Here is a 56,457-nt window from a genome sequence, read left to right as displayed (position 1 = left end):
AGTGCACCGAGAACTCCACCCAGGCCAAGGGTGACGAGGCGCTGTCGCACATCCTCAACGACATCCCGCTGCTCTCGGGCAACGGCGCGGCCAACAACTGACCTCGCGCGAGACTCAGGCTTCCCCCGCGCCCATCCCGGCCGGGGGGCACCGTTTCCCGCCTTGTCGTCGTTCCTGAGGACGCGTGGGGCCGTTCCGCCGAGTCCCGGCCGACCGCTGTCGGCGGCTCGGGCGGACCGGTCCCACACGTCTGTCCCGGCCGGCCCCGTCACCGGCCGGTCCGCACGTCGGGTAGCCCGATAGTGCGGATATTGGTCCGGTTGCCGCAGTCCGGGCGGACGCCGCGTGTGTGTCCGGGTATGTGCGCCCCATGGACCCGTACGACAGTCAGTACCCGCCCGGCCGCGACCGGTTCTCCGAGAGCTCCACGCCCATCTACGACCGTCTGCTCGCCGAGTGGCGGGACGCGGCACGGCGCGAGTCCGGGCCGAGCGGGGCGGGCACCTCGTGCCCGCCGGAGCCCCGCAGGTCCGCGCCCGGCCGGGAGACGGTCTTCGTCCCCGCCGCCCGCACGGAGCGGACGGGCGGGTAGCGGGCTCGTCGACCCGGATCCGGATCCAACTCGTTCGAGTGGTGTAGCGGAACCAAACCTTCCGCTTGAGGTTACTCAATACGTTCCACAACGGGACGCTCCGAAAGGTGAAGCGTAATGAAGAAGATGATGGCCGGCGCTGCTGTGGCTGTGTCCCTGATCGGCCTCTCCGCCGCCGCGGCCCCCTCGGCCATGGCGATCGGCGACGACCACGGCACCACCACGGTCAACGGCAACGGTGCCGAGTCCGCGTTCGGCAACAGCGCGACCAAGGGCGACCAGAGCCCCCAGCTGAGCCTCGTCCAGGGCTCGCTGAACAAGCCCTGCATCGCCCTGCCCGTCAAGGCGAACGTCGGCTCCCTGATCGGGCTCGTCCCGATCGCGGTCCAGGACGTCAACGTCCTGTCCAACCCGCAGAACCAGCAGTGCGCCGACAACTCCACCCAGGCCAAGGGTGACGAGCCGCTGTCGCACATCCTGTCGGACATCCCGGTGCTCTCGGGCAACGGCGTCGCCAACCGCTGACACCGGCCGCGGGCGGCCGGGGCGAACGGCCCGCAGGCCGCCCCGCTCCGGTCGTGAGGTCCTGACCTTCCGTCAGTTCACTTCGTCCGCACGGCACGACAGGGCGATGCCCACCACTCCACGGGGGGTGGTGGGCATCGCCGTGTGCGGGGAGGCCGGGCGGATCAGCCCAGGGTGCGTACCGGCATGAGGCAGTGGGCGGAGGTGCCGATGATCTCGGGGTCGCCCACGAAGGACCGCAGCATCTCCTCCCCGACCGGCTGTCCCGGGACGGCCGCGGGCCACGGGCGGGTGGCGAACATCCCGTGCACCGTGCCCTCCGACCGTGCCGCGTCCAGCCACTCGCGCGGCACGGTGTACTGCGCCTTGAAGTGAGGCAGCGTCAGGACGGCCTGGCCGGCCTGGACGAGCAGCTTGACCGGGAGGTTCGGCAGGTCCGACGCGTCCAGCGTCTCGCCGCCCACGTGCAGGCCGCTGCGCTCCAGGGCCGTTCGCATGGCGCGTTCGCCGGTCTCCGGCCCCTCCGGGCCGTCGCCCAGCGAGTAGGTGAGCAGGAAGGCGGTCTCCCGCCCCGTTCCGGGATTCGACCCGCTCCAGCCGATCAGGATCTGTGTGCCCAACTGGGCAGGCGAATAAGGGGTGGTGGCGGCATTGGGTGAGGTCATGTCCGGCACACTAACGGTACGAGACCGGTCGATGTGCATGCGTATCACCTGATCGAGGGACAATCGGCGTCAAGTCCGGTGAATTCAACGGGTGTGTGGTCCCGGGCGGAAAACCTGTTGACGCTGCCGGGACACCCCGCGCTAAGGTGTGCGCAGTTCGAGGAAACAGGAGGTGAGGACATTGATGACTGTCGTCGAGGTGGGCACGGCCCACGACCCGAAGAGCATCGTTCCCACCCCCGTGGCCACCGGCTGAACCCGATCTTTTCCCTCCGCGCCTGAAGCGCGGTGCCGGGGCCGCCCTTGTGAAGGGTTTCCCTTGTCTTTCCCCATTCCTCACCTCTCCACCCCGTCGCACCCGCTGGCCCCGTACGGCTGGGACGACGGATGGGCCGACACCTTCGCCCCGTACGCCGAGCAGGGACTCCTGCCCGGACGCGTGGTGCGGGTGGACCGCGGTCAGTGCGACGTGGTCACCGCGGACGGCGTCCTCAGGGCGGACACCGCGTTCGTGGTGCCCCGTGACCCGATGCGCATCGTCTGCACCGGCGACTGGGCGGCCGTCGATCCCGACGGCGACCCGCGGTTCGTGCGTGCGCTGCTGCCCCGCCGCACCGCCTTCGTACGCTCGACGTCCTCGCAGCGCTCCGAGGGGCAGGTGCTCGCCACCAACATCGATCACGTCGTCATCTGTGTCTCCCTCGCCGTCGAGCTGGACCTGGGGAGGCTGGAGCGCTTCCTGGCGCTGGCGATGTCCAGCACCACCGGCGACGCCCTGCTCGGCGACGGGACCCCGTCGCCGGGGTACGAGGCGCACCCGCTCGTGCTGCTCACCAAGGCCGACCTCGTCCCGGACGCCGTCACCCTGTCCCATCTCGTCGAGGACGTCGAGCGCGTCGCCCCCGGGGTGCAGGTGCTCCCCGTCAGCTCCGCGACGGGGGAGGGCCTCGACGTGTTCGGCGCCATCGTCGGCAGCGGTACGAGCGTGCTGCTCGGGATCTCCGGCGCCGGCAAGTCGACCCTCGCCAACACGCTGCTCGGCGAGGACGTGATGGACGTCCGGGCGGCGCGTGACGTGGACGGCAAGGGCCGGCACACCACCACCACGCGCAACCTCCTCGTGCTGCCGGGAGGCGGTGTCCTCATCGACACCCCCGGGCTGCGGGGGGTCGGCCTCTGGGACGCGGAGGCCGGCGTCGGCCAGGTCTTCTCGGAGATCGAGGACCTGGCCGGGCGGTGCCGCTTCCACGACTGCGCGCACGTGTCCGAGCCCGGCTGCGCGGTGCTCGGCGCGATCGAGGACGGCTCACTGCCCGAACGGCGCCTCGACAGCTACCGCAAACTGCTCCGGGAGAACCACCGCATCGCGGCCAAGACGGATGCCCGGCTGCGCACCGAGACCCTGCGCGAGTGGAAGCGCAGGGGCGCGGAGGGGCGGGCGGCCATGGCGGCGAAGCGGGGCAGGGCCGGCTGACGGGAGACGGCCGGGGTGCCGGGGCGGACGCCGCCCCGGCACCCCGGCCGCACTCAGCCCCAGGCGACGGCTCCCAGCCAGGCGCCGGCCGCCAGGAGGCAGCAGTAGAGATCCACGAGCACCGAGTAGCCCGTCGCCCGCATCACCGACCTGAGCGAGGTCCAGCCCGCCGCCCGGCTGCCGAGGCGCAGGCGCTCGGCGCCGTAGACGGCTCCCGCGTACCCCAGGACCCCGCCCACCACCGGGAGCACGAAGAACCCGGCGATCGCGGTGATGCCGCCGGCCATCAGCGTCCGGCGCGGAACCCCCGCCTCATGGGGGCGGCGCGAGGGCAGGAGCGCCTTCAGGGCCTGGTTCAGCAGCAGCAGACACGTCGCGCCGATCAGCACGCCCCAGGCGAGCGGAGTGGGGTCCGACAGCGCCCACCACAGCACCGCGGCCCAGACGATCGCCTGCCCGGGCACACCCGGCACCAGGACGCCGACCAGGCCGAGCGCCATCACCGCCCCGACGGCGACGAGCTGCCACACACTCATTCGCCCAGCCTGCCGGAGTCCGCCGGGTCCCGCCCGTCAGCGTTGCTCCGGCGGCGGCGTACGTGGTGCTCAGCGGGGGGCCCGGGCCACCCAGCCGCGCTCGTACGCGTGCCAGCCGAGCTGCAGCCGGGTGGTGACCCCGGTGAGTTCCATGAGGCCCTTCACCCGCCGCTGCACCGTGCGCAGCCCCAGGTCCAGCTGCTTCGCCACGCTGGCGTCCGTCAGACCGGCCAGCAGCAGGGAGAGGATCTCCAGGTCGGTGGGGTCCGCGCCGGGGCCGTTCTCCTCGCTGATCCCGTCCGCGCCGAGCCGCAGCGGCATGGCGTCCCGCCACACCGCCTCGAAGAGGCCCATCAGGGACTCCAGCAGCCCGCTGGCGTGGATCACCAGCGCGGCCGGCTCCGCCCTGCGCCCGGTCAGCGGCACCATGGCGAGCGAGGCGTCCGCCACCACCAGTTTCGTCGGCACCCGGTCGACCACCCGGCACTGCTCGTCGCGGCTCATCGCCGCCGTCAGCTCCACGATCCCGTCCGGCAGCGAGAGGACGTCGCGCTCGACGACCACGCGGTAGGACACGCCCCGCATCGTCGCCCGTTCCTCCGACTCGTTCTCCATCCCGCTGACCGCGATCGGCTTGCCGGTGACCAGCGCGCAGACCTCGGTCGCCGCCCCCAGCTGGATCTGGTGGAACCGGTGGGCCACCGCGCTCGCCCCCGTCACCACCTCCACCAGGTCGTGCACCGCGGGCTCCGCCGCCTGGGCGCGGTAGTCCTCGGCGAGCAGGGCGGACGCCAGCTCGGCCTGTTCGAGCTCATGGCGCTGCTGGGTCAGCAGTGCGCCCAGCGCGACCCCGGGCGGGGCGGCGACCCAGCGGTCCGCCCGTGAGGAGGACTGGGCCACCAGGCCCTGCTGCTCCAGCCGGCGCAGCGCGCGCTCGGTGTCGGCCTCCGGCAGGGCCAGCCGGCGTGCGAGGCCGGAGAGTTCGGCCGCGCCCGTCGCGACCAGTGCCCGGTAGGCCGCTTCCTGTCTCTCGTCGAGACCTATCGCTGACAGCATCCTCGGCCCTCCCCGGATCGGTTGCCGCGCGTTCCCGCGCCCTTCGGCCGGTCCGCGCCATGGCGGGAAACAGCCACGGCGTAAACCCGCCGGGCCCATCATGCCCCGTGGCGCCGGTCTCTCTGACAATCTGGCGCCACCGCATCAACGGCCGCCCCACGGGCGGCGGGCTGATCACATGGACCGGCCCGCCGGGCGACCTTCCCGTGGGGGGTGGGGACGTCCGGCGGGTCTTCTCACCGCCCTGCGCCATCCCGACGCCACGTACGGGCCGGATTTCGCGATGGCCGTTTTCCCGCGCCCCGGGCGGTCGACACTAAGGGCATGAGTCAGCAGGGGGACACACCCGCCGCGCACGAGGACGACTGGTGGCGCAGGCTGTACGACGGGACCGCGCCGGACACCGGCCCCGGCAGCGCGGCCGACACCGTCGACGACCGCTTCCACTCCGCGACGGACGCCGTGGGGGGTCCGGAGCCCGACCGGGCGGACCTCCCGGCCACGGTGGCGCCGCTGCCCGACCCGCGCCCGCCCGAGCCCGCGCCGCCGCCGCGCACCCCCGCGGCCGGCCGCGCTCCCTGGGAGGCCCCCGTCGGGCCCCCTCGGCCGCAGACCTTCGCCGTACGGGCACCCGCCGCGCCCCCGCGTACGCCCGGGCGGGCGGAGCGCCCCGCCGTCGGCCACATCGGGGACCGGCCCCCCACCTACGACGCGGAGCCCGCCGCGCTGCCCGCGTCCGGTCCCGACGACCTCGACGCCCTCGTCCCCGACACGGTCCTCGACGGCGCCCGGTACGGGACGTACACCCTGCGGGCCGCGTCCGTGCGGGGTGACTCCGCCCGTTTCCGCGGTGAACCCCGCCGCGACGCCCTGCTGACCGCGCGCTTCGGCGACGGGGACGGCGCCCTGGTCCTGGTCGCGGTGGCCGGCGGGGCCCGCGGCGCGGGCCGGGCCCACCTGGCCGCGGCCGACGCGTGTCGCTGGATCGGCGGAGCCGTCGCCCGGAGCCACGCCCGGCTCTCCGACGACATAAGAGCGAGACGCAGGGGCGACCTCAGGTCGGGGCTGCACCGCCTCACGGACCGGACCTGCGGCAGGCTGCGCGCCCGTGCCGCCGAGCTCGGCCTGGAACCCTCCGCCTACGAGGTGGGCCTGCGCTGCCTGCTGCTGTCCGCCGACCCGGAGTGCCGCACCCGCATCTTCTTCGGCGTCGGGCCGGGCGGCCTCTTCCGCCTCCGCGACGGGGCCTGGCAGGACCTCGACCCGGTGCTCCCCGGGACCGGCGGCGCGCCGCCCGAGCAGGGCCCCGACGGGGACCGGCTGACGATGGACCTCCGGGTCGCCACGCCCCCGTCCCCCTCCGCGGGGACGGCACCGCCGCCGCCCGTGGAGCCCTTCCGCTTCCGGGCCTCCGTGGCCCGGCCCGGGGACACCCTGCTGCTCTGCGGGAACGGCCTGGCCGAGCCCATGCGGGGCGAACCCGCCCTCTCCGAGGAGCTCGCGCGGCGCTGGGCCCCGGACGGCCCGCCCGGGCTGCCCGCCTACCTGGCCGACATCCAGCTCAGGACCAAGGGGTACGCCGACGACCGTACGGCCGCGGCGGTCTGGGAGGCGTAACCGGGCAGGCCGTGGGTTGATGGAGGCACGGACAGCCGGAGGCAGAGAGGGTGCGCACCCATGGCCAAGCAGAACGTGTCGGAACAGTTCGTCGACATCCTCGTGCGGGCGGGGGTCAAGCGGCTGTACGGCGTCGTCGGGGACAGCCTCAACCCCGTGGTCGACGCCGTCCGGCGTCACGCCGCCGTCGAGTGGGTCCAGGTCAGGCACGAGGAGACCGCCGCGTTCGCGGCCGGTGCCGAGGCCCAGATCACCGGCACCCTCGCCGTCTGCGCCGGATCCTGCGGCCCGGGGAACCTCCACCTCATCAACGGCCTCTACGACGCCCACCGCTCCATGGCCCCCGTACTGGCCCTCGCCTCGCACATCCCGTCGAGCGAGATCGGCCTCGGCTACTTCCAGGCGACCCACCCCGAGCTGCTCTTCCAGGAGTGCAGCCACTACAACGAGATGATCTCCAACCCCCAGCAGATGCCGCGGCTGCTCCAGACCGCGATCCAGCACGCGATCGGCCGGGGCGGCGTCAGCGTCGTGTCGATGCCCGGTGACATCGCCTCGAAGCCGGCCCCGGAGAAGTCGGTCGAGCACGCCCTGGTCACCTCGCGGCCCTCGGTGAAGCCCGGTGACGAGGAGATCGAGAAGCTCTGCGAGATGATCGACAAGGCCGGACGGGTGACGTTGTTCTGCGGGAGCGGGACGGCGGGGGCGCACGCCGAGGTGATGGAGTTCGCCGAGCGGGTCAAGGCGCCGGTGGGGCACGCGCTGCGCGGCAAGGAGTGGATCCAGTACGACAATCCGTACGACGTGGGCATGAGCGGGCTGCTGGGCTACGGCGCCGCCTACGAGGCGACCAACGAGTGCGATCTGCTGATCCTGCTGGGCACCGACTTCCCGTACAACGCGTTCCTCCCGACCGACGTGAAGATCGTCCAGGTCGATGTGCGCCCCGAGCACCTGGGCCGGCGGTCCAAGCTCGATCTGGCGGTGTGGGGCGACGTGCGCGAGACGCTGCGGGCCCTGACCCCGCGGGTGAAGGTCAAGACCGACCGCACGTTCCTGGACCGGATGCTGAAGAAGCACGCCGACGCGCTCGAGGGCGTGGTCAAGGCGTACACCCGCAAGGTCGAGAAGCACGTCCCGATCCATCCGGAGTACGTCGCCTCCGTGCTCGACGAGATCGCGGACGACGACGCCGTGTTCACGGTCGACACCGGGATGTGCAACGTGTGGGCGGCCCGCTACCTCACGCCCAACGGCAGGCGCAGGGTGATCGGTTCGTTCAGCCACGGCTCGATGGCCAACGCGCTGCCGCAGGCGATCGGGGCCCAGTTCACCGACCGGAACCGGCAGGTCGTGTCGATGTCCGGCGACGGCGGATTCACCATGCTGATGGGCGACTTCCTCACGCTCGTCCAGTACGACCTGCCGGTGAAGGTCGTCCTGTTCAACAACTCCTCCCTCGGCATGGTCGAGCTGGAGATGCTGGTGGCGGGGCTGCCCTCGTTCGGCACCGCCAACAAGAACCCCGACTTCGCGGCGGTCGCGCGGGCGGCGGGTGCCTACGGGGTGCGCGTGGAGAAGCCCAAGCAGCTGGAGGGCGCGCTCAAGGACGCCTTCCGGCACCGGGGGCCCGCGCTCGTCGACGTGGTCACCGACCCGAACGCCCTCTCCATCCCGCCGAAGATCAGCGCCGACATGGTCACCGGCTTCGCGCTCTCCGCCAGCAAGATCGTCCTGGACGGCGGGGTGGGCCGGATGCTCCAGATGGCCCGCTCCAACCTCCGCAACGTGCCGCGGCCCTGAGCGGGGGGCGGTCCGCGCACGGCGGGCTCCCGTGCGGCGCCCTCGTTAGGGTGAGGGCATGCGACCGACGTCCACCACCCGCGGCGGCCCGGCGCCGGCCGCCGCCCGCGGACGGGCCGGCGGCGGAGCCGTGACCAGGGAGACGCGTACCGTGCCGGTACAGGACCCGGCCGCGGCGCGGGCGTCGTTCGGTATCCACGGCTACGAGGAGACCGTCGCCCACGACACCAGCTGGAACGCGCACGCCCACCCGTGGGACGAACTGCTCTGGAACGAGCGGGGCGCCTCCATGGCCGTGGTGGGGGCCCGTGCCTGGACGATCACCCCGACCCTGGGCCTGTGGATGCCGGCGGGCACCCTCCACTCGGGCTCGGCGGTCGCCGGGACGTGGTTCCGCGCCACCTTCTTCGGCCGTGCCACCACGCCGTCCCTCCCCGGCGTGCCCGTGGCCGTCGAGATCACCCCGCTGCTGAGACTGCTGCTGGAGCGGCTCGGCGACACCGCGCTGGCGCCCGCCTCCCGCGCGGCCACGGAGACGATGGTGCTGGACGTGCTCACCCCGTCCTCCCGGGAGCTGCTGGTCCACGTCCCGACGTCCGCGCTGCTGCGGCCGATCGCCGACGCCGTGCGGGAGAACCCCGGCGACCAGCGGACGCTTTCGCGATGGGCCGCCGAACTCGGCGTGAGCGCCCGCACCGTCACCCGGGCCTTCAACGCCGAGACCGGCACCAGCTTCGCGCGCTGGGTCGCCGGGGTGCGGGCGCAGCACGCGGTCGAACTCCTCACCCGGGGCTGGGAGGTGGAGGACGTCGCGGAGGAGGTCGGCTACCGCTCGGCGAGCGCCTTCGGCGCGGCCTTCCGGCGTACGACGGGTCTGACACCGGGGGCGTTCCGGGCCCGCTGAACCCGGTCCGGGGAAGGACGGGCCTCCTCCGCGCGGCCTCGATGTCCCGATCGCTACAACGCTTGTCTTAAACGGTCGATTGCGACAACCGTGTCTCTTTCATAAGGTCAAAGGAAAGCCAAGCCTTACCTAAGTTCATGTGCGTCTCCGGTGCGCTGTCCCGTGCCCCGGTCCGCGCGACGCGGACGTGCGAGGCCGGCACCACCCATCCCTGAACTGGAGTACGGATCCATGCGTCCACACCGTTTTCGCGTAGTCGCCGTCGCGGCCGCCCTGCTGGTCGGCCTCACGGCCTGCGGCGGGGAGTCAGGGTCCGGGAAGGACGAGGGCGGCAAGGCCGGTTCGGGCGCGTTCCCGGTGACGATCGAGCACGCGCTGGGCACGACCACCGTCCCGGCCCGGCCCGAGCGCGTGGCCACGGTGAACTGGGCCAACCACGAGGTGCCGCTGGCGCTCGGTGTCGTCCCCGTCGGCATGGCCGCCGCCAACTTCGGTGACGACGACGGCGACGGCGTCCTGCCCTGGGTCACGGACAAGCTGAAGGAACTGGACGCCAAAACCCCGGTCCTCTTCGACGAGACCGACGGCATCGACTTCGAGGCCGTGGCCGACACGAAGCCGGACGTCATCCTCGCCTCGTACTCCGGACTGACCGAGCAGGACTACGCCACGCTCAGCGACATCGCCCCCGTGGTGGCCTACCCGGAGGCCGCCTGGGCCACCCCGTGGCGCGAGATCATCCAGATGAACAGCAAGGCGCTCGGCCTCGCCGACGAGGGCGAGAAGCTGATCGCCCGGGTCGAGGGCGACATCAGGAAGACCGCGGACAAGTACCCCCAGCTGAAGGGGAAGTCGGCGATGTTCATGACGCACGTCGACCCCAACGACGTGAGCGAGGTCGGCTTCTACACGGCCCACGACACCCGCACGCTGTTCTTCGAGGACCTCGGTCTGAAGATCCCCGGGAGCATCGCCGAGGCGTCCAAGGGCACGGACAAGTTCGCGCTGACCAAGAGCGCGGAGCAGATCGACGCCTTCGACGACGTCGACATCATCACCGGCTACGGCGACGACAAGGGCGAACTGCTCGAGACGCTGCGCAAGGACCCGCTCCTGTCGAAGATCCCCGCCGTCAAGCGCGGTTCGGTCTACCTGCTGCCGGGCAGCGCCCCGCTGGCCACCGCCGCCAACCCCACCCCGCTGTCGATCTCCTGGGTGCTGGAGGACTACGTGGCGGAGCTCGCCAAGGCCGCGGACAAGGTCGCGTGACGACGCCCGACACGCGCCACCCGCCGGACGCCGCCGTGGTGCGGCGTCCGGCCCGTGTCCGGCTCGTGTGGCTGCTGGTCACCCTGCTCGTGCTGGCGGCGGTGGCCGTCCTCTCGGTCGCGGTCGGCTCGCGCACCGTCGCCTGGTCCGACGTGTGGAGCGCGCTCGGCGGGGCGGACGGGACGCTGGAGGAGGCGGCCGTCACCAAGCGGATCCCGCGCACCCTGCTCGCCGTCGTGATCGGCGCCGCGCTCGGCCTGGCCGGCGGCGTCATGCAGGGGGTGACCCGCAACCCGCTGGCCGACCCGGGCATCCTCGGCGTCAACATGGGTGCCTCGCTGGCCGTGGTCACCGGGGTCGCGTTCTTCGGGCTCACCTCGCCGACCGGGTACGTGTGGGTCGCCATGGCCGGGGCGGGCCTCTCGGCCGTGTTCGTCTACACCGTCGGTTCCCTGGGGCGCGGGGGCGCCACCCCGCTCAAGCTCGCCCTCGCGGGCGCGGCCACGTCGGCGGCGTTCGCCTCGCTGGTGACCGCGGTGGTCCTGCCCCGCAACGACATCTCGGGGTCCTTCCGGCTCTGGCAGATCGGCGGGGTCGGCGGCGCGTCCTACGAACGCATCGGCCACGTGCTGCCGTTCCTCGGCGCCGGCGTCCTGATCTGCCTGCTCTCCGCACGGGCCCTGAACTCGCTCGCCCTGGGCGACGAACTCGCCGCCGGGCTCGGCGAACGGGTCGCCGTCGCCCGGGCGACGGCGGCGGTCGGCGCCGTCGTCCTGTGCGGCGCAGCGACGGCGGCCGCAGGACCGATCGGCTTCGTCGGGCTCGTGGTCCCGCACGCGTGCCGCCTCATGGTCGGGGTCGACCACCGCTGGCTGCTGCCGTTCTCCGCCGTGACCGGCGCCGTGCTGCTGACCGCCGCCGACGTCGTCGGACGGATCGTCGCACGGCCCTCGGAGGTCGACGTCGGCATCGTGACGGCACTGATCGGGGCCCCGTTCTTCATCTACACCGTCCGCCGTCAGAAAGTGCGTGCCCTGTGAGCGCCCCCGCCGTCGCCCGGCCGTCCGTCCTCCACGAGGTCACCCGAGGACGCGTCAGGAACGCCTCCCGCCGGCGCCTCGTCGCGCTGGTCCTGGCCGTCCTCGTCGTCGCCGCGTTCGCCGTGACGCTGATGGCCGGACAGACCTTCTACCCTCCCCGTGACGTGGTGCGGGTCATTTTCGGGGAGCAGGTGCCGGGGGCTTCGTTCACCGTCGGACGCCTGCGCCTGCCGCGCGCGGTGCTCGCCGTGACGGCGGGCTTCAGCTTCGGCATGGCCGGTGTCACCTTCCAGACGATGCTGCGCAACCCGCTCGCCAGCCCCGACGTCATCGGCATCAGCTCGGGGGCGAGCGCCGCCGCCGCCATCGCGATCGTGACCCTGTCCCTCGACGAGACCCAGGTGTCGGTCCTGGCGATCGTCGCCGCCCTCGTCGTCGCGCTGCTGGTCTACACCCTGGCGTTCCGCGACGGGGTCGTCGGCACCCGCCTCATCCTGATCGGCATCGGGATCTCCGCGATGCTCGACAGCGTCACGTCGTACGTCCTGTCGCGGGCCGCCGAGTGGGACCTCCAGGAAGCCACGCGCTGGCTGACCGGAAGCCTGAACGGTGTGAGCTGGGACCAGACCGTACCCGCCCTGGCCGCGCTCGTTGTGCTGTGCCCCGTCCTGCTGGCGCAGGGCCGCAACCTCTCGGCGCTGCGGCTCGGGGACGACACCGCCTCGGCCCTCGGCGTACGGGTCGAGCGCACCCGGATCACGGTCATCGTCGCCGCCGTCGGCCTGATCGCCTTCGCGACGGCCGCCGCCGGACCCATCGCCTTCGTGGCGTTCCTGTCCGGTCCGATCGCGGCCCGGCTGGCCGGGGCGGGCGGCTCCCTCCTGGTGCCCGCCGGGCTGGTCGGCGCCCTCCTGGTCCTCGTCGCCGACTTCGCCGGCCAGTTCGCCTTCGACACCCGTTACCCGGTCGGCGTCGTCACCGGCGTGCTGGGCGCGCCGTACCTCGTCTACCTGATCGTCCGCACCCATCGGGCTGGAGGTTCGATATGACCACGTCCCACTCCCTCACCGCCGAGCGGCTGACGCTCGGCTACGGCGACCGCGTCGTCGTCGAATCGCTCGACGTCACGGTGCCGCCCGGCCGGGTCACGGTCATCGTGGGGGCCAACGCCTGCGGGAAGTCGACGCTGCTGCGTTCGATGTCCCGGCTGCTCGCGCCGCGCGAGGGGCAGGTGCTCCTGGACGGCAGGCAGGTGCACCGCATGCCCGCCAAGGAACTCGCCCGTACCCTGGGGCTGTTGCCGCAGTCACCCGTCGCGCCCGAGGGCATCACCGTGCTGGACCTGGTGGGCCGCGGGCGCCACCCGCACCAGGGCGTCTTCACCCGGTGGAGCGGGAAGGACGACGCCGCCGTGGCGTCCGCCCTGGAGGCCACACAGACCGCGGAACTCGCCGACCGCGCGGTGGACGAGCTGTCCGGCGGCCAGCGGCAACGGGTCTGGATCGCGATGGCGCTGGCCCAGCAGACCGATCTGCTGCTGCTCGACGAGCCCACCACGTTCCTCGACGCCAGTCATCAGATCGAGGTGCTCGACCTGCTGACCGACCTGAACCGGGCGCGGGGGACGACGGTCGTGATGGTGCTGCACGACCTCAACCTGGCGGCCCGGTACGCCGATCACCTCATCGCCCTCGCGGCGGGGCGCATCCACGCGGCGGGCCCCCCGGCCGAGGTGCTGACGCAGGACACGGTCCGCACGGTCTTCGGTCTGGAGAGCCGCGTCATCGAGGACCCGGTCTCCGGGAAGCCGCTGATGCTGCCCATCGGCCGGCACCACGTCAGGCAGGACACGGCGGCGGCGCGGGCGCGCTGAGGCCGCGGGCTCACACCAGCCGCAGCGTCCCGGGCCCGGTCCCCTCCGTGATGATCCCGACCAGGTCGTCGAAGAGGGTGGGACCGCGGCCCGCCCGGGCCTCGGCCAGTTCACCCTCGACGCGGGCCCGGTTGGTCGGGTGCGCCCGGGGGAGCAGACGCTCCAGCCTGCGCGCGGTCTCCTCGTGCCCCAGCGCGCGGGCCGAGGCGGCGTGGTCGCGCCACTCGATGACGAAGTCGCCGTCCGGCGGGGTGCCGAAGCCGCCGCCGAGACAGTCCGCGAACGCGTCGAGGCTGCGGCCGAAATAGCCGCCGGGGCCGTTCACCGCCTCACCGATCGCGTCCCAGAAGCTGTCCAGGCCGGTGATCCCGGAGCCTTCGATCACATAGGTGACGGTCATGCGTGGAGCGTACAAGCGTGCTCGTTCCCGGTCCGATGGCCCGCGCCGCAGGTGGGGGACTGCGGCGCGGGCCGGTCCTGTGGGTGCGGATCAGCAGCCGTGGTCGACCAGGTCGAAGGACTCGTAGTGGTCCGCGGTGTAGTAGTCCTCCTCGGCCTTCTCGCCCGTCACGATGCGGCGGGCCCCGCGGTTCGACGAGCCGGGCGTGATGACCGTGTACTCGTGGTAGTAGCCCGTGCTCTGACTCGGCAGCAGGGCTTCCCTGTTCTGGAAGACGGTCCCGTCCTGGTCGTACGGGAACGGGCCGCCCGCGTCGATGAGATCCAGCGTGTCGTGGGCCTGGGACGGCAGCGCGGAGTAGCAGACGCTGCCGACCGCGGCGGTCGAGGGAGCGGTCGCGGCCGATGCGGTGACCGGCCCGCCGACGAAGAGGACGGACAGGAGGGCGGCGACGCCGCCGAGCGTGGTGATCCGTGGGGGGATTCGCATACCCACCATGATGACGCGCGTAGATCCCCATCCGTCAACGCCAACACGAGTGAATTTTTGGGAAGTTAACCGTGGGTACGGAAAAGTAACGCGCCGGACGCGGGCCCGGGCTTGCGCGTCCGCCCGTTCATATGTTGATGCCTGACGATGCGTGACGGCGCCGCTGTGGGGCATGCATCCCGTGAAGGTGTTCGAGACATGACGTATTGAAGCGGAATCCAGGGAGGCCGATTCAACGTGCGTGCGGGGGACATGACGAAGCGGCAGGAGAGCCCGCCGGTGCGGCTGCACCGAAGACTCGGGCACACCGACCTGTCGGCGGTGGGGGAGATGCGCGCGGCGCTGCGGGAGTTCCTGCGCCACCGCAGGCGGCCGGAGGAGACCGAGGTCGCGGAGCTCCTCCTCAGCGAGCTGGTGACGAACGCGCTCATCCACACGAGGAACGGCGCCGTGGTCACGGTGATCTCCGCGTCCGCACGGCTGCGCGTGGAGGTGCGCGACTTCGTGACGGGGCAGGAGCCCGCGCCGTACGTACCGAACGCCGACGACGGTACGCACGGCAGGGGGCTGATCCTGGTCCAGAGCCTGGCGGACTCCTGGGGAGTCACGGTGCAGGCGCTGGGCAAGGTGGTCTGGTTCGAGCTGAAGGCCGGGACGTCCTGACGGTCAGCCGAACTGCTGCTCCAGGTCCTTCAGTTTCTGCTCCAGCGTGTCCAGCCGGGGCAGGGCCTGGGTGTCGTCCTCGGCGGTGAGGTCGACGGTCGCGGCTTCACCGCTGGTGGTCTGTGCCGAAGTACTCCTGGAGTTCGAGCCGTTCACGGCTTGCAGGGATGGCCGGGGGCGCAGAGGCAGTTGTCCCGGCTCTGTTATGGCGGGCTCCGCGACGGCCGGCGGCCCGCCGCCCGGGGCCGGGGCGATGGCCTGGACGTCCACCTGGCGGCCTGAACGGCCGCGCCCCCAGACCCGGTTCTGCCGGTTCAGGGCCTTGATGCGGGCCCGGTCCAGCTTCGCCTGGTCCCTCCTGCGGTGCCGGTCCTGTTCCCTCTCCCGGCGGTCCTCGCGTACCTCGTCGACCGCCTCGTCCAGGGTGCGTACGCCTTCGAGGAGCATCAGCGACCAGGCGCCGAAGGTCTCCCTGGGGGCGCGCAGCCACCGTACGATCCGGATCTGCGGCAGCGGGCGGGGCACGAGGCCCTGTTCGCGCAGCGCCGCGCGGCGGGTCTGCTTCAGCGCGCGGTCGAACAGCACCGCGGCCGAGAGGGACATGCCCGCGAAGAAGTGCGGGGCGCCCGCGTGGTCCATGCCGCGCGGTGCGTGCACCCAGTTGAACCAGGCGGCCGCGCCGGCGAACGTCCACACCAGCAGGCGGGAGCCGAGGGCCGCGTCGCCGTGGCTGGCCTCGCGCACCGCGAGCACCGAACAGAACATCGCGGCCCCGTCGAGGCCGAAGGGCACGAGGTACTCCCAGCCCCCGGAGAGGCTGAGGTTTTGCCGGCCGAAGCCGACGAGCCCGTGGAAGGAGAGGGCGGCGGCGACGGCGGCACAGCAGAACAGCAGGACGTACGAGGCGGTGGCGTAGAGCGCCTCCTTGCGCCTGCGGCGCTCCTCGCTGCGTTCCCAGTTGTCGTCGGCCGCGGCCTTCTCAGCGGCGCGCCTGCCGCGCGCGACCACCGTCACCGCCGCCATGACCCCCACGAGCAGCACGGCGCCCGGAAGCAGCCAGTCAAGCGATATGTCGGTCAGTCTCATGCCCGGTCCCTTGCGTCACGTAGGGCGTTTCGGGCGCCATCGTGACGGAAGAACCGCCGGACTCAGGGGGGTTTCGGGGCAAGTGAACGCCATTGGGTTCGCAGGGCTCATCGTTGGGCGGAATCTTTTCGAATGCCCGCGTGGAGAGGCCGAGTCGCGTTCGATTTGCGGTCGCTCGCCCGGGTGGTGTGAGCCGCCGGAGCGCTCAAGGGGCGGGCGTGAGCCTCCGGACGCGGTCCGCGTCGCAGGTGCGCGGGCAGGTGACGCAGGTGTCCTCGGGCCGCAGGGTGTAGAAGAGGCAGCAGCTCGCCCGGTCACGCGTAGGGAGCGACTGGCCGTCGGGGCCGGTCAGTTCGCGGAAGCCGGCCGTGCCGACGTAGGGCTTGGTGGTGCCCGGCAGCAGCAGCTCCAGCTCCCTCATCGCGCGGCCCTCCTCGCCGAGCAGATGGGCGATGTACCAGAGGCCCTCGACGATCTCGTCGGTCGCCATGCCCCACAGGGCCCGCTTCCCGCGCCGTACGCGCGGCCGGAAGCCGTCCAGCACCGGGCCGATGTGCTCGGCGACGGAGTCCAGCACCTCGGCCCGCAGCGCCGCCTCGTCGGCGACGACCCGCGCGCCGGGCAGCCCGGCGGCGGGGTCGTCGGGCAGGCAGGCGAACTCGCTCACGCGCAGCGTCAGATGGCCCACGCCCCGGTGGAAACTGACGTCCTCGACGGGGATCCGGGGCACCCTGCGGTGCGTGAACCAGGGCAGGGTCACCAGGAGGCAGGCGGGCCAGGCGTAGCGGTGCAGCCCGAAGCTCGCCACCACGTCGGGGCGGGCCCGGGTGCCGTGGTCCCGCAGCACCTGCGCCTCGTCCCAGGCCAGGAAGTCGTCCAGCACGGCGCCGCCGGCCGCCAGGTCGGCGGCGCCGACCCAGCCGCTTCCCGAGGGCGCCGCGACGTCATCGGTGAGCACTTCGGCGCGGAGTCCGGGGAAGACCTCGGCCAGACGTGCGTACGCCGCCGTCAGGGGGGACGGGGCGGTGGCGGCGAGCAGAGCGGGCACGGTCATTCAGGACCACCGAATCACGATCTTTTTGCAGGTAAGCCTTACCTTACCCGAAGTCACTCGTGTTTGAACTGAGGCCCTCTCCGCCTATCGTGCACACGGGGTCCGGCGCACGCGAGTCGGCCCGCCAGTCCGAGGAGGCGCCGGTGGAGCAGGGCAGAGCGCGTGAGGACGTGCGGCCGTACGCGTCCGAGGGCACCCCTCGGGACGTCCGCGTGCCCGAACAGGCGCGCGGCGAACACATCCACAGTGAGCCGCCCGCGCCCCGCGCCGTCCAGCGGCACTCCGTGCGCGGCCAGATCCTGGACGCCCTGCGCGCCGCCCTCGCCGACGGTGACCTCGCCCCGGGCGAGGTCTACTCCGCCCCGGCCCTCGGCGCCCGCTTCGGCGTGTCCGCCACCCCGGTGCGTGAGGCGATGCAGCGGCTGGCCGTCGAGGGAGCCGTCGAGGTCGTGCCGAACCGCGGCTTCCGGGTCAGCGAGCGGGGCCCCCGTGAGCGGGCGGAGCTGGCCGAGGTACGCGCCCTGATCGAGGTCCCCGTCATGCTGCGGCTCGCCCGTACCGTCCCGGTGGCCGGATGGTGCGCGCTGCGCCCGCTGGCCGACGCCACCGTGGCCGCCGCGCGGACCGGGGACCGGGCGGCGTACGCCGAGAGCGACCGGGCCTTCCACCGGGCCGTGCTCGCGCTGTCCGGCAACCAGCAGCTCGTGTCGGTCGCCGACGACCTCCACCGCCGGTCCCAGGGGCCCCCGGCGCGCCGGGCGGACCTGATCGCGGACGCCTCGCAGCACATCGCCCTGCTGGACGCGCTCGTCGCCCGGGACCTCGCGGGGGCGCGGTCACTCGTACACGAACACCTCGGCGGCGCGGACGTCTGAGGCGGTCACGGCCCCGGCACCGGTGCGTCCGGGCCGCCCCTGCGGGCCCCTGGTTCACGGGCCCGGAGCCTCCGGGACGTGCCCGCCGCGCCGGTACGGGCCGCACCCGGCGCTCCCGCGTGTGTCCGTCCTGAGCTCGCGGGACCGTCGTCCGCCCCAACGGGTGACTGCCCGTCAGTTCGCTTCGGCGGTCTGCGGGTCGGGCGGATCCAGCCGTGGGGCGAGCCAGGTCGGTACGCCCCCGAGCAGCCGGAACAGCCGGCCCGCCTCGGCGCGCAGCCGCGCCGAGGCCTCCGGTTCCGGTTCGGCGTCCGCGAGCGAGATGAGCGCCGGGGCCGTGCCCACGAGGTAGCCGAGCTCCTCCCTTATCCGCAGCGACTCCGCGAAGCCGTGCCGCGCCTCCGCCAGCTCGCCCTCACGCAGGGCGAGCGAGGCCAGGTGCCGCCAGGTGAAGGACAGCAGGAGCGTGTCGCCCCGGGCCGTGGCCCCGGCGTGCGCCCTGCGGTAGGCGGCGCGGGCGGACTGGGGGGAGTCGGCGATGTTCTGGGCGATCAGCCCCCGGCGGAAGTCCAGCAGGGGGCGGCCGGGGGCCGCGGGGGAGAGCAGGGCCGCGGCCCTGCTGAGGGCGACGCTGGCCTCGTCGGCCCGGTCGCGCGCCCGCAGCTGCGTCGAGGCGTAGGCGAGGTAGCCGCGCTCGCAGGCGGCGGCCCCGCGCTCGGAGTCGTCGTGGGCGAGGGCCTCGGCGGTGCGCAGCGCGTCCTCGGCGTCCGTCCAGCCGGTGCCCGTGTAGAGGCACCGTTCGGTGAGCAGCGAGGTCCGCTGGAGGGCGGCCGCCGGGTCGGTGGCCGCCAGGGGCTCCAGCAGCGCGGCCGCGTCCGTCCAGCAGGCCCGTGAGCGCAGCCGCCATACCGCGGTCTGGAGCGGCGGATCGTCATCTGCTGTCGTTCCGGAACCAGGCATGGCGGTATGCGCCACATTGCCCTCCCCGAGCGCGCCATCGAGCTGTGGAGGCCGGCCGGCGAACGCCGGTCGGCCAGGGTCTGCGCGCATCTCAGCACGGAATGGCACGCCGGGCCAAGGGGTGGGATCGATGTCAGGTGAAAGATTTCACAATCGTCCTGGGTCCCGGAGGGTTCCGGTACGCCCGGGAATTCAGCTCATACGCAGGGCGAGGAAGAAGTCGAGCTTGTCCTCGAGGCGCGAAAGGTCACGTCCCGTCAACTGCTCGATTCGTCCGACGCGATAGCGCAGCGTGTTGACGTGCAGGTGCAGCCGGGACGCGCAGCGGGTCCAGGAGCCGTCGCAGTCCAGGAACGCCTCCAGGGTCTCGATCAGCTCCGCGCGGTGCCGCCGGTCGTAGTCGCGCAGCGGGTCCAGGAGCCGCGCGGTGAACGCGCGGCGGACGTCGTCCGGGACGAAGGGCAGCAGCAGGACGTGCGAGGCGAGCTCGTGGTGGCCGGCCGCGCAGACCGGGCCCGGCCGCGCCGCCGCCACCCGGCGGGCGTGCCGCGCCTCCTCCAGCGCGCCGCGCAGTCCCTCGGCGGAGTGCACCGCGGCGCTGACACCGAGTGTCAGGCGGCCGTCGTCGCCGAGGCCCGCGGAGAGCGGAGCCCGGACGGCGTCGAGCAGGGCGTCGGCGTGCAGTGCCGCGTCCTGCCGCTCCCCGGGGTCCGGCTCCCGCGTCCCGGCCGGGTCGCCGGCCCCGTCGTGGCCCGCGGGGGCCGACGCGGTCAGCGGTACGAGGGCGACGGCCTCCTCGCCCGTGTGCGCCACGGCGATCCGGTCCGCCGAGTCGGGGCCCGTCACCGCCGGGTCGACCAGGATCTCCTCCAGCAGGGCCTGCGCGGCCTGGCCGCCCGGCAGGTCCGGTCCCTCCCGCGTCCACTCGACCCGGGCCACCACGACCTGCCAGTGCGGTGCCGTACCGACACCCGGCAGCAGGACCGGGGCCGCCACCCTCAGCCTGGCCGCGATCTCCGCCGGGGCGGCGCCCGTCTGGACCAGCTCCAGGACCTCCTGGGCGAGTCTGCGGCGTACCCCCCGCGCGGCGTCGCGCCGGTCGCGTTCGACGGCGATCAGCTGGGTGACGCCCTGGAGCAGGTCCAGGCGGGCCGCGGGCCAGTCGCCCGCGTCGGCCGCGACGGCCAGCAGCCAGTCCGACAGCACGGACTCCCGTGCGTCGTGGACCGTCACGGGCAGCGCGCCCCGGCCGGTGTTCCGGATCGGGAACAGTGAATACGCCGTCCCGTCCACCTCCGCCCGGTGCGGCCCCGGGCGGCCGGTGCGGGTCGCCGCGAGGTGCCGGCCCGCCAGCCGCGCGCCGACGTGCGGGGGCAGCGGCTCGCCCGCTCCCGCGATCTGCCGGCCCGTGGGGGAGAGGACCCAGGCGCGAAGGTCCAGGTCGGAGGTGAGCAGATCGAGGACCACCTCGGGGCCGCCGCCCGCCGGGCCCGAGGTCATCAGTCTGCGGTGGCGGTCGACGACCGCCGCGAGGTCACCGGCCCGCTCGCCGGACACCTGGCGCACCACGTGCTCGGTGATCGTCGCGAACGCGACGGTCTCGTTGACCGCGAAGAGCGGGAGGCGGTTCCGCAGGCACGCCTCGACGAGATCGTCGGGGACGGCCCCGAGCTCCGCCTCGCCCGCGGCCAGACCGGCCACCCCGGCGTTCGTCAGGAGCCGGACGAAGGCCTCGGAGTCCGACGCGTCCCGGCGCCACGCCAGACCCGTCAGGACCAGCTCCCCGCCCGAGAGGTAGCGGCTGGGGTCGCGCAGGTCGGTCGTCATCACGCCCCGGACCGAACGGTCCAGCTCGTCCTCGCCGCCGAGCAGCCGCAGGCCCAGCGCCTCGGTGTCCAGCAGTGCGCGCAGCCGCATCGTCGATTGCCGCCGATCTGTTCGTGGGTGCCGGTCAGGGCGGAGGTCACCTGTGAATTGCGGTGAGGTTACCGGGATCCGCCATTCGTTCGAATCTACAAGACGGGGACGGGGACCAGCCAATTCCTTCATGGTTTCGGTGACTGCACCGGGTGGGAGCAAGGCTTGTGTACTGGGCCACACACCGCGTCGACAACTCAGGGAACGGCCCCCGTCGAAGGCGGGCGGGCCGACGGGCGGGCCGTCCCCCCAGCCCCAGCCGAACGACCCCGACCGAGAAGAAGAGAGCCACTCATGGACTTCCTTCGCCCCGCCAGCTGGGAGGAGGCGCTCGCCGCGAAGGCCGAGCACCCGACGGCTGTGCCCATCGCGGGGGGCACCGACGTGATGGTCGAGATCAACTTCGACCACCGGCGGCCCGAACACCTCATGGACCTGAACCGCATCGGTGAGCTGTCGGAGTGGCAGGTCGGCCCCGACTCCGTACGCCTCGGCGCCTCCGTGCCGTACAGCGCCGTCATGGAGCACCTGCGGGCCGAGCTGCCCGGGCTCGCCCTCGCCTCGCACACCGTCGCCTCGCCGCAGATCCGCAACCGCGGCGGCGTCGGCGGCAACCTCGGCACCGCCTCGCCCGCCGGGGACGCCCATCCGGCGCTGCTCGCCGCGGGCGCCGAGGTCGAGGCCGCGTCCGTACGGGGGACGCGGATGATCCCCATCGACGACTTCTACACCGGCGTGAAGCGCAACGCCCTGGCTCCCGACGAGCTGATCCGGGCCGTGCACATCAGGAAGGCCGACGGACCGCAGCAGTACTCCAAGGTCGGCACCCGCAACGCGATGGTCATCGCCGTCTGCGCCTTCGGCCTCGCGCTGCACCCCGCGACCCGCACGGTGCGCACCGGCATCGGCTCCGCGGCCCCGACCCCGGTACGGGCGAAGGAGGCCGAGGACTTCCTGAACGCCGCGCTGGAGGAGGGCGGGTTCTGGGAGAGCGGAAAGATCATCACGCCGTCCGTGGCCAAGCAGTTCGCCCAGCTCGCCGCCGGGGCCTGCAACCCCATCGACGACGTACGGGGCACCGCCGCCTACCGGAGGCACGCCGTCGGCATCATGGCCCGGCGCACGCTGGGCTGGACCTGGGAGCAGTACCGCGGAGCGGGACGCACCCTCGAAGGAGCTGCTTGATCATGCGGGTGAATTTCACGGTCAACGGCCGGAGGCAGGAAGCGGACGACGTCTGGGAGGGCGAGTCCCTGCTGTACGTCCTGCGTGAGCGCATGGGCCTCCCGGGCTCGAAGAACGCCTGTGAGCAGGGGGAGTGCGGTTCCTGCACGGTCCGCCTCGACGGGGTGCCGGTCTGTTCCTGTCTCGTCGCGGCCGGCCAGGCGGAAGGCCGCGAGATCGTCACCGTCGAGGGGCTGGCGGACTACGCCAGGCACCGCGACGACTCCCACCCCGGCACCGGCTGCACCGCCGGCACCTGCGGCACCTCGCTCGACGAGGCCCGGCGGTGGCAGGCCGGGCCGGCCGAGGGCCGGAGCGCGGACATGGCCGAACTCTCGCCGGTCCAGCAGGCGTTCATCGACGCGGGCGCGGTGCAGTGCGGTTTCTGCACCCCCGGTCTGCTGGTCGCCGCCGACGAGCTGCTGGAGACACGGCCCTCCCCGTCCGACCAGGACATCAGGGAGGCGCTCTCCGGCAACCTCTGCCGCTGCACCGGTTACGAGAAGATCCTCGACGCGGTCCGCCTCGCGGCCGCCCGTCAGGAAGAGGCGGTCCGATAGCCATGGCGCAGCACCCACGAGCCGCGTCCGTACCGGCCGGCACCCCCACCAGGATCACCCAGGGCTCCGGGACCCCGGGCGGCATCGGCGAGTCGACCCTGCGGCCCGACGGAACGCTCAAGGTCACCGGCGAGTTCGCCTACTCCTCGGACATGTGGCACGAGGACATGCTCTGGGGCCACACGCTCCGCTCCACCGTCGCGCACGCCGTGATCCGCTCCGTCGACATCGCCGAGGCCGTCGCCACGCCCGGTGTGTACGCCGTACTGACCTACGACGACCTGCCCGCACGGGTCAAGAACTACGGGCTGGAGATCCAGGACACGCCCGCACTCGCCCACGGCAAGGTCCGTCACCACGGCGAGCCGGTGGCCCTCGTCGCCGCCGACCACCCCGAGACCGCGCGCCGCGCCGCCGCCAGGATCCGGATCGACTACGCCGAACTGCCGGTCGTCACCGACGAGGAGTCCGCGACCGCCCCGGACGCGGTGCTGGTCCACGAGGGCCGCACCGACCACCACATCGGGCACGTGCCGCACCCCAACATCGTCCACCGCCAGCCCATCGTCCGGGGCGACGCGGACGCGGCCGCCGCACGGGCCGACGTGATCGTCACCGGTGACTACGTCTTCGGCATGCAGGACCAGGCCTTCCTCGGCCCCGAGTCGGGACTCGCCGTGCCGTCCGAGGACGGCGGGGTCGAGCTGTACGTCGCCACCCAGTGGCTCCACTCCGACCTGCGCCAGATCGCCCCCGTGCTCGGGCTGCCCGAGGACAAGGTCCGCATGACGCTCTCCGGCGTCGGCGGCGCCTTCGGAGGGCGCGAGGACCTGTCGATGCAGATCCACGCCTGCCTGCTGGCGCTGCGCACCGGCAAGCCCGTCAAGATGGTCTACAACCGCTTCGAGTCCTTCTTCGGGCACGTCCACCGCCACCCCGCGAAGCTCCACTACGAGCACGGGGCCACCAAGGACGGCAAGCTCACCCACATGAAGTGCCGGATCGTGCTGGACGGCGGTGCCTACGCCTCCGCGTCCCCGGCCGTCGTCGGCAACGCCTCCTCGCTCGCGGTCGGACCGTACGCCGTCGAGGACGTCGACATCGAGGCGATCGCCCTCTACTCCAACAACCCTCCCTGCGGCGCCATGCGCGGCTTCGGCGCGGTCCAGGCGTGCTTCGCCTACGAGGCGCAGATGGACAAGCTCGCCGCCGCCCTGGACATGGACCCGGTCGGACTCCGGCAGCTGAACGCCATGGAACAGGGCACCCTGCTCCCCACCGGACAGCGCGTCGACTCGCCCGCACCGGTCGCCGAACTGCTGCGCCGGGTCAAGGCCAGGCCCATGCCGCCCGAGCGGCAGTGGCTCTCGGCCGACGCCGCGGGCAGCTCCGTGGACGTACGCGCGCTGCCCGGAGGGCTGTCCAACACCACGCACGGCGAAGGCGTCGTGCGGGGGGTCGGGTACGCCGTCGGGCTGAAGAACGTCGGCTTCTCCGAGGGCTTCGACGACTACTCGACCGCCCGGGTGCGGATGGAGGTCGTCAACGGCGAACCGGTCGCCACCGTGCACACCGCGATGGCCGAGGTCGGGCAGGGCGGCGTCACCGTCCACGCCCAGATCGCGCGCACCGAACTGGGCGTCAACCAGGTGACCATCCACCCGGCGGACACCCAGGTCGGCTCCGCCGGCTCCACCTCCGCGTCCCGGCAGACGTACGTCACCGGCGGAGCGGTGAAGAACTCCTGCGAGGCCGTCCGGGACCAGGTCCTGGAGATCGGCCGGCGCAAGTTCGGCACCTACCACCCGGCCTGGGCCACCGCCGAACTCCTCCTGGAGGGCGGCAAGGTCGTCACCGACGGCGGCGAGGTGCTCGCCTCGCTGGCCGACGTGCTGGAGGAGGAGACGGTCGAGGCCGAGCTGGAGTGGCGGCACCGGCCCACCGAGGCCTTCGACCCGCACACCGGACAGGGCAACGGCCACGTCCAGTACTCCTTCGCCGCCCACCGCGCGGTCGTGGAGGTCGACACCGAGCTCGGCCTGGTCAAGGTCGTCGAGCTCGCCTGCGCCCAGGACGTCGGCAAGGCCCTCAACCCGCTGTCGGTCGAGGGCCAGATCCAGGGCGGTACCACCCAGGGGCTGGGTGTCGCCGTCATGGAGGAGATCATCGTCGACCCGAAGACGGCGAAGGTGCGCAACCCGTCCTTCACCGACTACCTGATCCCCACCATCCTCGACACCCCGGCCATCCCGGTCGATGTGCTCGAACTCGCCGACGAGCACGCCCCGTACGGGCTGCGCGGCATCGGCGAGGCCCCGACCCTGTCGTCCACCCCGGCCGTCCTCGCGGCGATCCGGGACGCGACGGGCCTGGAGCTCGACAGGACGCCGGTGCGCCCCGAGCACATCACCGGTACCTGACGGGTCCTCAATACCCTCCGGACGGCGGGTGTCCGCCGTGGACGTCGCACTCCACCGCCCCGCCCGCCGTCCGGAGCCACCGCTCGACCGCTCCACCCGTACGAAGAGTTCGCCTCGGGCCGTCCCCCGGGTCGTGCGCCTCGCAGTCATCCCAAATCCCGCAGTCTCGAAAAGCTCCACGCGGGTGCCCCTGTGAACCTTGGGAGTCAGGCAAACATGACCCAGCAGTCCGTGGAACCCAGGACGAGCGCGGAGGACGCGGGCCCCGGCTCGCGCGTCCCCGCCGGACGGTCCTGGCTCGACCGCTACTTCCACATAACCGAACGAGGATCGACCGTCGCACGTGAGGTGCGCGGCGGCGTCACGACCTTCATGGCCATGGCGTACATCCTCCTGCTCAACCCCCTCATCCTCGGCGGCGCGGACGTCGACGGCCAGGTGCTCGGCCGGTCCGGGCTGATCACCGCCACCGCGCTCGCCGCGGCGGCCACCACCCTGCTGATGGGCTTCGTCGGCAAGGTGCCCCTGGCGCTCGCCGCCGGGCTGAGCGTCTCCGGTGTGCTCGCCTCGCAGGTCGTACCGGTCATGACCTGGCCGCAGGCCATGGGCATGTGCGTGGTCTACGGGCTGGTGATCTGCCTGCTGGTCGTCACCGGGCTCCGCGAGATGATCATGAACGCCATCCCGCTCGCGCTGAAGCACGGCATCACCATCGGCATCGGCCTCTTCATCGCCCTCATCGGCCTCTTCAAGGCGGGGTTCGTCCACCAGGGCACCGCGACCCCGCTCTCCCTCGGTCCCGCGGGCGAGCTCGCCGGCTGGCCCGTCCTCGTCTTCGCCGTGACCCTGCTGCTCATCTTCATGCTCCAGGCCCGCGGCGTCCCCGGCGCCATCCTCATCGGCATCGTCGCCGGCACCCTGGCCGCGATCGTGGTCAACGCCGTCGCCGGCGTCGACCCGAAGGCGTGGAGCAGCGGCCCGCCCGAGCTGAGCGGCGGCGCGGTCTCCCCGCCCGACTTCTCGCTCTTCGGGAACGTCGAGTTCGGCGGCTGGGGCGACGTGGGCGTGATGACGGTCGGCATGATCGTGTTCACGCTCGTCCTGGCCTCCTTCTTCGACGCGATGGCCACCATCATCGGGGTCGGTACGGAGGCCGGGCTCGCCGACGACAAGGGCCGGATGCCCGGCCTGTCGAAGGCCCTGTTCATCGACGGCGCGGGCGGCGCCGTCGGCGGTGTCGCCGGAGGCTCCGGCCAGACCGTGTTCGTCGAGTCGGCGACCGGGGTCGGGGAGGGCGCCCGCACCGGGCTCGCCTCCGTCGTCACCGGCCTCTTCTTCGCCGCCTGCCTCTTCTTCACCCCGCTCACGGCGATCGTGCCGGCCGAGGTGGCGTCCGCCGCCCTGGTCGTCATCGGCGCCATGATGATGCAGAACGCCCGGCACGTGGACTGGGCGGACCGCTCGGTCGCCGTACCCGTCTTCCTCACCGTCGTCCTGATGCCGTTCACCTACACGATCACCACCGGGGTCGCGGCGGGCGTCATCTCCTACTCGGCCATCAAGCTCGCCCAGGGCAGGGCCCGTGAGGTCGGCGTCTTCATGTGGGTGCTGACGGTGGTCTTCGCCGTGTACTTCGCCCTGCACCCCATCGAGAGCTGGCTGGGCGTCAGCTGACCTGCCCGGCCCCCGCACCTCTGCATCCGAAGGAGACACGCCATGCTGGACATCGCCGAAGAGCTTCACCGGTGGGTCGGGCAGGGGCGCGCGTTCGCCGTGGCCACCGTGGTGGCCGTCGGCGGCAGCGCGCCCCGGCAGCCGGGCGCCGCCCTCGCCGTGGACAGCGACGGTACGGCCGTCGGGTCGGTCTCCGGCGGATGCGTGGAGGGCGCGGTGTACGAGCTGTGCCGACAGGCGCTCGCGGACGGCACGACCGTCCGCGAGCGCTTCGGCTACAGCGACGACGACGCCTTCGCGGTCGGTCTGACCTGCGGAGGCGTCATCGACATCCTGGTGACGCCGGTGCGCGCGGACGACCCCGCGCGCCCGGTGTTCGCCGCCGCGTTCGCCGCCGCCGCCGAGGGCCGCGCGGCGGCGGTCGTCCGTGTCACCGAAGGCCCGGACGAGCTGCTGGGCCCGCCGCTGCTGGTCCACCCCGACGGCGCGTGGGAGGGCGGGCTCGGCGGACACCCCGAGCTGGACCGTACGGCCGCCGCCGAGGCCCGCGCCCTGCTCGACGCGGGCCGCACCGGGGAGATCGCCGTCGGTGCCGGCGGATCCCGCTGCGGCAGCCCCCTCACCCTGTTCGTGGAGTCGAGCGTCCCGCCGCCCCGCATGATCGTCTTCGGGGCCATCGACTTCGCCGCCGCGCTGGTGCGGGCCGGCCGTTTCCTCGGCTACCGCGTCACGGTCTGCGACGCACGTCCGGTCTTCGCGACGGCGGCCCGCTTCCCCGACGCCGACGAGATCGTCGTCGACTGGCCGCACCGCTATCTCGCCACCACCGAGGTGGACGCGCGCACGGTGCTCTGCGTCCTCACGCACGACGCCAAGTTCGACGTCCCGCTGCTGGAGCTGGCCCTGCGGCTGCCCGTCGCGTACGTCGGCGCGATGGGATCGCGCCGCACCCATCTGGAGCGCAACGAGCGGCTGCGCGAGGCGGGTGTCACCGAGCGCCAACTGGCCGCGCTGCACTCGCCGATCGGGCTCGACCTGGGAGCCCGTACACCGGAGGAGACCGCCCTCTCCATCGCGGCGGAGATCGTCGCGGACCGGCGCGGCGGGAGTGGCCTGCCGCTGAAGGGCGCACACACCCCGATCCACCACGAGGGCGCCGCACCGCTGGCCTCGGTGGCCTGAAGCGGACCACGAACAGCCGTCCACCGGCGGCGGGTTGCCGCCACGGCGGTTTCACGTCAGGGGCGAAGACGTCCGTGGCCCCGGATTTACCGGTAGATCAGCTGCATGACATTTTCCCCCTCCTCCGTTTCCGGCCGGGCGAGATCCGCTCGCGCGGGACGCGGGGCTCTGCTCATAGCGACCTCCGTCGCCCTCGTGAGCGGCGCCCTGCTCCCCGCGGCGGGTTCCGCCACCGCTGCCCCCACGCCGCCGACCGCCGGGGACCGCCACGGACCCGAGGTCCGCGACTACGACATCACCCTGGTCACCGGCGACGTCGTCCACTACTCGGACGGTGCGGGCGACCAGGACACCGTCACCGTCGACCGCCCCGACGGCGCCCGGGGCGGCGTGCACGTCCAGCAGGCGGGGGACGACCTCTACGTCATCCCCGACGAGGCGAGCGCCCTCATCGCGGCGCGGAAGCTGGACCGCCGGCTGTTCAACATCTCGGCACTGGTCAAGATGGGCTACGACGACAAACGCTCCGGCGGCATCCCGCTCATCGCCACCTACCCGGCGAGCGCCGCGCGTTCGCTGCCCGCCGCCCCGCGCGGCAGCGAGAGCGTCCGCCGTCTGAAGTCGGTCAACGGCGTGGCCCTGAAGGCCGGCAAGGACGACGCCCGCGCCTTCTGGAGCGACATCTCCACCGCCGGGAAGAGCCGGTCGCTGGACCAGGGCATCGCCCAGCTGTGGCTCGACGGCAAGGTCGAGGCGGCCCTGAAGGACTCCGTCCCGCAGGTCAACGCCCCTCAGGCCTGGGCCGCCGGCTTCGACGGCAAGGGCACCACCGTCGCCGTGCTCGACACCGGCATCGACGCCACGCACCCCGACGTCAAGGACCGCGTCAGGCAGTCCAGGAGCTTCGTCCCCGGTGAGGAGGTCGACGACAGGAACGGCCACGGCACCCACGTCGCCTCCACCATCGCGGGCTCCGGCGCGGCGTCGGACGGCGTCAACAAGGGGGTCGCCCCGGGGGCCGACCTGATCGTCGGCAAGGTCCTCAGCAACGAGGGCTCGGGTGCCGACTCCGGCATCATCGAGGCCATGGAGTGGGCGAAGGCCGAAGGCGCCGACGTCATCTCCATGAGCCTCGGATCCAGCATCCCCGACGACGGCACCGACCCGATGTCGCAGGCCGTCGACGCGCTGTCCGCCGACGGCGGCCCGCTGTTCGTCATCGCCGCGGGCAACTCCTACGGCGCCGGCACCATCGGCTCGCCCGGCTCCGCCACGAGCGCGCTGACCATCGCCGCCGTCGACAAGCAGGACGCCCGGGCCGGCTTCTCGTCCATGGGCCCGCTCGTGCGCTCCTACGGCCTGAAGCCCGACCTGTCCGCCCCCGGCGTCGACATCAACGCCGCCGCCTCGCAGTCGGTCCCCGGCATCGAGGGCATGTACCAGCAGATGTCCGGCACGTCGATGGCCACCCCGCACGTCGCCGGCGCCGCCGCCATCCTGAAGCAGCGTCACCCCGACTGGCCGGGACAGCGCATCAAGGACGCGCTGATGAGCTCGTCGAAGCGGCTGCCCGCCTACACCCCGTACGAGCAGGGCACCGGGCGCCTCGACGTGAAGGCCGCCATCGACACGACGATCGAGGCCACCGGCTCCGTCGAGGTCGCCTCGTACGCCTGGCCGCACAGCGCCCAGGATCCGGTCGCGGAGCGCACCCTCACCTACCGCAACACCGGTGACAAGGACGTCACACTGCGCCTGGCCACCGACACGGACGCGGCCGCCTACACCCTGTCCACCCCGGAGCTGACCGTCCCGGCCGGTTCCACCGCCGAGGCCGTCCTCTCGATCGACCCCTCGAAGGTCGCGACGGACACCCGGTTCTCCGGCCAGGTCCTCGCCACCGACGCGGCCGGCACGACGGTGGCCCACACCGGCTTCGCCGTGAACAAGGAGCGGGAGCTCCACGACCTGACACTCAGGCTGCGCGACCGGGCGGGCCGGCCGGTGGACGGCACCGTGATCCTCGCCGAGCTCGGCGACACGCAGCTCGGCCTCGTCGAGGTCTCCGGTGACACCACGCTGCGGCTGCCCCCGGGCAACTACACCGCCTGGGCCGCCGTCGACGTCGACGGCGACCGCACCGACTCCAAGGCCGTCGCCTTCCTCGCGGCGCCCGAGACGATCCTCGACAAGGCCACCACCGTCACCCTGGACGCCTCCAAGGCCCGCAAGGTCAGCGTCCGCACCCCGAAGGAGACGGAGACACGGCAGCTGCGCTTCGACATGGCGCGCACGTCGCCCGACGGCGTCGTCCAGCGTGACGCCTACCAGATCCCGCTGACCTACGACCAGCTGTGGGCGAGCCCCACGAAGAAGGTCACCCAGGGCGACTTCAGCTTCCTGACCCGCTGGCGCCAGGGCGAGGAACTGCTCGGTCTGAAGGCCGACGGCGACGACGTCCCCGTCATGGTGCAGAACGGCTCGGCCCTCGCCGAGGACAGCGAGCAGAAGCTCACCGGTGTCTTCGCCGGCGACGGCGCCGCCGCCGACTACAAGGGCCGCAGCGTCAAGGGCAAGGCCGTCGTCGTCACCCGCAGCGACGCCGTCCCGCCCGCGGAGCGGCTGGCCAACGCCCTCGCGGCGGGGGCGAAGGCACTCTTCGTCGTCAACGACCGCCGTGGAGTCGCCCTGGAGAGCTACGCGCCCTACGGCGAGCAGACCGCCATCCCCGTCGCCTCGGCGCAGACGATCGCCGGCGCGAAGCTGATCAAGGCGGCGCAGCGCGGCAAGAAGCTCTCCGTCGACCAGCGGAAGTTCGCCTCCTACCTCTACGACCTCGTGGACCGTCACGACGGCACCATCCCGGACCGCTCGCTGGCCTTCGCCCCCTCGGCACGCCAGCTGGCGAAGGTGGAGAACACCTTCTACGGCCACAAGGCGACCCTGGGCGGCGGCTTCCGCTACGACATCCCGGACTACGGGCCCGGCATCGGCTTCGAGGAGTACGAGAAGTTCCCCGGCACCCGCACCGAGTGGGTCAACCCCCTGCCGGGCGACTCCTTCTGGTACGAGAACCATGCGGTGCTGGGTGAGGGAGGCTCCGGCACGGCGCACGAGATGCGCAGCCCGTCGCTCGACTACACGGCGGGCCGGACCTACCCCGCGGACTGGTTCGCCCCGGTGACCGGCCCCCGTCTGGGCACCGGCTACTGGGGGCCGTTCCGCACCTCGTACGACGACGTGCAGTTCAACATCACGCCGTGGACCGACTCGGGCGAGGGCCACTCCGGCTCCATGCCCGACGACGAGTACGACACCACGTCCTACGCCTTCTACCAGGGCGGCACCCTGATCAAGAAGGGTGCGGGCAGGGCCGGTTACGCCTGGGACCTGTCCCCGGAGAACCTGCCGTACCGCCTGGTCATCGATTCGCGGCGCGACCAGGCCGCCTGGAAGACCTCCACCCGGACGCACACCGAGTGGAACTTCGTCTCGGGCGCCCTGGCGGAGGGCACGCGGCAGGCCGACATCCCGCTGCTCCAGCTCGACTACGACGTGGCCACCGACCTGGCGGGCGACGTCAAGGCGGGCAAGCAGACCGAGATCGGACTCGGGTCCGGCACCCAGGCGTGGCTGGACGGCGCCGTGAAGGCCACCAAGGCCTCACTGTCCGTCAGCTATGACGAGGGTGGTACCTGGAGCGCCGTCGAGCTGCGGAAGGGCTCGTCGGGCCGGTGGACCGCGAAGCTGCGGACACCGGGCAAGGGCGCGTCCTCGGTCTCGCTCAGGGCCCACGCGGAGGGCCCCGGCGGCCTGGCCGTCGACCAGGAGATCATCAGGGCCTTCGGCCTGAAGTGACCTTCTGAGCAACCCGTTCCAGGTGGTCCCGCGTCCCGTGTGGGGGTGCGGGACCACCGCTTCGTCGTGCGTGCGCCGCTGCTCCGGGCGGCCGAAGCGCGCCGGACGGTGCCACACCCGCTCGCGGTCCTGCGGATCGTGCCGCCCTCCACCGGGCCGCCTCGCCGATGACGCGTGCGTCGAGGACCCCGCCGGCCGCCAAGGAGGCCCCAACGTCGGGTTGGATGGCCAACTCCCCGCTGGGCATCCGAATCCGCCATGCCCTGCGGACGGGGTGAAGCGGCGCACGGGCCGGCTCCTCCACGTCCGTGCCCCGGAAGCAGGGGCCCCAGGACCAGTGCCTCCACGTCACGGTCGGGCCGGACGGGCCCGTGCAGCCGCGCCCCGCGGACGCCCGCCCCGGCCGGCGGGGTCCCGGCCGTTCATCGCCCCCTTCCGTGCGGGCACCGGCCGGGGACGCTCACCCGCGCCGCGCCGCCCTCTCCCGTGCCCTGCGCCGCGCGACGGTGTACACGGACCAGTCGCCCCGGTGCCGGTCGCACCGGGAGGCGTCCTTCATCGCCAGCCGCCGGCACCGCGTGCCCTTCTGGGTGAGTGCCCCGCATCTCGGCTGCGTACGAGCCATGTCCGACCGCCCTCCGGATCGCGCCGGCCCGGTGCCGACAGCGCTCAGGCTCGCCCGTGGGCGGGCCGAGGGGGAAGGCGCACCGGAGTCCCGCGGGGGCGCTCCGGAGCGCACGGGCGGCCGACGCGGCGTCCGTACCGCCGGGCCCCGCGCCGCCCGCCCCCGTCGTCGCGGCGCGGCCGGGACACGGGTACGGGCGGGGCGGAGTCCGGCGGGCGGAGGGTCAGCGCCCGGACTGGAGCGCGGCCCAGGTGGCGGCGCCCACGCTGCCGTCGGCCGACAGGCCCCGCGTGCTCTGGTAGGAGCGGACGGCCTTGTCCGTGTTCGCGCCGAAGATGCCGTCGGCGGTCACCGCCGTGCCGAGTGCGGCGGTCAGGGAACGCTGCAGCCGCTTCACCGTGTCGCCGGAGGCGCCCGTCGCGAGCGTCGGGGTGGTGCCGGCGGAGAGCAGCGCGGTCCAGGTCTTCGGCCCGACGATCCCGTCGGCTCCGAGGCCGCGCGCGGTCTGGAACGCCGTCACGGCGCTCCCGGTCGCGGAGCCGAAGACGCCGTCCACCGCGCCCGCCTCGTAGCCCTGCTGGTCGAGCAGGGTCTGGAGGGCCTTCACCTGGGCGCCCGTCGAGCCGGTCCGCTGGGTCGAGTACGAGGAGAAGCTGAGCCCGTCGGCGCCCTCGGCCCCGCCCGCGGCGCCGCCCACGAGCTGCATGTAGTAGGTCCAGTTCCAGTTGGCGCCCGGGTCGGTGTGGTCGTTGCCGGGGGCCTCGCTGTGCCCGATGATGTGCGATCGGTCCTTGGGGATGCCGTAGCGGTCGCACAGGTACTTCGTCAGCGCCGCCGACGAGCGGTACATCGTGTCCGTGAACCACGACGGGTCGTCGATGAAGCCCTCGTGCTCGATCCCGAGCGACGAGGCGTTCGCGCTCTTGGCGTGGTACGCGGTGTCCCTGTCGCGCACCATCTGGGTGATCTGGCCGTCCGAGGAGCGGACCACGTAGTGGGAGCTGACCTTCGACGTCGCGTTCTGGAACCAGCTGATGGTCCCGGCGTACGAGCCCTGCATGACGTGGATGACCACCTTGTCCACCGTCGCCGTGCGGCCCGTCGCGAAGTTCGCGGAGTTGGCGGCCACCCACAGTGCCGGGGGGTAGTCCGGGCTCTGGGCGGTCACGTCGGCCTTGGCGAGGGGGCCCTTGTCGGGGGAGACGGGGCGGGAGGTGACCGAGACCCGCTCGCCGCCGGCCACGGTGGCCCGCAGGCCCTCGGCGAGGAAGGTGTAGACGGTGTCCGCGTAGAGCGCGGAGACCGCGCCCTCGGCGCCGCTGTAGCGGGCCACGGCCGGGTACCAGGCGTCGATGTCCGCCCGCCGGGCCTTGTCCAGGCCCAGGGCGTCGGCGTGGTCGCGCAGCACGGCGGCGCCGCCCAGGATGTTGGTGCCGGTGTCCTCGCGCAGCTCGGCCGCCGACTCGCCGGTGAGGGCCGAGGCCTTCTCCAGGGAGTGGTTGACGGGGTTGCTGACGAGGTGCATCACGCCGAAGCCGCTGTCCTGGCTGGGCTGCCCGGCGTGCCCGTTCAGGTGCGTCTCGCCGTAGCCGACGGCGGCGAGCAGGTCACGCGGTACGTCGTACTCCTCGGCGGCCCGGTCGAGGGCCCGGTTCATGGAGTCCGCCTCGGCGGGGGCGGCGCCCGCCGGGTGGCCGGCGACGAGGGCGGTGACGGTGAGAGAGGCCAGAACGGCTGCGCGGCCTCGGGTGTGGCCGGCGGTGCGTCGGGGCATACCTGCTCCAGGTCTGTGGGGGAGAGGGGGCCGACGGACCGGGTGGGGTGGGCCGAGGGCCGCTGAGCCCGCACAGGCTATCCATCCGCTCAGGGCATGACAATGACACCCTCGCGTGTCCAAATCCCTTTCACTCCAATGGAGTTGGGAGACAGCAGGGTGCGGCCCGGTCGGCCGTCACCCGGGCGGCGGGTGACGGCGCGCGGCTGCGGCTACCAGCGGTTCCGGTGGACGACATCGGCCACCGGGCGGCGGCGGACCGGTCCGAAGTTGCCCTGCGGCCACCCCACCGGAATGGCCGCGAAGGTGTGCGTGTCCGCGGGGATCCCGAGGGCGTCCTTCCACTCCTGCTCCAGCATCAGGTGCCAGATGGTGAGGTTGGCCGCGAGCCCCAGGGCCCGTGCCGCGAGCAGCACGTTCTGGACCCCCGGGTAGACGCAGGAACCCTCCGCGAGCGCCTGGAAGCGCGTCTGCGTGTCCGTCATGCGCGCGAGACCCGCCGGGCCGAGCGACTCGGCGTAGATCCCCAGGCCCTCCTCGTCGAACCGCGGCTCGGGGAACTTGTAGCAGGGGATGATCAGCGCCGGTGTGTCCGCGAAGTGGTCGCGCTGGTGCTCGATCGCCGCCACCATCCGCCCGTACGCCGCGTCGTCCATGCCCTTCGGCGCGTGCTTGCCGGTCGTCGCGAGGTAGGCGTCCACGCACCGCTTCCACAGCGGGGCCAGGCGGGCCATCACCGTGCGGTCGGTGACCACCACGTACTCGTAGCACTGCATGTTGCCGCCGCTGGGTCCCCAGACGGCGGCCTGTATGAGCTGGTCGATCGTCTCGTCCGGCACGGCGTCCGGCTTGAGGCGGCGCATGGCGCGCATGGTGGACATGGTCGGGAAGAGGGCGGGCCCGTCGGGGGCGGGCGCGTCGGCGTACACCGTTTCGAAGGTCATGATCGCGGATCCTACGGCTCAAGTCGGCTCACGGGGAGTCCCGTTGGGCTGTCCGTCGGGGCTGTCGCCCCCTCCGGTCCGGTGCAGGTCAGCGGTACCGCACGCGTCCGGGCGGGCCCGTGGTGCGCGGCCCTGCCCCGGTACCGGGGGGCGGGCCGGGCGGTGGGGCCGCACTCTGCCCCGGCCGGCCGGTGCGGCCGGGCCCGTCCGCCGCCTCCCGGTGTCCGCCGCCTCCCGGTGTCCGCCGGCTCCCGGTGTCCGTACGTCCGTACGCCCGTGCCCGTCGTGTCACCCGCCGTCCCGGCACGGTGAATTCGTACACCTGCCCATCCCCCCTCCTCACGGGGGAACGGGGTCGGGAACGGCGGCCGTGAAGGCGTATAAAGGGTCCCTCCCGAGCAGCCGGCGTCCCCGATGGCCACCTCACCCCCCACGCGGCCGGCGTCACCGCGTACCGAGAGCGGAGGAGCGTCCCCATGAGCACCTCGGAAGAGATCAGCGCCTTGCTCGTCACCAGGTTCGGAACCGATCCGGAGTCCATCCGGCCCGAGATGCCGCTCCGCTCGCTGCGGCTGGACTCGCTCGCCCTGGAGGAGCTCCGGCTCCTCATCGAGGACCGGATGGACATCGATCTGGAGGACGTCGTCCTGTCGTCGCGTGACACCGTCGGCCATCTGATCGAGGCCGTGTGCGGCAAGGCCGGCGCGTGACCGGCCGGGGGCCGCTCGCCCGCAGGACCGCCCGGCCCGGGATCGAGCCGTTCAGCGCCGCCGTGACCGGCATCGGGCTGGTCACCGCCGCCGGAGTGGGAGCCGACCGTGCCTGGCGGGGGGTGTGCGACACGGCGGTCGCCCCTTCGGTGGGGCACCTTCCGGAACTCGACGGCCTGCCCTGCGACTTCATGTACACCGTCGACGGCCTCGACACGAAGGCCGTCCTGGGCGTCGCCGCGCAGCGCCTGATGGACCGCTTCTCGCAGCTCGCCGTGATCGCCGCCCGCGAGGCGGTCGCGGACGCCGGACTCGATCCCTCGGCGTGGGACAGCGGGCGGGTCGCCGTCGTCATCGGCTCCGCCCACGGCGGCCTGCCGTTCTACGACGAACAGCACACCACCCTCACCGAGCGCGGCGCACGGCGCGTCTCCCCGAAACTCGCCCCGCTGACCGTCGTCAACGGAGCCGCCAGCAGCGTCGCCATGTCCCTGGGCGTGCACGGCCCGAGCCAGGCAGTCTCCACGGCCTGCTCGTCGGGCACCGTCGCCATCGGCACGGCCCACCAGATGCTCCGCACCGGGGCCTGCGACATCGTCGTCGCGGGCGGCGCCGAGTCGGTCCGCTCCCGGCTCCTGATCGCCAGCGCCTGCCAGATGCGGGCCGTCTCCACCCGGCGCGAGGACCCCCAGGCCGCCTGCCGCCCCTTCGACACGCACCGCGACGGCTTCGTCGTCGGCGAGGGCGCCGGCCTCCTCGTCATGGAACGCCCCGAGCACGCCAGGGCCCGCGGCGCCAGGGTCCGCGCCCGGGTGGCCGGCTACGGGGCCTCCAGCGACGCCCACTCCGCCGTCGCCCCCGACCCCGACGGCCTCGGCATCGAGCGCGCACTGCGGACCGCCCTCGCCGACGCGGGCATCGACGCCCCCGACATCGGCCACGTCAACGCCCACGGCACGTCGACCGTCGCCAACGACCTCATCGAGGCGGTCATGCTGCGCCGGGTACTGGGCGAACACCCCCTCGTCACCTCGACGAAGGCCATGACCGGGCACACGCTGGGTGCCGCGGGCGGCATCGAGACGGCCCTGACCGTCCTGGCGCTCCAGCACCAGCTCGTCCCGCCGACCGGCAACCTCGACGCCCCCGACCCGGCGGTCCCCGTCGAGGTGGTGAGCAAGGAAGCCAGGCACGCCGCGTTCGACTGCGCCGTCAAGACGTCGCTCGGCTTCGGCGGCCACAACGCGGCGCTCGTGCTCACCAGAGCCTGACCGGAAACGAGGAGCACCGTGCCCGAGGAGATCATCCGGTCGCTGAGCGTGGACGGGGTGCGCTACGGCTACCGCCTGCTGCCCCGTGACCCCGCCGCCGGCGCAGGCCCGTCCACCGAACCGGTGCTCGTCATCGGCGGCGCGTTGCAGGGCATGTTCGGCTGGCCCCAGATGGACGAGCACCTGGGCCCGGTCGCCGACGTGGTGACCGCGGACCTGCCCGGCATGGGCTCGGCCGACCCCCTGCCGCCCGGCCCCAGCGCGCCCGTGCTGCGCGCGGCGGTCACCGGGATCCTCGACGACCTGGGTGTCTCCCGGATCAACCTCTTCGGCTTCTCCTACGGCGCGGCCATCGCCTTCGGCTGCGCACAGCACGACCCGGGGCGCGTCGCCCGGCTCGTCCTCGGGGGCGTCCCCACCCACATCGGTGAGGACCGGCGGGCCCACTGGCACCGGGCGACCCGGGCGCTCGCCGAGGGCGACGCGGAGGGCTTCGCGACGCTGGCCGCCGACGGGCTGATGTGCCTGGACCCGGACCGGCCCGTCCACCGCAGGGAGCTCGCCCGGCGCTATGTGCGGCGCTCCTTCCTGCACGCCCTCGCCCACTCGGAGCACGCCGCCGAGTCGCTGCGGCGGGCGCTAGCGGACCGGCCCGACTTCTCCGGCGGGCTGTCCGGCGTACCGGCCCTGGTCTTCGCCGGTGAGCACGACACGGTGACGTCGCCGGAGCGGCAGCGGGAGTTCGCCGGGACGATCCAGGGGAGCCGCTTCCTCACGCTGCCGGAGTCCGACCACTGGGTCGTGCTGGAGCGGTCCGACGAGGTCGCGGACCTGGTGACCCGCTTCTTCACGGACCGGCCGCTCGGCCCCGCCGCGGCCCGGCTCCCGCATCAGGCGCGGGCCGGGGAGGTCACCCCAGCGGGATCCACACCCGCATCGCCCCCGGGCCCCGGTTCGCCCACACCGCGTACGGCACAGCGGTGAGCTCCCCGGCCCGTACCACCGTGACACCGCCGAGCAGCCCGGGGCGGTGCTCCGTCTCCAGCGCGGTACCCGCGTGCAGGAGCACCTCGTCCAGCCTGCGGGGCTGGTCGGCCGACTCCAGGCAGTAGACGAGCGGGCCGAACTCGAGTGCGGCGCAGCCGCGTACGGCGTCGACGCGCGGGTCGGGGAGGGTGAGCCGGGGCCGCAGCCGCAGATCGAGGACGACCCGCTCGCCGCGTGTCCACTGCCTGCGCACCCGCAGCCAGCCCGCCTCGCTCTCGGCCGGCTCGCCGTCCAGCGTGGCTCCCGATGCCCACGCCGGGACGCGGAGCGACAGCGTCCAGGTGCCGGCCTCCTCGGCGGTCACCGCGATCCGGCCGTCCCAGGGGTAGTCCGTCTCCACGGACACGGGGCCGTAGCTGCCGGTCGCGTACTGGTGGAGGTGTACGCCGTCGCCGTCGGTGCCGGCCACGTAGTGGGGCAGCGAGGCCAGCAGGCGCATGGCGTTCGGCGGGCAGCACGCGCAGCGGAACCACGGGGTGCGCCGCGCCGACTGGTCGTCGCGGTGGCCCTCGTAACCCTCGCGCACCTGGAGCGGGTTGACGTACAGCCAGCTGTCGCCGTCCAGGCCGCACCCGGCGGCGAAGCCGTTGAACAGGGTGCGCTCGATCAGGTCCGAGTAGCGGGCCTCGCCGGTCAGCAGGGCCAGGCGCCAGCTCCACTGGACGGAGGCGATGGCGGCGCACGTCTCGTTGTACGCCCGGTCCGGCGGCAGTTCGTAGGGGTCGCCGAAGGACTCCAGCTCGTGCCGGGCGCCCAGGCCGCCGGTGAGGTAGGTCTTCGACTCCGTCATCGCGTCCCAGAGCCGTACCGCGGACTCCCGCAGCCCGGCGTCCCCCGTCTCGGCGGCGAGGTCGGTGACGCCGGCCAGCAGGTACAGCTGGCGCACGGCGTGCCCGGTCACGGTCCCCGCCTCCCGCACGGGCACGTGGTCCTGCCAGTAGCCCGCGCCGGGGAAGCTCTTGTCGCCGTCGCCCAGCAGCCCGTGGCCGCGCCGCTCGACGAAGTACGAGGCGAGGTCCAGCCAGCGCCGTTCACCGGTCTCGCGGTACAGCTCGACCAGCGCGGTCTCGATCCCGGGGTGTCCGCAGACCCCGTCGACGGGCCGGCCGGGCCCGAACACCGCGTCGATGTGGGCGGCGAAGCGCCGCGCGATGTCCAGGAGTGCGGTGCCGCCGGTGGCCCGGTGGTGGGCGACGGCGGCCTGGATCAGGTGCCCGGCGCAGTACAGCTCGTGGCCCCAGTCGAGCTCCTGCCAGCGCCGGCCGGGGCGGGCGACCTGGTAGTGCGTCTGGAGGTAGCCGTCCGCGTCCTGCGCGGCGGCGAGCAGCGCGGTCAACGCCTCGGTGTCCGCGCGGAGCCGGTCGTCGTCCGGCGTCTCGGCGAGCTGCCAGGACGCCGCTTCGAGCCACTTGTGGACGTCGGAGTCCTGGAAGGGGAAGTCCCCGGTGAAGTCACCGCCGCCGTCCGCGGCCGCCCGGAGGTTGGCCAGGTTCCCGGCGTCCTCCAGCCGGCGGGGCCCTTGCGGAATGCTGACCCCGGCATTGGTGCGGCGCCGCGCGGCCCAGAAGCCGCCGCTGACGCGGGCGCTGCCGACCGGGCGCTGCCCGGTCCGTGCGGAGGCGGTCGGGCGCAGGGGTCCTGAGGGCGGCGGGATCTCGGCGGGGGGAGCTGCGTCGGCGGTCATGCGGGGGAGGGTAGCGATACGGCCCGTCGAACGGACGGGGGTCCGGGTGGCGGCCGTGGCCGCCACCCGGCGGGGGTCAGTGCTGCGGTCCCTTCCCCTTCACGTCGATCCGCACGACCTGCGGGTCGTGGTCGCTCGCCTGGTCGGCGAACTCGGCGTTGATGTGCACCACGTCGTAGTCGAAGCGGCTGATGCCGGGGCTGGTCAGGATGTGGTCCAGCGTCTGGGAGTTGCCGTCGTAGACGTAGCTGTACTGCTCACCCGCGGGCAGCGTGGTGATCAGCGGCTTGAGGACCTTGCCGCTGGTCAGCGCCTTCACCGTGGGGGAGAAGGCGAAGTCGTTCAGGTCGCCGAGCGTGACGACCCGGGCCGACTTGTCCGCCTTCAGCAGCGAGGTGACGAAGGTGTTGACCTCCGTCGCCTGCCGCACGCGCTGCGTCTCGGAGCTGCGCACCGGCTCCTGGAAGCGACCGTGCAGGGACTGGTCGCCGCCCTTGGACGCGAAGTGGTTGGCGATGACGAAGACCGACTCGCCCCGGAAGCGGAACTCGCCCACCAGCGGCTTGCGGCTGTTGTCCCAGGCCGTGCTCGTGGGGTTGATGCGGCCGGGCGAGACGGAGAGCGCGGCACCCTTCTTGGTCTTCACCGCGTTCACGGCGGTCGTGGCGTCGCCGCCCGCGCGGTCCGTGAAGTCGACCCGGTGGGGGTTGAAGAGGAAGACGTTGCGGATGTTGCCGCCGGGCTCGCCGCCGTCCCGGCCGTCCTGGGGGGCGATGTAGCGCCAGGAGTACCTGGGGCCGCCCGCCGCGACGATCGCGTCCGTGAAGCGCTTCAGGGTGGCCTCGGAGCCCACGGTGCCGTCGTTGACCGCACCGTTGTCGTCCTGGATCTCCTCCAGGGACACGATGTCGGGGGAGGAGAGGCTGACCGCGACGCCCCGGGCGAGCGTGTCGAACTTGGCCTGCTCGTCGTTCGCGTCGAGGTTCTCCACGTTGTACGTGGCGACGGCGAGCTCCTTGCTCTTCTGCTTCCGCGTCACCTCGCGCTTCAGGCCGTTGTCCTTCAGCTTGCCCAGCTCGGTGGCCTGGACGTTGTAGCCGCCGTAGGACGCGTAGTCGACGACGCCGGTCGTGGAGCCGGTCAGTACGTCGCCGACGTTCGCCGCGGGGACGGGCTGTGCCGCGTTCAGCGACATCACCTTGAGGCGGCCGGTGTTCTGGTCCGTGTAGGAGGCGTACAGGGTGCCGCCGCGCCGGGTCGGGTTCTCCTTGGGCTTCACCGTCACCCAGACCTCGTCGTACGCGGTCGTTGCGCCCGTCACCCGGGTGTCGGCCATCGTGACGCGGGTGCCCTCGAGCGACTCGTACAGGTCCAGGGCGTACTTCGCCGGTTCGAGGGGCAGGGCGTCGATCGAACCGCCCGCGGCCGTCGGCACGTAGGCGTTCGGCACCGAGGCCGCGTTCAGGACGACCGGCGCCGGCAGCGGGTTGCCGGAGGACAGCACCGTGGTCAGCGGGGCGGTGATCTGCGTGAGCGACTGGGTTCCGGTGCCGGGGTAGTACTCGGCCACCTTGCCGCTGACCAGCACCGAGTCGCCGACGGCGACGGTCGGGGCGGCGGAACCGGTGTAGACGAACACGCCCTCGCTCGTGCGCGGGTCGGCGTCCGGCACGGTGTCCTGGATCCAGAAGCCGCGCGAACCGGTGGCCCGTACGCCGGTGACGACGCCCGGCACCCCGGTGACGGACTGTCCGGCGAGCGGCGACACGCGGGTCGTGCCCTGGATGTCGTGCACCCGCACGGTGCCGGGCTCGGTCGGCCCACCGGGCTCACCAGGCTCACCCGGCTCCGATCCGCCGGCGCTCTCGCCCGCCGCGTTGACGGGCGTCGGGGTGCCCGGGGCCAGGTCGGCGGCGTTGTCGTCGGTGTCCGCGAGGGACGTGCCGCGTGCCACGGAGGCGGTGGCGGAGGCACCCGTCGCGGGGCCGCTGCCCTCCCGTACGACCGCGGTGCCGTAGCCGACGAGGTCGACGATCCGGGTGTCGGCGGCGCAGTCCGCCGCGGTCTTGCAGGTCAGCGGCGTGGTGCCGGAGACGAGGGCGACGGTGCCGCTCGTCGCGGACATCGCGGTCGTCCCGGTCGCGTCGGGGGTGGGCAGGGCCACCGTGCCGCCGGTGCCGGCGGCCTGGGCGACGAGGTAGCGGCCGCCGGGAGCGACGGCGCCGGACAGCTCGGAGACCTGCCACAGCGATCCCGCGGAGGGGGTACCCGGCAGGTACTGGACGCTGTAGCCGGCCAGGGCGAAGGAACTCTGGCCCGCGTTGGCCAGCTCGATGAAGTCACGGGTCAGCGTCGCGCCCGAGTTGCCCCCGCCGCCGTACACCTCGGAGATGACGGCGGACGACGACGGTGCCGCGAAGGCGGCGGGCAGCGCGGTCACCGACAGCGTCACGGCGACGGCGGTGGCCAGCAGAGCGGAGCCGGGTCTGGCTATGTGCACGGGAACCCCAAATGTGTAGTGAGGGGCCAAAAACTATGCGCGTAGAACGGTCGTGGCAAGAGACCGGAGGTTAATTCCGGGCGACATCGCCGCACTCGTGCGGCTCGGTTCGGCGCGGGCGTGCGCCGTCCGGCCCGGTCCCGCCCGCGCACGCCCGCCGGGTCCGCGCCCGTTCTCCGCGCGCCCGCCGGGGGAGGCTGTGGGAGCGCCACCGGACCGCCGGCGCGGCTGCCCACGGTCCACGCGGGTCCGCGGGTCCGCGGGTACGCGGACAGGCGGACACACGAAACCCTGCACGCGGTAAGGCAGTTCACGGGCAGCCGGGCAGCCGGGCAGCCGGGCAGCCGGGCAGCCGGGCAGCCGGGCAGCCGGGCAGCCGGGCACCGGTAAGGCGGTTCACGGGCACGGGGCGGATCGTGGACGCCGCTCCCACGTCCGTCGGCGCTCCGCACGGGTGCGTCCGCCGCCGTCCCGGGTGCGGGAGGGCGGCGGACGCACCGTCAGCGGGCCTGTACCGGCCGCGCCGGGTACACCGCGAGGGAGAAGGAGTGCCCGGCGGGATCGGTGTACACCCGGACGTCCCGGGGACCGCTGTTGCTGTCCCCCGTGTCCACGGGCCGGGCTCCGAGGCCTATCGCCTCGCGCTCGGCCTCGTCCATGTCCCCGGGGTCGACCAGGACCCGCAGATGCGCTTGCAGGGAGTCCTCCGGGCGCGGCCAGCTCGGCGGTGCGTAGCCGTGGTCACGGCGGACGGCCAGGTGCACACCGGTGTTTCCGACGATCTCGACGAAGTCCGGATCGTCCCCGATCCGCGTCTCGGCGTCGAGGAGGTTCGCATAGAAGTCCGCGAGCTCGAGGGGCTCGGCGCAGTCCAGTACCAGAACGCTCGTTTTGCCGGTAGTCATGACCCTTCGGTACCCCCGATGGGGCCGTGCACGCCGGAACGGTGGCCTCCGCCGCCGACGGGGGCGCCCCGTACCGCCGCACGGCGCGCCCGGGAGGAGGTCCGGACGGACGCGCTCTAGGGTGCGGACCATGGCAGAGAGCACGGAGCACGAGGCCACCGGCAAGCCCGGTACCGGCCCGAACGACCCCCGTCGCTGGCGCGCCCTCGCCGTCTGCCTGGTGGCGGGCTTCATGACGCTGCTGGACGTCTCCATCGTCAACGTGGCGCTGCCCTCCATCAAGGAGGGCCTCGACACCCCCGAGTCCGACCTCCAGTGGGTCCTGTCCGGCTACGCGCTCGCCTTCGGGCTCGTCCTCATCCCCGGCGGACGCCTCGGTGACGCTCGGGGCAGGCGCGCGGTGTTCATGGCGGGGCTGACCCTCTTCACCCTGGCCTCCGCCGCCTGCGGGGCGGCCCAGTCCAGCCTCTGGCTCGTCATCGCCCGTCTGATCCAGGGCGCGGCGGGCGGGCTGCTCTCGCCGCAGATCTCCGCCCTGATCCAGCAGATGTTCTCAGGACGCGAGCGGGGCCGGGCGTTCGGCATGTTCGGCACCGTGGTCGGCATCTCCACCGCCGTCGGCCCCCTCCTGGGCGGCATCCTGATCCAGGGGGCGGGGCCGCACGAGGGCTGGCGCTGGGTGTTCTACGTCAACCTGCCGATCGGGATCGTCTGCCTCCTGCTGGCCCGGCGGCTGCTCCCCGACACCCCCTCGGCGACCCGGGTGCGCCCGCGCGACCTGGACCCGGTGGGCGTCCTGCTGCTGGGCGCCGGGGTCCTGTCCCTGCTGCTGCCGTTCGTCCAGGCCCAGCAGTGGCCGGGCGACGCCAAGTGGCTGCTCGTGGTGGTGGCCGCGGTCCTGCTCACGGCGTTCGTCGCCTGGGAGTCGCGCTGCGCCCGGCGGAACGTCCAGCCGGTGCTGAACCTGTCACTCTTCCGGCTGAGGTCGTTCTGGCTGGGCTGTCTGATGATCCTGCTCTACTTCGCCGGCTTCACCTCGATCTTCTTCATCAGCACGCTGTACCTCCAGTCGGGGCTGCACTACAGCGCCCTGGAGGCCGGGCTCGCCATCACCCCGTTCGCCCTGGGCGCGGGGGCGTCGGCGAGCATCGGCGGCCGGCTCGTCGGCCGCTTCGGGCGGCCCCTGATCGTCGTGGGGCTCACCATGGTGGCCGTCGGGCTCGGACTGACGGCGCTGGCCGCGCACCTGGTGCCGGGCAGGGGCGCCGGGCTGGCCATGGCCGCCCCGCTGCTGCTGGCGGGCCTCGGCAGCGGGCTGGTCATCGCGCCCAACCAGACGCTCACCCTCTCCGAGGTGCCGGTCCACAACGCGGGCAGTGCCGGCGGAACCCTCCAGACCAGCCAGCGCGTCGGCTCGGCCATCGGGATCGCCGCGGTCGGCTCGGTCTTCTTCGCCCGGCTGGGCCACGGCGACTGGCCGGCGGCCTACGACCACGGGCTCCTCGTCTCGGTCGCGTTCGTCCTCGCGGGCCTGATCGTGGCACTGGCCGATGTCGTGGCGGGCAGGCGGGGAAGGAGACCCGCCGAGACGTCCGACACCACCGACGCCCCGAGGGGAACACCATGAGCAGCGACACCGAGGACCGGGAGCAGGGCGGGAACACCGCGTACGGCCACAAGCCGTTCAAGCGCTCCCGCAGCCACTTCGCCGACCGCGTCACCGCCGACGGCCGGGACGGCTGGCCCGTCGAGGCCGGCCGCTACCGGCTGGTCGTCAGCCGGGCCTGCCCCTGGGCGAGCAGGGCCCTGGTCTCACGCCGGCTGCTCGGGCTGGAGGAAGCCCTCTCCCTGGCCGTCGCCGACCCCATCCAGGACGACCGCAGCTGGCGCTTCACCCTCGACGAGGGCGGCAGGGATCCGGTGCTCGGCATCCGCTACCTGAGCGAGGCGTACGACGCACGGGAGCGGGGTTACCCCGGCGGGGTCAGCGTGCCCGCCGTCGTGGACGTGCCGACCGGAGCCCTGGTCACCAACGACTACCAGCAGATCACGCTGGACCTCGCCACCGAGTGGGCCGCCCTGCACCGCCCCGGCGCCCCCGACCTCTACCCGGAGCGGCTGCGCGACGAGATCGACACGGTGATGGACGGCATCTACCGGGACGTCAACAACGGGGTCTACCGCGCGGGGTTCGCCGCCGGACAGGCCGAGTACGAAGCGGCGTACGCCGATGTCTTCCGCCGCCTCGACCTGGTCTCCGAGCGCCTCGCCGGGCAGCGCTACCTCGTCGGGGACACGATCACCGAGGCCGACATCCGGCTGTTCACCACGCTGGTGCGCTTCGACGCCGTCTATCACGGGCACTTCAAGTGCAACCGCTCCAAGCTGGCCGAGGACCCCGTCCTGTGGGCGTACGTGCGCGACCTCTACCAGACCCCGGGCTTCGGCGACACCGTCGACTTCGACCACATCAAGCGGCACTACTACCAGGTGCACACCGGCATCAACCCGACCGGCATCGTGCCGGCCGGCCCCGACCTGTCGGGGTGGGCGACCCCGCACCACCGGGAGGCCCTGGGCGGCCGGCCCTTCGGTGACGGCACCCCGCCCGGGCCGGTGCCGTCCGGTGAGGAGGTCCCGGCACGCGGGCGCCCCTGACCCGTTCATCTCACGCGTGAGGGCGCCGTGTTCGCGGTCGCCAGCGGGGAGCGGGCGAGGACCACGCAGCCCACGGCGATCAGGACCAGACCGATCAGCTGGGGCAGCACCCACCACCCGGTGCGCAGCTCCTCCCCGAACAGGGTCACGCCGTAGGTGATGCTGATCAGCGCGTCCCCGAGCGTCAGCATCGGCTGCACCGCCACCAGCGAGCCGGCCTGCAACGCGTTCTGGAGGAGGAACAGCGCACCCACGCCGGCCGCCGCGGTGGCGTACAGCTGCCACGCCGTCAGCAGGGCCGCCGCGCCGCCGTCGTTCAGCCGCGACATCGCGTCCTTCATCAGCGCGGCGGTCAGCGCGTACCCGCACGCGGCGGCCAGGCCCAGCAGTGCGGCCCGTACGTTCCCCGAGGTGCCCAGGGCCGAGGCGATCAGGGCGGCCTCGAAGATCCCGGTGAGTACCAGCGCCGGGACCCAGGCCGCCCCCTGGACGTTCTCGCTGCCGCCGCCCGGCGCCGCCGCCGCCATGCCGAGGGCCAGCCCCAGCGTGACGGCCGCCACCCCGTACCAGACCGGGCGCGGTACCCCCACCCGCAGGACGAACCCCGCGACGAGCAGCGTCGCGGGCAGCTCGATCACGAAGATCGGCTGGACCACGGCGATGGGTCCCGTGGCCAGCGCCACCGCCTGGCAGACCGCCGCGACGATCACGAGACCGATCCCGCCGAGCCACACCTTCTGCCGCAGCAGGTGCCCGATCAGCGACAGGTGCATCGCCTCGTCGTCGGGCACGCGGAGGGCGGCGCGGCGTTGCAGCACCGAGGCGGTGCCGTTGCTGAGCGCGGTCAGGACGGCGAACAGGACGCTGATCACCACCCCATCATGGAGGGCGCCGCCGCCCTGCCCGTGGTGCCGCGCCTCCGCGAGTGTCGCCGGTCGCGGGACGCTGTCACCGGGTCCGCGTACGCTGCGGACCATGGCCGCCAAGAACGCTCCCGTGCTCTCCACCCGCGCACTCAACAGGGCAACGTTGGAACGCCAGTTGCTGCTCCGCCGGGCGGCCGTCCCGGTGAAGGAGGCCGTCGGCCGGCTGGTCGGCCTCCAGGCCCAGAACACCAGGCCGCCCTACTTCCAGCTCTTCTCCCGGCTGGAGGGCTTCGACCCGGCCGCGCTCGCGGCGCTCATGGAGTCGCGCGAACTGGTCAGGATCGTCACCCTGCGCTCCACCATCCACACCCACACCGCCGAGGACGCCCTCACGCTGCGCCCCCTGGTCCAGCCCGCGCGCGACCGCGAGCTGCACATGTTCCGGAGCGGGCTCACCGGCGTGGACCTGGACCGGCTGGCCGCGCTCGCCAGGGAGCTCGTCGAGGAACGGCCGCGCACCATGAAGGAGTTGAGGGAGGAACTGCTCCCGCACTGGCCGGACGCCGACCCCCGCGCACTCGCGGTCGCCGCACGCTGCCGGCTGCCGCTGGTCCAGGTCACCCCGCGCGGACTCTGGGGGCGCAGCGGGCAGGTCGCCCTGACGACCGCCGAGCACTGGCTCGACAGCCCCACCCGGCCGGCCGCCTCGCCGGACGCGACCGTACTGCGCTACCTCGGGGCCTTCGGACCGGCCTCCGTGAAGGACATGCAGACCTGGGCCGGGCTCACCCGGATGCGCGAGGTGTTCGACCGCCTGCGGCCCCGGCTGGTCACCTTCCGCGACGACGACGGCGTCGAACTCTTCGACCTGCCCGACGCCCCGCGCCCCGACCCCGGGACCCCGGCGCCGGTGCGGTTCCTCCCCGAGTTCGACAACGTCCTGCTGGGCCACGCCGACCGCACCCGGGTCATCCCGCCCGCGTACAAGGGACGCAACGGCCTGGGCAACCAGTCCTACGGGTCCGTCCTGGCCGACGGGTTCCTCGCCGCGCTCTGGCGCCTGGACGAGAGCGGGGACACCGCCGTCGTCACGGTCCAGACCCTGGGCGAGCCCGGCCGTGCCGTCCGTGAGGAGATCACCCAGGAGGCCCTGCACCTGCAGACGGTGATGTCCACGGCGTCGGTCCGCGACGTCCGCTTCGACACGTTCGTCGGCTCCGGGGACTGAGACGCCCCCCTCGCCCGCCCCGGGGTCCGCTCACGGGAGCAGGCCCGCGCGGCGGGCCGCCACCACCGCCTCCAGCCGGGTGTGCGCCCCCAGCCTGCGCATCGCCGACCGCAGGTAGCCCTTCACGGTCTCCGGCCGCAGTCCCAGCCGTTCGGCCGCCACGGCGTTCGTGGCACCCGACGCGACGCAGGCGATCACGTCCACCTCGCGCGGCGCCAGCCGCACCCGCCCGGCCTCCGGGGTCCGCTCCGCCCCCGAGGCCGACGCGAGCCGCCCGCACACCGCGAGCAGTTCACCGCGCAGGGCCGGGTCCGCGATCCTCGGGGCGAGGGCGCGCAGCTCACGATGGGCCTCGCGGACGTCCTCCCAGGTGCCGGGGTCCCTGCCCGGCTCGCCGGTCCGCTCCCGGGTGACCGCGAGGAGGCGCTGCACCTCGTCGCGGACGGCCAGGGCCTGCTCCACGTCCCGGGCCGCCGACGCCGCCACGTCGAACGTGCGGTCCCCGAGCGTGAGCGGTTCGCGCAGCGCCCCGTACAGCACCCCGCGCACCGTCCGGCGGACGACGACGGGCACGGCGACGACCGAGCGCAGGCCCTCCGCCGCGACGGCCGTGTCGTACTCGTGGCTGATGTGGCGCGAGGAGGTGTAGTCCGAGACCGCGCACGGCCTCGACAGGGCGATCGCCTTGCCGCCCAGTCCGCTCCCCGCCGAGATGACGAGCCCGCGCAGCGCGGGCGTCTGCGCCCCGCTCAGCTCGGCGATCAGTGCGTGGCGGGAGTCGGACAGCAGCCCGCCGAACACCACCGGCAGCCCGCTCGACCGGCGCAGCCTGAGCAGGGCCGCCCGCAGCTCGGTCGCCTCGCCCGGTTCCGCCACGCCGACGGTGCTCCGTCCTGTCGGACCCACCCCCGTTCGGGGGTGGTGAGATCTGGGTCACTGTTCACATGATGGTAATGGACGGGTTTCGCGACGAGGAGGGCACATGCCGGCTACGAGTGCGACGGAGACGTTCCGGGCTGCCCGGGACTTCCTGATCGAGCACCGTGAGGACTACACCGCGGCGTACGAGGGGTTCAGCTGGCCCCGGCCCGACTACTTCAACTGGGCCCTCGACTGGTTCGACGTCATCGCCGAGGGCAACGACCGCACCGCCCTGCACATCGTGGAGGAGGACGGCGGCCGGACCGAGGTGTCCTTCGCCCGGATGGCCGCACGCTCCGACCGGGCCGCGAACTGGCTGCGGGAGCAGGGGGTGGCGGCGGGTGACCGGATCCTCGTCATGCTCGGCAACCAGGTCGAGCTGTGGGAGACGGCGCTGGCCGCCATGAAGCTGCGCGCCGTCGTCATCCCCGCCACACCCCTGCTGGGCCCGGTCGACCTGCGCGACCGGGTGGAGCGCGGCCGGGTCCGCCACGTCCTCGTCCGGTCGGCGGACACCGCGAAGTTCGACGAGGTGCCCGGCGGCTACACCCGGATCGCGGTCGGCGACGACGTCGAGGGCTGGCTCTCCTACAGCGGGGCGGACGAGGCGGCGGAGACCTTCACCCCCGACCGGGAGACGGACGCCTGCGAACCCCTGATGCTGTACTTCACCTCGGGCACCACGGCGAGCCCGAAGCTCGTCGAGCACACCCATGTCTCCTATCCCGTGGGCCACTTGTCGACGATGTACTGGATCGGTCTGAAGCCGGGCGACGTCCATCTCAACATCTCCTCGCCCGGCTGGGCCAAGCACGCCTGGTCGAACCTCTTCGCGCCGTGGAGCGCCGAGGCCACCGTCTTCATCTTCAACTACACCCGGTTCGACGCCGCCCGGCTCATGGCGGAGATGGACCGCTCGGCCGTCACCAGCTTCTGCGCACCGCCCACGGTCTGGCGGATGCTCATCCAGGCCGACCTGGCGCAGCTGAAGACGCCCCCGCGCGAGGTCGTCGCGGCCGGTGAGCCGCTCAACCCCGAGGTCATCGAGAGCGTCCGGCGCGCCTGGGGCGTCACCATCCGGGACGGCTTCGGGCAGACGGAGACGGCGGTCCAGGTGGCCAACACCCCCGGTCAGGTGCTGAAGACGGGCTCGATGGGACGACCCAGCCCGGGATACAGGGTCGAACTGCTGGACCCGGTCACCGGTGAGCCGGGCTCGGCCGAGGGGGAGATCTCCCTCGACCTGTCCGCGCGGCCGGTCGGCCTGATGACGGGTTACCACGGCGACCCGGATCGCACGGCCGAGGCCATGGCGGGCGGTTACTACCGCACCGGTGACATCGGCGCACGGGACGAGGACGGCTACATCACCTACGTCGGCCGGGCCGACGACGTGTTCAAGGCCTCCGACTACAAGATCTCGCCGTTCGAGCTGGAGAGCGCCCTGCTGGAGCACGAGGCGGTCGCCGAGGCCGCGGTGGTGCCCGCCCCCGACCCCGTACGGCTGTCCGTCCCGAAGGCGTACGTGGTGCTGGCCGAGGGGTGGGAGCCCGGGCCCGCCACGGCGAAGGTGCTGTTCGAGCACTCCCGGGCGGTCCTCGCCCCGTACAAGCGCGTCCGCCGGCTGGAGTTCGCCGAGCTGCCCAAGACGGTCTCCGGCAAGATCCGCAGGATCGAGCTGCGCGAGCGCACGGCGCAGGGGAGCGGCACCGAGTTCGACGAGGGGGACCTGCGATGAGCGGCCTCTCCTACGCGCACGGCGCCGCCGGCACGCCCCTGCTCGGTGACACCGTCGGACGCAACCTGGACCGGGCGGTCGAGGCCTTCGGCGAGCGGGAGGCCCTGGTCGACGTGGCGTCCGGACGCCGCTGGACGTACGCCGGGTTCGGCGCCGCCGTCGGGGAGCTGGCCCGGGGCCTGATGGCGTCCGGGGTGGCCCGGGGCGACCGGGTCGGCATCTGGGCCGTCAACTGCCCGGAGTGGGTCCTCGTCCAGTACGCCACGGCCCGCATCGGCGCCGTCATGGTCAACATCAATCCGGCCTACCGCGCGCACGAGCTGGAGTACGTGCTCGGGCAGGCCGGGATATCCGTCCTGATCGCCTCGCTCTCCCACCGCACCAGCGACTACCGGGCGCTCGTCGCCCAGGTCCGCGACCGCTGTCCCGTACTGCGCTCCGTCCACTACATCGGCGACCCGTCCTGGGACGAGCTGACGGCCGGCGCGGAGTCGGTGACGGCGGAGGAACTGGCCGCCCGTGAGGCCGGGCTGTCGTGCGACGACCCGGTCAACATCCAGTACACCTCTGGAACCACCGGGTTCCCCAAGGGCGCCACCCTCTCCCACCACAACATCCTCAACAACGGCTACTTCGTCGGGGAGAACGTCGGCTACACCGAACAGGACCGGGTCTGCCTGCCCGTGCCGTTCTACCACTGCTTCGGCATGGTGATGGGAAACCTCGGCATCACCTCGCACGGCGCCTGCATCGTCATCCCGGCACCGGCCTTCGAGCCCGCCGCCGTGCTGGCCGCCGTCCAGCAGGAGCGCTGCACCTCGCTCTACGGCGTGCCCACGATGTTCATCGCGGAGCTGGACCTCCCCGGTTTCGCGTCGTACGACCTCTCCTCGCTGCGCACCGGGATCATGGCCGGATCGCCGTGCCCCGTCGAGGTGATGAAGAGGGTCGTCACGGAGATGCACATGGAGGAGGTGTCCATCTGCTACGGCATGACGGAGACCTCACCCGTGTCCACCCAGACCCGCCGGGACGACGACCTGGAGCGCCGCACGGGCACCGTCGGCCGGGTGATGCCGCACATCGAGGTGAAGGTGGTCGACCCGGCGACGGGTGTGACCCTGCCGCGCGGCGGGACCGGTGAACTGTGCACCCGGGGCTACAGCGTGATGCTCGGTTACTGGGAGCAGCCGGAGCGGACCGCCGAAGTCGTCGACGCGGGACGCTGGATGCACACGGGGGACCTCGCGGTGATGCGGGAGGACGGCTACGTCCAGATCGTCGGCCGGATCAAGGACATGATCATCCGGGGCGGCGAGAACGTGTACCCGCGTGAGATCGAGGAGTTCCTCCACGGCCACCCGAAGATCGCCGACGTGCAGGTGGTCGGGGTGCCGGACCCGGCGTACGGCGAGGAGATCCTGGCCTGCGTCATTCCCCGCGACCCGGCCGATCCGCCGACGCTGGACGAGCTGACCGCGTACTGCCGGGAGGAGCTGGCGCACTACAAGGTCCCGCGCGCCCTGCGGATCCTGGAGACCTTCCCGATGACCGTGAGCGGTAAGGTACGGAAGGTCGAACTGCGGGAGGGCTACGGCGCGTGACCCGCGCCGGGGGCCGCGCGGTCAGGCGGCCTCGATGACTCCGGAGCCTATGCCCTGGGTCGCCGTCGCCCACTCGATGAGCAGCACCTCGTACTCCGCGGCCTCCATGGGCGTCCAGTCCTGGCCGGCCCGCGAATCGACGAGCGCGCGGATCGCCTCGTTGGCCTCGACGGCCGACGGGTGGGCGGGCTGGGTCAGGAAGGCGGAGGTGGAATGGGTGGGGAGCCGAGGAGTTAAGACCATGCCTTCACTGTACGTCCTCATACTGACAACAGATCGAACATATGCGGCTGGCAGAGCACAGGTGACCGAAATCATGTGCCCGGTGCGGGCGTTCAGGGGCCGACGCTGACCAGCTCGTCCGCGGGGCCGTTCACCGGCTGGGGCGTGCCGGTGAGGTCCAGGACGAACAGCGGGATGGCGAGGCCGTCGGCGCGCGAACGGGCCTCGTCCGTGTAGCCGGCCAGGGAGAACAGTACGCCGGACACCGAGGTGTTCAGGGCGTTCAGCCAGAGGCACTCGACGTCACGCAGGGAGGTCGGCCGCGTCGTCGCGTCGACCTGGGCGATGAGGCCGGCGGCCCTGAGGTCGATCCGGGAGCTGGGCCGCACCTCGGGCTGGACCACGTCGCTGAAGCCCAGCCACCTCAGGTAGAGGGCCGAGGTGTTCACCGCGTCGCGGGCCGTGCGGATCACCAGGGGCCGGAACGAGGGCCGCGGATGCGCGGCCGTGCGCGGCAGCGGTATGTGCGAGGGGCCGGTCGCGGCGGGCGGCGGCGTGGCGACCGGGCGCACGGGTATCCGCAGCACCGCGCCGCACGGGCAGCAGAGTTCGGGGTGGGGCCACTGGTCGCGGCGCCCGCAGGAGTGGCACCGCACGCTGACCCAGTCGTCGTTCCACGTGCGGTGCGTGATGGGCACCGCCGGTGCTCCGCGCATCAGCGGCGGGGCGGTAGGGGAGCCGCAGGGGCACGGGTATACCGGCGTGACGTAGGCGTGCTCCCGATGGCAGACCGGGCAGCGCACCGGTACGGACTCCACGTGCTGCCCCTTCCTCCCGCCCCAGTGGCGGTGACCGCGTCGCGGATCCCCATCGTCCACCAGGAGTGAGGCTCAGGGGGAGGGAATCACGCACTTGGGCGTGTTCCGGCAGCAGCGCCGTCCGCCCTCCCTTGACGGCCGTCGCACCCCGCCCTAGATTGATTCCGTATAGCAGAACAAACTTTCCGTAATGCGGAATTGGTGCTCTCAGGTGGCGCGACAGAGCCCGACTCCACCAGGTCCGAGCAGGAGCACTCATGCCTCGTATGACCGCTGCCCGAGCGGCAGTTGAGATCCTCAAGCGCGAAGGTGTCAGTAACGCGTTCGGCGTGCCGGGTGCGGCGATCAACCCGTTCTACGCGGCCCTCAAGGCCTCCGGCGGGGTGCACCACACCCTCGCCCGCCACGTCGAGGGCGCCTCCCACATGGCGGAGGGCTACACCCGTGCCGCGGCCGGGAACATCGGCGTCTGCGTCGGTACGTCGGGGCCCGCCGGCACCGACATGATCACCGGCCTCTACTCGGCCGTCGCCGACTCCGTCCCGATCCTCTGCATCACCGGCCAGGCGCCGACCGCCGTCCTGCACAAGGAGGACTTCCAGGCCGTCGACATCGCGTCGATCGCCGCACCGGTGACCAAGGCCGCGACCACCGTCCTGGAGGCCGCGCAGGTCCCCGGCGTCTTCCAGCAGGCCTTCCACCTGATGCGCACGGGCCGGCCGGGGCCGGTCCTCATCGACCTCCCGATCGATGTGCAGCTCACCGAGATCGAGTTCGACCCCGAGCTGTACGAGCCGCTGCCCGTCCACAAGCCGGCCGCGAGCCGCCGGCAGATCGAGCGGGCCGTGGAGATGCTCGACGCCTCCGAGCGGCCGCTGCTCGTCGCGGGCGGCGGCATCATCAACGCCGACGCCTGCGCCCTCCTGGTGGAGTTCGCGGAACTGACCGGGGTCCCGGTCGTCCCCACCCTGATGGGCTGGGGCGTCCTGCCCGACGACCACCCGCTGAACGCGGGCATGGTCGGCCTCCAGACCTCGCACCGCTACGGCAACGCGAACTTCCTGGAGTCCGACTTCGTCCTGGGCATCGGCAACCGCTGGGCCAACCGCCACACCGGCCGGCTCGACGTCTACACGGCGGGCCGCACCTTCGTCCACGTCGACATCGAACCCACCCAGCTGGGCCGGATCTTCGCCCCGGACCTCGGGATCGCCTCGGACGCCAAGGCGGCGCTGGAGCTCTTCGTCGAGGTCGCGCGGGAGCTGAAGGACGCCGGCAGGCTGAAGGACCGCTCGGCCTGGGCGGCGTCCACCCAGGAGCGCAGGGCCACCCTCCAGCGCCGGACCCACTTCGACGACGTGCCGCTCAAGCCGCAGCGGGTGTACGAGGAGATGAACCGGGCGTTCGGCCCGGAGACCCGCTACGTCACCACCATCGGCCTCTCCCAGATCGCCGGCGCGCAGATGCTGCACGTCTACCGCCCGCGCCACTGGATCAACTGCGGCCAGGCCGGTCCGCTCGGCTGGACGATCCCGGCCGCGCTCGGCGTCGCCACGGCCGACCCGGACGGCTCCGTGGTCGCCCTCTCCGGCGACTACGACTTCCAGTTCATGCTGGAGGAGCTGGCCGTCGGCGCGCAGCACCGCATCCCGTACGTCCACGTGCTGGTGAACAACTCCTACCTGGGGCTCATCCGGCAGGCCCAGCGCACCTTCGACATCGACTTCCAGGTCAACCTGGAGTTCGAGAACCTCAACTCCCCCGAGCTGGGCGTCTACGGCGTGGACCACGTCAAGGTCGTCGAGGGCCTCGGCTGCAAGGCGATCCGGGTCACCGAGCCGGACCAGCTGCTGCCGGCCTTCGAGGAGGCGAAGAAGCTCGCCGCCGAGCACCGGGTGCCCGTCGTCGTCGAGGCGATCCTGGAGCGGGTCACGAACATCTCGATGAGCGGCACGGACATCGCGTCCGTCAACGAGTTCGAGGACGTGGCCTCCGAGCCGGGGCACGCGCCGACCGCCATCCGCCCGCCGGCGGTGTCCTGACCCCGTGACCCGCGCCGGTGCCCGGCCCGCCCGCTCCCGCCCGGGACCGGCCGCGGGCCGGGCACCGGCGTGCGGGGGTCCGTTCAGGGGCGGGGAGGGGCGACGACCGGCCCCGCCCGGCGCGCACCAGGTGTCCGTACGCGTCTCACGGGGCGTACCCCGGCCCACCGGTAGGTTTCCGCACCACCCGGCGCGGCCGGATCGCGTCCTACCCGAACCCGGGGCATGCCCGGATCCTTGGGCCATGGGGGACAAAGAGAACACCGCGTCCTGCCCGGACCGATCCGACGGCGACCCCGACCACCTCACGGCAGCCTTCCACGCCCTTCTCGAAGGCGCCACCGCCCCGCGACCGCCGGCGCCACCGGAGTGCCCGTTCTGCGAACTCCCGCAGGACCGCTACGCCACCGGTCACGCCGGACACTGGATCCTCCTCGAACCCCGCGTCCTCGTCCCGGCCCACACGGTCCCGCCGCGACGGCGCTGGATCATCACCTCGACCGGGACCGCCATGAACCTGTGGGACGCCGAGCCGCTCCCCGGAGCCGTGTGCCGCATCCCGCACCGCATCGCCTGCCCCTGTCTGGAGCCCGAGGACCACTGGCCGTGGATGACGGCTCTGCGGCGCCACAACGGGCAGCGTGCGCAGCGCCTGTTCAACCTGCCCGACGAGGGGTTCCCGGACGCCGGGTGACCGGGAGTGCTGCCGGTGCGGCGGGGCCCGGTCACCCGCGTCCTGGAACCATGGCCGGTATGGGGGCGGGGCGGGGAGCGCGGGACGCGGGACGGCGCTGGACCAGGTCCGCCGCGACGTGGCGGACGGTCCCGGACGGGGACCGGCGTGTCCGCGCGGACTGCGGGATGGCCGTCCGCCCGTACCACTACCGCTTCCATCCCCCGCAGAGCGTCCGGTACGAACGGTGCGTCGGGCTCTCGTGGTGTTCCGCCCGCGGGGTCTGCTCAGGCTCGACGGTGCGCGTCCCCCGGGGCGAGGTGCTCCCCGACGCCCTGGGCCCGCCGACCCCTGAGCGGCGTGAGCACCTCGTCCGGAGCGAAGCGAGGCTCGTCGGCCACCTCGACAGGCCGCGGGACGACGAAAGGACGCGGCGTCAGCGCTGACGCGCTGTCATGACACAGGGGTGCGGGGGGGGCGGGGGGCGGGGGGCGCCCCCCCCCCCCCCCCC

Annotated in this window: 47 protein-coding genes (1 of these 47 only partly in view); 29 read left to right on the top strand and 18 right to left on the bottom strand. The window is 72.9% G+C overall.

Annotated features, from left to right (window positions below; translation table 11 throughout):
• The 3 genes from ACFVS9_RS29415 to ACFVS9_RS29405 all read left to right on the top strand — a co-directional run.
• Nucleotides 1-101, top strand: partial view of a rodlin gene (locus ACFVS9_RS29415; protein ID WP_383118095.1) — the end only. Its footprint begins 310 nt before the window's first position; only the last 101 of its 411 coding nucleotides appear in the window; its start codon lies beyond the left edge, outside the window; the stop codon is at nt 99-101.
• Between the two features lie 269 nt (nt 102-370).
• On the top strand, nt 371-592 hold the full coding sequence (locus ACFVS9_RS29410; RefSeq protein WP_389937212.1) for a hypothetical protein: 222 nt from the start codon (nt 371-373) through the stop codon (nt 590-592).
• Between the two features lie 117 nt (nt 593-709).
• A complete protein-coding gene (locus ACFVS9_RS29405) occupies nt 710-1,117 on the top strand; it encodes a rodlin (RefSeq protein WP_383118097.1) in 408 nt (135 codons plus the stop codon).
• A gap of 164 nt (nt 1,118-1,281) precedes the next feature.
• Here ACFVS9_RS29405 and ACFVS9_RS29400 read toward each other — a convergent pair whose 3' ends face one another.
• Complete coding sequence (locus ACFVS9_RS29400; RefSeq protein ID WP_383118098.1) at nt 1,282-1,782, bottom strand: DUF5949 family protein; 501 nt, start codon at nt 1,780-1,782, stop codon at nt 1,282-1,284.
• 319 nt (nt 1,783-2,101) lie between these two features.
• Between ACFVS9_RS29400 and rsgA the strand changes: the two genes are divergently transcribed.
• Nucleotides 2,102-3,256: a ribosome small subunit-dependent GTPase A gene (gene rsgA / locus ACFVS9_RS29395; RefSeq protein WP_389937208.1), complete on the top strand. Its 1,155-nt coding sequence runs from the start codon at nt 2,102-2,104 to the stop codon at nt 3,254-3,256.
• Nucleotides 3,257-3,309: 53 nt separating this feature from the next.
• On the opposite strand, the gene ACFVS9_RS29390 is transcribed toward rsgA, so the two are convergent.
• Both ACFVS9_RS29390 and ACFVS9_RS29385 read right to left on the bottom strand, forming a co-directional pair.
• Complete coding sequence (locus tag ACFVS9_RS29390) at nt 3,310-3,792, bottom strand: DUF456 domain-containing protein (protein WP_383115873.1); 483 nt, start codon at nt 3,790-3,792, stop codon at nt 3,310-3,312.
• A 69-nt stretch (nt 3,793-3,861) separates the two neighbouring features.
• A complete protein-coding gene (locus tag ACFVS9_RS29385) occupies nt 3,862-4,848 on the bottom strand; it encodes a helix-turn-helix domain-containing protein (protein ID WP_383115872.1) in 987 nt (328 codons plus the stop codon).
• Between the two features lie 324 nt (nt 4,849-5,172).
• Here ACFVS9_RS29385 and ACFVS9_RS29380 point away from each other — a divergent pair, with 324 nt between their 5' ends.
• The 7 genes from ACFVS9_RS29380 (at nt 5,173) to ACFVS9_RS29350 (ending at nt 13,354) form a co-directional block, all read left to right on the top strand.
• Entirely contained in the window at nt 5,173-6,465 is a 1,293-nt protein-coding gene (locus tag ACFVS9_RS29380; RefSeq protein ID WP_389937204.1) for a protein phosphatase 2C domain-containing protein, read from the top strand.
• Between the two features lie 60 nt (nt 6,466-6,525).
• Nucleotides 6,526-8,268 carry a pyruvate dehydrogenase gene (locus tag ACFVS9_RS29375; RefSeq protein WP_383115870.1) on the top strand — a complete coding sequence of 581 codons (1,743 nt, stop codon included), beginning with the start codon at nt 6,526-6,528 and terminating at the stop codon, nt 8,266-8,268.
• A 130-nt stretch (nt 8,269-8,398) separates the two neighbouring features.
• Nucleotides 8,399-9,172, top strand: coding sequence for a helix-turn-helix domain-containing protein (locus ACFVS9_RS29370; protein ID WP_383115874.1), 774 nt, complete (start codon nt 8,399-8,401; stop codon nt 9,170-9,172).
• A gap of 231 nt (nt 9,173-9,403) precedes the next feature.
• The gene (locus ACFVS9_RS29365; RefSeq protein WP_383115869.1) at nt 9,404-10,441 is read left to right on the top strand and encodes an iron-siderophore ABC transporter substrate-binding protein; all 1,038 of its coding nucleotides are present in this window, start codon (nt 9,404-9,406) and stop codon (nt 10,439-10,441) included.
• A complete protein-coding gene (locus ACFVS9_RS29360; protein ID WP_383115868.1) occupies nt 10,438-11,481 on the top strand; it encodes a FecCD family ABC transporter permease in 1,044 nt (347 codons plus the stop codon). The genes ACFVS9_RS29365 and ACFVS9_RS29360 overlap by 4 nt, the downstream gene beginning before the upstream one ends.
• The gene (locus ACFVS9_RS29355; protein ID WP_389937200.1) at nt 11,478-12,530 is read left to right on the top strand and encodes a FecCD family ABC transporter permease; all 1,053 of its coding nucleotides are present in this window, start codon (nt 11,478-11,480) and stop codon (nt 12,528-12,530) included. The genes ACFVS9_RS29360 and ACFVS9_RS29355 overlap by 4 nt, the downstream gene beginning before the upstream one ends.
• On the top strand, nt 12,527-13,354 hold the full coding sequence (locus ACFVS9_RS29350) for an ABC transporter ATP-binding protein (protein ID WP_383115866.1): 828 nt from the start codon (nt 12,527-12,529) through the stop codon (nt 13,352-13,354). Before ACFVS9_RS29355 ends, ACFVS9_RS29350 begins: the two co-directional genes overlap by 4 nt.
• A 10-nt stretch (nt 13,355-13,364) precedes the next feature.
• Here ACFVS9_RS29350 and ACFVS9_RS29345 read toward each other — a convergent pair whose 3' ends face one another.
• Nucleotides 13,365-13,754, bottom strand: coding sequence for a barstar family protein (locus ACFVS9_RS29345; protein ID WP_389937196.1), 390 nt, complete (start codon nt 13,752-13,754; stop codon nt 13,365-13,367).
• A 90-nt stretch (nt 13,755-13,844) separates the two neighbouring features.
• Nucleotides 13,845-14,243, bottom strand: a complete 399-nt coding sequence (locus ACFVS9_RS29340; protein WP_383115864.1) for a ribonuclease domain-containing protein — start codon at nt 14,241-14,243, stop codon at nt 13,845-13,847.
• A gap of 252 nt (nt 14,244-14,495) precedes the next feature.
• On the opposite strand from ACFVS9_RS29340, the gene ACFVS9_RS29335 reads away from it, so the two are divergent.
• Entirely contained in the window at nt 14,496-14,906 is a 411-nt protein-coding gene (locus tag ACFVS9_RS29335) for an ATP-binding protein (protein ID WP_389937193.1), read from the top strand.
• A gap of 3 nt (nt 14,907-14,909) precedes the next feature.
• Here ACFVS9_RS29335 and ACFVS9_RS29330 read toward each other — a convergent pair whose 3' ends face one another.
• Nucleotides 14,910-15,992 carry a DUF2637 domain-containing protein gene (locus tag ACFVS9_RS29330; protein ID WP_383115862.1) on the bottom strand — a complete coding sequence of 361 codons (1,083 nt, stop codon included), beginning with the start codon at nt 15,990-15,992 and terminating at the stop codon, nt 14,910-14,912.
• A gap of 205 nt (nt 15,993-16,197) precedes the next feature.
• Nucleotides 16,198-17,046: a (2Fe-2S)-binding protein gene (locus ACFVS9_RS29325; protein WP_389937190.1), complete on the bottom strand. Its 849-nt coding sequence runs from the start codon at nt 17,044-17,046 to the stop codon at nt 16,198-16,200.
• A 143-nt stretch (nt 17,047-17,189) separates the two neighbouring features.
• Here ACFVS9_RS29325 and ACFVS9_RS29320 point away from each other — a divergent pair, with 143 nt between their 5' ends.
• Entirely contained in the window at nt 17,190-17,921 is a 732-nt protein-coding gene (locus ACFVS9_RS29320) for a GntR family transcriptional regulator (RefSeq protein ID WP_389937187.1), read from the top strand.
• 174 nt (nt 17,922-18,095) lie between these two features.
• On the opposite strand, the gene ACFVS9_RS29315 is transcribed toward ACFVS9_RS29320, so the two are convergent.
• The gene (locus ACFVS9_RS29315) at nt 18,096-18,881 is read right to left on the bottom strand and encodes a hypothetical protein (RefSeq protein WP_383115859.1); all 786 of its coding nucleotides are present in this window, start codon (nt 18,879-18,881) and stop codon (nt 18,096-18,098) included.
• Nucleotides 18,882-19,073: 192 nt separating this feature from the next.
• Nucleotides 19,074-20,798 carry a PucR family transcriptional regulator gene (locus tag ACFVS9_RS29310; RefSeq protein WP_383115858.1) on the bottom strand — a complete coding sequence of 575 codons (1,725 nt, stop codon included), beginning with the start codon at nt 20,796-20,798 and terminating at the stop codon, nt 19,074-19,076.
• Between the two features lie 294 nt (nt 20,799-21,092).
• Here ACFVS9_RS29310 and ACFVS9_RS29305 point away from each other — a divergent pair, with 294 nt between their 5' ends.
• The 6 genes from ACFVS9_RS29305 to ACFVS9_RS29280 all read left to right on the top strand — a co-directional run bounded on the left by ACFVS9_RS29305 (nt 21,093) and on the right by ACFVS9_RS29280 (nt 31,716).
• Nucleotides 21,093-21,983 (top strand): FAD binding domain-containing protein, encoded by an 891-nt coding sequence (locus ACFVS9_RS29305; protein ID WP_383115857.1) that lies wholly within the window; start codon nt 21,093-21,095, stop codon nt 21,981-21,983.
• A gap of 2 nt (nt 21,984-21,985) precedes the next feature.
• Nucleotides 21,986-22,582: a (2Fe-2S)-binding protein gene (locus ACFVS9_RS29300; protein ID WP_383115856.1), complete on the top strand. Its 597-nt coding sequence runs from the start codon at nt 21,986-21,988 to the stop codon at nt 22,580-22,582.
• A 2-nt stretch (nt 22,583-22,584) separates the two neighbouring features.
• Complete coding sequence (locus ACFVS9_RS29295; RefSeq protein ID WP_389937182.1) at nt 22,585-25,002, top strand: xanthine dehydrogenase family protein molybdopterin-binding subunit; 2,418 nt, start codon at nt 22,585-22,587, stop codon at nt 25,000-25,002.
• A gap of 216 nt (nt 25,003-25,218) precedes the next feature.
• Nucleotides 25,219-26,676 carry an NCS2 family permease gene (locus tag ACFVS9_RS29290; protein WP_389937179.1) on the top strand — a complete coding sequence of 486 codons (1,458 nt, stop codon included), beginning with the start codon at nt 25,219-25,221 and terminating at the stop codon, nt 26,674-26,676.
• 42 nt (nt 26,677-26,718) lie between these two features.
• The gene (locus ACFVS9_RS29285; RefSeq protein WP_383115853.1) at nt 26,719-27,858 is read left to right on the top strand and encodes an XdhC family protein; all 1,140 of its coding nucleotides are present in this window, start codon (nt 26,719-26,721) and stop codon (nt 27,856-27,858) included.
• A gap of 105 nt (nt 27,859-27,963) precedes the next feature.
• Nucleotides 27,964-31,716 carry a S8 family serine peptidase gene (locus tag ACFVS9_RS29280; protein WP_389937175.1) on the top strand — a complete coding sequence of 1,251 codons (3,753 nt, stop codon included), beginning with the start codon at nt 27,964-27,966 and terminating at the stop codon, nt 31,714-31,716.
• 848 nt (nt 31,717-32,564) lie between these two features.
• On the opposite strand, the gene ACFVS9_RS29275 is transcribed toward ACFVS9_RS29280, so the two are convergent.
• On the bottom strand, nt 32,565-34,115 hold the full coding sequence (locus tag ACFVS9_RS29275) for a peptidoglycan-binding protein (protein ID WP_389937172.1): 1,551 nt from the start codon (nt 34,113-34,115) through the stop codon (nt 32,565-32,567).
• Between the two features lie 212 nt (nt 34,116-34,327).
• Nucleotides 34,328-35,059, bottom strand: a complete 732-nt coding sequence (locus tag ACFVS9_RS29270; protein ID WP_389937169.1) for a nitroreductase family protein — start codon at nt 35,057-35,059, stop codon at nt 34,328-34,330.
• Between the two features lie 476 nt (nt 35,060-35,535).
• On the opposite strand from ACFVS9_RS29270, the gene ACFVS9_RS29265 reads away from it, so the two are divergent.
• From ACFVS9_RS29265 to ACFVS9_RS29255, 3 genes are read left to right on the top strand one after another with little or no spacing between them, the layout of a single operon-like run.
• Nucleotides 35,536-35,769: an acyl carrier protein gene (locus ACFVS9_RS29265; protein WP_383115849.1), complete on the top strand. Its 234-nt coding sequence runs from the start codon at nt 35,536-35,538 to the stop codon at nt 35,767-35,769.
• Nucleotides 35,766-37,040 carry a beta-ketoacyl-[acyl-carrier-protein] synthase family protein gene (locus ACFVS9_RS29260; RefSeq protein ID WP_389937166.1) on the top strand — a complete coding sequence of 425 codons (1,275 nt, stop codon included), beginning with the start codon at nt 35,766-35,768 and terminating at the stop codon, nt 37,038-37,040. Before ACFVS9_RS29265 ends, ACFVS9_RS29260 begins: the two co-directional genes overlap by 4 nt.
• 18 nt (nt 37,041-37,058) lie before the next feature.
• Nucleotides 37,059-38,024 (top strand): alpha/beta fold hydrolase, encoded by a 966-nt coding sequence (locus ACFVS9_RS29255; protein ID WP_389937164.1) that lies wholly within the window; start codon nt 37,059-37,061, stop codon nt 38,022-38,024.
• Here the strand turns inward: ACFVS9_RS29255 and ACFVS9_RS29250 are convergent.
• The 3 genes from ACFVS9_RS29250 to ACFVS9_RS29240 all read right to left on the bottom strand — a co-directional run bounded on the left by ACFVS9_RS29250 (nt 37,951) and on the right by ACFVS9_RS29240 (nt 43,176).
• Complete coding sequence (locus ACFVS9_RS29250) at nt 37,951-39,771, bottom strand: glycoside hydrolase family 127 protein (protein ID WP_389937161.1); 1,821 nt, start codon at nt 39,769-39,771, stop codon at nt 37,951-37,953. The two genes, ACFVS9_RS29255 and ACFVS9_RS29250, sit on opposite strands and share 74 nt — an antisense overlap.
• A 76-nt stretch (nt 39,772-39,847) precedes the next feature.
• A complete protein-coding gene (locus ACFVS9_RS29245) occupies nt 39,848-42,271 on the bottom strand; it encodes an endonuclease/exonuclease/phosphatase family protein (protein ID WP_383115845.1) in 2,424 nt (807 codons plus the stop codon).
• 500 nt (nt 42,272-42,771) lie between these two features.
• The gene (locus tag ACFVS9_RS29240; RefSeq protein WP_383115844.1) at nt 42,772-43,176 is read right to left on the bottom strand and encodes a VOC family protein; all 405 of its coding nucleotides are present in this window, start codon (nt 43,174-43,176) and stop codon (nt 42,772-42,774) included.
• 130 nt (nt 43,177-43,306) lie between these two features.
• On the opposite strand from ACFVS9_RS29240, the gene ACFVS9_RS29235 reads away from it, so the two are divergent.
• Nucleotides 43,307-44,803: an MFS transporter gene (locus tag ACFVS9_RS29235; RefSeq protein ID WP_389937157.1), complete on the top strand. Its 1,497-nt coding sequence runs from the start codon at nt 43,307-43,309 to the stop codon at nt 44,801-44,803.
• Nucleotides 44,800-45,834, top strand: a complete 1,035-nt coding sequence (locus ACFVS9_RS29230; RefSeq protein WP_389937154.1) for a glutathione S-transferase family protein — start codon at nt 44,800-44,802, stop codon at nt 45,832-45,834. The genes ACFVS9_RS29235 and ACFVS9_RS29230 overlap by 4 nt, the downstream gene beginning before the upstream one ends.
• Nucleotides 45,835-45,839: 5 nt before the next feature.
• On the opposite strand, the gene ACFVS9_RS29225 is transcribed toward ACFVS9_RS29230, so the two are convergent.
• Nucleotides 45,840-46,706, bottom strand: a complete 867-nt coding sequence (locus ACFVS9_RS29225) for a DMT family transporter (RefSeq protein WP_389937151.1) — start codon at nt 46,704-46,706, stop codon at nt 45,840-45,842.
• A gap of 103 nt (nt 46,707-46,809) precedes the next feature.
• On the opposite strand from ACFVS9_RS29225, the gene ACFVS9_RS29220 reads away from it, so the two are divergent.
• Entirely contained in the window at nt 46,810-47,928 is a 1,119-nt protein-coding gene (locus ACFVS9_RS29220) for a winged helix DNA-binding domain-containing protein (RefSeq protein WP_389937147.1), read from the top strand.
• 30 nt (nt 47,929-47,958) lie between these two features.
• On the opposite strand, the gene ACFVS9_RS29215 is transcribed toward ACFVS9_RS29220, so the two are convergent.
• Nucleotides 47,959-48,804, bottom strand: a complete 846-nt coding sequence (locus ACFVS9_RS29215) for a response regulator transcription factor (RefSeq protein ID WP_383115839.1) — start codon at nt 48,802-48,804, stop codon at nt 47,959-47,961.
• A 106-nt stretch (nt 48,805-48,910) separates the two neighbouring features.
• Between ACFVS9_RS29215 and ACFVS9_RS29210 the strand changes: the two genes are divergently transcribed.
• Both ACFVS9_RS29210 and ACFVS9_RS29205 read left to right on the top strand, forming a co-directional pair.
• Entirely contained in the window at nt 48,911-50,587 is a 1,677-nt protein-coding gene (locus tag ACFVS9_RS29210; RefSeq protein ID WP_383115838.1) for an AMP-binding protein, read from the top strand.
• On the top strand, nt 50,584-52,191 hold the full coding sequence (locus tag ACFVS9_RS29205; RefSeq protein ID WP_389937143.1) for an AMP-binding protein: 1,608 nt from the start codon (nt 50,584-50,586) through the stop codon (nt 52,189-52,191). Before ACFVS9_RS29210 ends, ACFVS9_RS29205 begins: the two co-directional genes overlap by 4 nt.
• A gap of 21 nt (nt 52,192-52,212) precedes the next feature.
• Here ACFVS9_RS29205 and ACFVS9_RS29200 read toward each other — a convergent pair whose 3' ends face one another.
• Together ACFVS9_RS29200 and ACFVS9_RS29195 are read right to left on the bottom strand one after the other, a co-directional pair.
• Nucleotides 52,213-52,434, bottom strand: coding sequence for a hypothetical protein (locus ACFVS9_RS29200; protein WP_383115836.1), 222 nt, complete (start codon nt 52,432-52,434; stop codon nt 52,213-52,215).
• A gap of 92 nt (nt 52,435-52,526) precedes the next feature.
• Complete coding sequence (locus ACFVS9_RS29195; protein ID WP_383115835.1) at nt 52,527-53,231, bottom strand: hypothetical protein; 705 nt, start codon at nt 53,229-53,231, stop codon at nt 52,527-52,529.
• Nucleotides 53,232-53,488: 257 nt separating this feature from the next.
• Here ACFVS9_RS29195 and gcl point away from each other — a divergent pair, with 257 nt between their 5' ends.
• Together gcl and ACFVS9_RS29185 are read left to right on the top strand one after the other, a co-directional pair.
• On the top strand, nt 53,489-55,273 hold the full coding sequence (gene gcl, locus ACFVS9_RS29190) for a glyoxylate carboligase (RefSeq protein WP_383115834.1): 1,785 nt from the start codon (nt 53,489-53,491) through the stop codon (nt 55,271-55,273).
• A gap of 244 nt (nt 55,274-55,517) precedes the next feature.
• Nucleotides 55,518-55,967: a DUF6083 domain-containing protein gene (locus tag ACFVS9_RS29185; RefSeq protein WP_383115833.1), complete on the top strand. Its 450-nt coding sequence runs from the start codon at nt 55,518-55,520 to the stop codon at nt 55,965-55,967.
• Nucleotides 55,968-56,457: the final 490 nt, after the last annotated feature.

Source organism: Streptomyces sp. NPDC058008 (assembly GCF_042886395.1).
In the GTDB taxonomy this organism is placed as follows: domain Bacteria; phylum Actinomycetota; class Actinomycetes; order Streptomycetales; family Streptomycetaceae; genus Streptomyces.
The sequence above is the reverse complement of the archived record's forward strand: the minus strand, read 5'-3'. Positions and strand labels throughout refer to the sequence as shown.

What these genes read in the sequence shown, in the direction of transcription:
- ACFVS9_RS29290 (WP_389937179.1), top strand. Translation starts at nt 25,219, where the DNA reads ATGACCCAGCAGTCCGTGGAACCCAGGACGAGCGCGGAGGACGCGGGC.
- gcl (WP_383115834.1), top strand. Translation starts at nt 53,489, where the DNA reads ATGCCTCGTATGACCGCTGCCCGAGCGGCAGTTGAGATCCTCAAGCGC.
- ACFVS9_RS29220 (WP_389937147.1), top strand. Translation starts at nt 46,810, where the DNA reads ATGGCCGCCAAGAACGCTCCCGTGCTCTCCACCCGCGCACTCAACAGG.
- ACFVS9_RS29400 (WP_383118098.1), bottom strand. Translation starts at nt 1,782, where the DNA reads ATGACCTCACCCAATGCCGCCACCACCCCTTATTCGCCTGCCCAGTTG.
- ACFVS9_RS29295 (WP_389937182.1), top strand. Translation starts at nt 22,585, where the DNA reads ATGGCGCAGCACCCACGAGCCGCGTCCGTACCGGCCGGCACCCCCACC.
- ACFVS9_RS29230 (WP_389937154.1), top strand. Translation starts at nt 44,800, where the DNA reads ATGAGCAGCGACACCGAGGACCGGGAGCAGGGCGGGAACACCGCGTAC.
- ACFVS9_RS29200 (WP_383115836.1), bottom strand. Translation starts at nt 52,434, where the DNA reads ATGGTCTTAACTCCTCGGCTCCCCACCCATTCCACCTCCGCCTTCCTG.
- ACFVS9_RS29340 (WP_383115864.1), bottom strand. Translation starts at nt 14,243, where the DNA reads ATGCGAATCCCCCCACGGATCACCACGCTCGGCGGCGTCGCCGCCCTC.
- ACFVS9_RS29330 (WP_383115862.1), bottom strand. Translation starts at nt 15,992, where the DNA reads ATGAGACTGACCGACATATCGCTTGACTGGCTGCTTCCGGGCGCCGTG.
- ACFVS9_RS29210 (WP_383115838.1), top strand. Translation starts at nt 48,911, where the DNA reads ATGCCGGCTACGAGTGCGACGGAGACGTTCCGGGCTGCCCGGGACTTC.
- ACFVS9_RS29405 (WP_383118097.1), top strand. Translation starts at nt 710, where the DNA reads ATGAAGAAGATGATGGCCGGCGCTGCTGTGGCTGTGTCCCTGATCGGC.
- ACFVS9_RS29385 (WP_383115872.1), bottom strand. Translation starts at nt 4,848, where the DNA reads ATGCTGTCAGCGATAGGTCTCGACGAGAGACAGGAAGCGGCCTACCGG.
- ACFVS9_RS29380 (WP_389937204.1), top strand. Translation starts at nt 5,173, where the DNA reads ATGAGTCAGCAGGGGGACACACCCGCCGCGCACGAGGACGACTGGTGG.
- ACFVS9_RS29240 (WP_383115844.1), bottom strand. Translation starts at nt 43,176, where the DNA reads ATGACTACCGGCAAAACGAGCGTTCTGGTACTGGACTGCGCCGAGCCC.
- ACFVS9_RS29305 (WP_383115857.1), top strand. Translation starts at nt 21,093, where the DNA reads ATGGACTTCCTTCGCCCCGCCAGCTGGGAGGAGGCGCTCGCCGCGAAG.
- ACFVS9_RS29265 (WP_383115849.1), top strand. Translation starts at nt 35,536, where the DNA reads ATGAGCACCTCGGAAGAGATCAGCGCCTTGCTCGTCACCAGGTTCGGA.
- ACFVS9_RS29345 (WP_389937196.1), bottom strand. Translation starts at nt 13,754, where the DNA reads ATGACCGTCACCTATGTGATCGAAGGCTCCGGGATCACCGGCCTGGAC.
- ACFVS9_RS29325 (WP_389937190.1), bottom strand. Translation starts at nt 17,046, where the DNA reads ATGACCGTGCCCGCTCTGCTCGCCGCCACCGCCCCGTCCCCCCTGACG.
- ACFVS9_RS29365 (WP_383115869.1), top strand. Translation starts at nt 9,404, where the DNA reads ATGCGTCCACACCGTTTTCGCGTAGTCGCCGTCGCGGCCGCCCTGCTG.
- ACFVS9_RS29375 (WP_383115870.1), top strand. Translation starts at nt 6,526, where the DNA reads ATGGCCAAGCAGAACGTGTCGGAACAGTTCGTCGACATCCTCGTGCGG.
- ACFVS9_RS29275 (WP_389937172.1), bottom strand. Translation starts at nt 34,115, where the DNA reads ATGCCCCGACGCACCGCCGGCCACACCCGAGGCCGCGCAGCCGTTCTG.
- ACFVS9_RS29335 (WP_389937193.1), top strand. Translation starts at nt 14,496, where the DNA reads ATGACGAAGCGGCAGGAGAGCCCGCCGGTGCGGCTGCACCGAAGACTC.
- ACFVS9_RS29310 (WP_383115858.1), bottom strand. Translation starts at nt 20,798, where the DNA reads ATGCGGCTGCGCGCACTGCTGGACACCGAGGCGCTGGGCCTGCGGCTG.
- ACFVS9_RS29390 (WP_383115873.1), bottom strand. Translation starts at nt 3,792, where the DNA reads ATGAGTGTGTGGCAGCTCGTCGCCGTCGGGGCGGTGATGGCGCTCGGC.
- ACFVS9_RS29205 (WP_389937143.1), top strand. Translation starts at nt 50,584, where the DNA reads ATGAGCGGCCTCTCCTACGCGCACGGCGCCGCCGGCACGCCCCTGCTC.
- ACFVS9_RS29285 (WP_383115853.1), top strand. Translation starts at nt 26,719, where the DNA reads ATGCTGGACATCGCCGAAGAGCTTCACCGGTGGGTCGGGCAGGGGCGC.
- ACFVS9_RS29300 (WP_383115856.1), top strand. Translation starts at nt 21,986, where the DNA reads ATGCGGGTGAATTTCACGGTCAACGGCCGGAGGCAGGAAGCGGACGAC.
- ACFVS9_RS29270 (WP_389937169.1), bottom strand. Translation starts at nt 35,059, where the DNA reads ATGACCTTCGAAACGGTGTACGCCGACGCGCCCGCCCCCGACGGGCCC.
- ACFVS9_RS29350 (WP_383115866.1), top strand. Translation starts at nt 12,527, where the DNA reads ATGACCACGTCCCACTCCCTCACCGCCGAGCGGCTGACGCTCGGCTAC.
- ACFVS9_RS29250 (WP_389937161.1), bottom strand. Translation starts at nt 39,771, where the DNA reads ATGACCGCCGACGCAGCTCCCCCCGCCGAGATCCCGCCGCCCTCAGGA.
- ACFVS9_RS29410 (WP_389937212.1), top strand. Translation starts at nt 371, where the DNA reads ATGGACCCGTACGACAGTCAGTACCCGCCCGGCCGCGACCGGTTCTCC.
- ACFVS9_RS29235 (WP_389937157.1), top strand. Translation starts at nt 43,307, where the DNA reads ATGGCAGAGAGCACGGAGCACGAGGCCACCGGCAAGCCCGGTACCGGC.
- ACFVS9_RS29280 (WP_389937175.1), top strand. Translation starts at nt 27,964, where the DNA reads ATGACATTTTCCCCCTCCTCCGTTTCCGGCCGGGCGAGATCCGCTCGC.
- ACFVS9_RS29185 (WP_383115833.1), top strand. Translation starts at nt 55,518, where the DNA reads ATGGGGGACAAAGAGAACACCGCGTCCTGCCCGGACCGATCCGACGGC.
- ACFVS9_RS29315 (WP_383115859.1), bottom strand. Translation starts at nt 18,881, where the DNA reads ATGCCTGGTTCCGGAACGACAGCAGATGACGATCCGCCGCTCCAGACC.